We start from the raw sequence: 56,064 nt of genomic DNA on the forward strand, positions 1-56,064 counted from the left end.
CAGCTCGTTCGTGCGCGAGATGCCGTAGGGCGTACCGAAAGCGGGCTCGTAGTCCTCGTAGGTGATGTTGAGACCTTCGAGCTGCTCCGGATAGGTGTCCTGGCCCATCCCGTCGTGATAGAAGCGCATGTCCATCGGCCCGGCGTCCGGAGACCACAGCCACACCGTGACCTCGGCCTCCGCGGTGTGCGCCCGGCGGATGTCGAGCTGCGTGGGGTGGCGTTGCCAGAAATCCTTGAGGCCGACCGCGAATCCGCCGGTGACCCCGCCGACGTAGGCGAGGCCGGAGGCGCGCTGCCCCTGGTCGACGGAGACCCACCCGTACCCCCTGCTTGGTCCGCTTCTTGATCGTGAAGCCGTTGGCGGTGAGCTGGCTGAGTGAGTAGTCGCCCCACTGGGGGATGTATTGCAGGCGGGTCGTGACCCGTTGGTCCCAGGTCGCCGGGTCGGGCAGAGCGGTGCCGGCGATCTGCGCCTGGCGGACCGCAAGCCCGGGGTCCCGCCGCAGCCCGGTGATGCCCTGCACCGCCTCGCCGAGCGTGCCGTGCCCGTCGCCGACGAAGCGGACGTGCCGGTCGTAGGCGGCGTCCCGCATCGGCACCTGGAACCGGACGCCGAGCCCGGCGATGTAGTCGCGCGAACCGTCCCGGTCGTAGATGAACGTGTGCATCATCCGGATGCTCTCCGCGCCGGCGAAGAAGACGAGCCGGATGGTGAACGGCAGCCAGGTCCCGTGCTTGCCGTCGATCCGGATGACCGCGCGAACCGGCCCGTTCTGCTCGACCACCACCGATTTGATCTCGCTGTCGAGCTGATGTGTCGCCCGCGAAGGGCCTTCGATCTGCTCCTGCCGCAAGCTGATCAAGGTGCCGCGGGAGGCGATCAGGGTGTCGCCGCGCCACAGCTGGCTGATCAGTTCACGGCCGCGCTTGGGGATGCGGACGCGGATGATGCCGGTGTTGACTTCCACGTATTTTTGCTGATTTTTTACCACGACCGGCACCGGCGGACTCTCCGGAACACCGGCTACCAGCGTGTACGAATCGGCGGGCGATGCCGCGGCGATGGCGTGGCCGCTCCACTTGAGAGTGCCGTCCGGCCAGTAGGCGAGCGGCCAGCTCTGCAGCGGCACCGCCGGGTCCGAGAGCTTGAAGGTCTGGTTGCCCGGAACCGCGCCCTGGGGCCACGGCGTGCCCCAGGTGGTGGTGGCCGACGAGCCGGGCCGGCCCTCCAGCCAGGTCAGGTGCACGTCGGCAGGCACAGCGGCTTTCTCCAGACTCGAGATTTTCGTAACAAAAGGCACAGCGGCCATGCCGGCCAGGACGCGGCGACGTTCCACGGTTACTCCTTCACGGATCCGATCAGGACGCCCTTCGCGAAATGCTTCTGCAGGAAGGGGTAGACCAGCAGGATCGGCAGCGTCGCGATCACGATGATCGCGAACTTCAGCCCCTGCTCGGGGAAGAGCGTGGAGTCCAGGGCTTGCAGCGCGTTCGCCGAGTCCGCGTTGGGCGCGGTGAGCTGGCGGACGAGCACCTGGAGCGTCCACTTCTGGTTGTCGTTGATGTAGAGCAGCGGCGACATGTAGTCGTTCCAGATGCCGACCGCGTAGAACAGCGAGAACGTCGCGATGATCGGCTTGGACAGCGGCAGCACGATGCGGCGGAAGACGCCGAGCTCGGTGCACCCGTCGATCCGGGCCGCCTCCTCCAGGGCCTCGGGCAGCTGCTGGAAGAACGTCTTCACGATGATCAGGTAGAACGGATTGATGGCCAGCGGCAAGATCAGCGCCCAATAGCTGTCGAGCAGGCCGAGATTGCGCACCACCAGGTAGGTGGGGATCATGCCGCCGCTGAACACGAGCGTGAAGATCACCAGGTTGAGGACCAGGGCGCGGCCGGGAAGCTGCCGCTTGGCCAGCGGGTACGCCATGGTCAGGGTCAGCCCGACCTGGATGACGGTGCCGACCAGGGTGACGCAGATGGTGGTGATCAGCGCCCGCACGAACACCCCGGTGGAGAAGATGTAGTCGTACGTGTCGGTGACGATCTTGTTCGGCCACAGGAAGAACGGCCGCGCGGCGATCTCACCCTCCGAGGCGAACGACCCGGCGGCGACATACAGCAAGGGCAGGAGCGTGACGGCAGCCAGACCAAAAAGCACGACAGCATTGAGTACGTCGAAAGCCCGCCCCGCCGGAGAATTGTCCTTCACCATCAGAACAACCCCCGCTCGCCGAGCCGCTTCGAGAGCAGGTTCGAGCCGTAGATGAGCAGCACCCCGACCACACCCTTGAACAGCCCGACCGCGGTGGAGTAGCTGTACGAGCCCTGGGTGATGCCGATGTAGTAGACGTAGGTGTCGAAGACGTCGGCCACCGAGCGGTTGAGCGACGAGGTCATCAGCCAGATCTGCTCGAAGCCGGAGTCGAGCAGATGCCCGGTGGTCAGGATCGCCATCACCACGATCGCGGGCCGGATGCCGGGCAGCGTGATGTGCCAGAACTGCCGCCACCGGCCGGCGCCGTCGACCCGGGCCGCCTCGTAGAGCTGGGTGTCCACCCCGGCCAGCGCGGCCAGGTAGATGATCGTGCCCCAGCCGGTCTGCTTCCACAGCAGCTGGAGGATGACGACCGGCCGGAACCACTCCTCCTGGGCCACGTAGTCGGCGCGCGGGCCGCCGACGATGTCGTTGATCCAGCCGGCGATGACCCCGAAGTCGGCCGAGAACAGCAGGTAGGTCACCGACGCCACGATCGTCCAGGACAGGAAGTGCGGAATGTAGATCACCGACTGGATCGACTGCCGCACGACCTTGCGGCGCATCTCGTTGAGCATCAGCGCCACGACGATCGGGGCCGGGAAGACGAACACCACGGTGAGCAGCGCCAGCAGCCCGGTGTTGAACATCAGGCGGCCGAAGTCGGGGCCGGCGAACAGCTCCTCGAAGTGCTTGAGCCCGACCCACGGGCTGTCCTGGTAGCCCAGGAACGGCAGGTAGTCCTGGAACGCGATGCTCAGGCCGTACATCGGCCAGTACCGGAAGATCAGGAAGTACGCGAGGCCGGGGAGCAGCATCACGTACAGCCAGCCGTTCTTGAGAAGGCGGTGGCTTTTCGCCCGCTCGGCCGGCGGCGCGTCGACCGCCGGCCGTTGTTCCAGGTCAGTGGCCACGGTTACTTGCCGAGTTTCGCCACGAGCTCGTTGGTCTCCTCGGCGATCTTGGTGCCGCCCTCGGCGTACCACCGTTTGACCTCGGCCCGGAGCTGCTCCTCGGTGATGTCTCCGGACAGGTACTTGATCCGGGCGTCCGGGATGATCAGGTCAAGGGTCTTGCCCTGCTTGATGTAGTAGTCGGAGACGACGCCGAGCGCCGGGTTGTGCACCGCGGTCTTGAGGTCCTCGGTCGCCAGCTGTTCCCGCTGCACGAGCAGGTTGCGGGAGGGCTCGTCGGCCGGCATCGGCGGATAGGCGCCGAGACCGATGCTGGCCCGGGTGCCGAGCTGGATGAACGCCTTCTCCACGTCATTGTTGATCGTCTTGATCTGCGGGTTGTCCTCGTCCAGCGGCACGGCGTACTTGTCCTGGAGCTTGAAGTTGCGCCCCTCGATCCCGTTGGTGAGCAGGACCGTGCCCTCCTTGGTCTGCATCTTGTCGAGCACCTGGAGGATCTGGTCGAGCTGTTCCTCGCTCTTCACCTTCTGCCGGGGAATCGCGACGATGCCGTTGTAACCGGGGAAGGGGGCGGAGAACTTCTGTCCGTCGGCTCGCGCCAGGTTGCCGGCCAGGGCGACCTTGTCGAAGTTCTTCGGGTCCTGCTCCTTGAACAGCTTGACCAGGTCGGCGGAGCGGACGTTGACGTCGATGATGATGCCGCCACGGCCCTGCACGAACGGCTTGTTCCAGTTGGCGCTGTCGAGAGTGGCGAAGTCGGGGTTGATCCAGCCCTGGTCGACCCAGTTCTTGAGCCACTTGTTGGCGGTGATGAACTCCTCGGTGTCGAAGCCGGGGACGAGTTTGCCGCCCCGCTCGCCCCAGCCGTTGGGCGCTCCGAACCAGGTCTCGATCACGTCGTACGGGCTGGAACTGGCGTAGTTGCCGGGCCACTTCGGAACGATCAGCCCGTACGTGTCCTTCTTGCCGTTGCCGTCCGGGTCGCGCTCGGTGAACGCCTTGGCGATGGCCTGCAGGTCGTCGACCGTCTTCGGCATCTGCAGACCGAGCTTGTCCAGCCAGTCCTTGCGGATCGTGATGGCCGAGCGCAGCAACGGGCGAATCCGGTACATGCCGTAGGTCTTGCCGTTGACCGTGGCGTTCTTCCCGGTCGTCGGGTCGGCCGGCTTGAGGTTCGGATACTTGTCGAGCTTGCCGGTCAGGTCCCAGAACGCGCCGGCCTGCGCGGCCTGGACGAACGCGGCCTGCTTGTCGCCCTGGATGACCATGACCTGCGGCATATTGTTGGAGGCGAGCGTGACGTTGGTCTTCTCGTTGTAGTCGGCGTTCGGCACCCAGGTGATCTGGAGCTTCTTGCCGATCAGCTTCTGCACGGCCTGCTGCAGCTCGCCGTCCGGGTTGGGCGCGGTGCCGAACAACGGCGCCATCACCGTGATGGTGTCGCTGCTGGTCTCGCTGCCGCCGTCGCCACAACCCGCCAATATCAGGCTCAGGGCGGCCACGGCCGCCACGCTTGTCTTCATGTGATCCCCCTTGCGTTTCGGAGCGCCTCGTTCTCGGCGAACAGGCGCAGGCAGAGCCAGGTGTTCAGCTGGATCCACCCGCCTACGGCGACCACCAGCAGGACGGGGTACGCGATGACCGCGTAACCGATCGCGACGGCGGTGAACAGCAGCAGGACGGATGCGGGCAGACGGAGCAGAGCGAACAGCGAGGCCTTGGGGAGAAGGGCAGGCGTCCGGAGGTCGTAGTGCACGGCCATCGGGAGCAGATGGGCCGCGATTACCGCGAGCAGGGCCAGGGCGGCCAGGGTGGTGTTCTTCGCAGCCCGATCGGTGAGCCAGTGATAGTTGATGACCAGCAGCGTCATCGCCGCGGCGATCGGAAGGACGACGGCGGAACCCCGCCGAAATTCCACCCGGTAGGCACGGACGAAGGACGATCCGGTCTCGCCGGCGGCATGGCGACGAGCAATGGTGTACGCCGCGAGCGTGGCCGGGCCGACCCCGAGAACCACGCCACCGGCCAGAGTGCCTATCGTCCACAGCAGACTGAGCTTCACCGCCCAATAGACCTCGTCAGCGGCCGCGTATAGCCGCAGTGCCATCGCGCCCCCTGCCGTTGTGTCGGGCGGGTTAACAGGTATCGAGGAACGTAACTTTGAATCGTCTCAAAGTCAACGCTCCGGAAAACCCTTTCCAGCAGGTAGATCAGGGGCTTCGATGGCCAGGTTGGCGTACTCGCCGATCATCGGCGCCATCTGCCGGAAGCCGATCCGGCCGCCGGGCAGCGGCTCCGGATCCGTCCAGCTGAAGGTCAACAGGCCTGCGACCTCGAAGGATATGACTCCACCGTGGACGGTCAGCCGCATCCGGTACGGGCCCTGCGCGTCCAGCGCCGCCGGCAACGGATCGGGGCCCTGAGCCACCAGATGGAAGCCGTAGCTCTTGCGCAGGTTGCACGTGTGCAATCGGCGCTCCGACGGCCACATCCGGCGGAAATAGGACACGTGGTAGGCATTCAGGTCGCCGTGGTGATATTGCTCGTAGGGCCCGGTACGCGGCGCGAGCTCGAAGATGTCCTCGCCGTTCCGGCCGCGGGCGTGGAAGAAGAGGATGGCCAGCCCCGGCTCCCGGACGGGCCAGAAATCCCAGGTCGCGGTGAAGTCCGGGCCGAGATCCGGCGGGCACCACAGCACGATGTTGGCGTCCTGGCCGTCCTCGGGCGGGCGCCGGCTCTCCAGTCGCAGCCGGCCCTGCGGGAACGAGACCGCGCCGTCGCCCTCCATCCGGAAGTCCGCGATATCGGCGGCCGTGCTGAGGCTGTTGTGGTAAAGCATTGACGGAACTCTATACGTTTCAACTCGACCCGGGGGACCCATGCCGCTCGACCAGCACCACGCCGAACGCCTCGCCGCGCGCGAACGGTTCCTGACCGGAGCCGGTCCCGAACCCGCCCCGCCGGTCAGCCCGCCCGCGCCCGCCGGAGTCGTCATCGGCGAGATCAGCATCCCCGGCCCGCACGGCCCGATCTCGCTGCGCACCTACCGCCCCGATCGCCGGCCGGCCGCGGCCCTGCTCTGGGCGCACGGCGGCGGCTTCCGGCACGGCACGCTGGACATGCCCGAGGCCGACTGGGTCAGCGCGACGCTGGCCGCTGCCGGCGCCTACGTGGTGTCGGTCGACTATCGGCTGGCGGTCGGGGGAGTGCGTTATCCGGTGCCGCTCGACGACGTACATGCGGCCTGGTTGTGGTTGGTCGCCGCGGTTGATCTGCCGGCGCGGCGGGCGATCGGAGGCGCCAGCGCCGGCGCCGCCCTCGCGCTGGCCGCCGCACTGCGCGCCCGGGACGCCGGACTGCCGGTCCCGGACGCGCTGCTGCTGGCCTATCCGTTCACGCACTTCCCCAACCCGGCCGCGGACGCCGAACTGGCGGCGTCGCTGTCCGCTTCGCTGCCGCCGGGCGCACGTTTCACCGCGGCCGGAGTCGAGGACATGGTCCGCAACTACGTCGGCCGGATCACCGACCTGCCGCCGGACGCGCTGCCCGGCGCCGCCCGGCTGACCGGACTGCCGCCCGTCCACCTGGTGCTCTCCGAGTACGACGACCTGCGCACCTCGGGCGAGCTGCTGGCCCGTCAGCTGGCTTCCTGCGACGTCGCGGTTTCCTGCTATCTGGCGCGCGGAATGCCGCACGGCCATTTGAATCAGCCGGCCGGTGAAACCGGGTCACTCGCCTTCTTCGCGTCAGCCCTTGTAGAGAATCGCGTCGATCTCGATGTCGAAGCCCACTAGCGGCACCGGCAATGTCGTACGCACCGGAAGGTTGTCGCCCTTGATGTACTGCGCGTAGATCTCGTTGAGCTCGGCGAAATCGCCGAAGTCGCGCAGATAGACACCCACCCGCACGGCGTCGTCGAGGCTGGCGCCGGCCGCCTCGGCCACCGCGGCCAGATTGCCGAAAGCGGCGTGCGCCTGCTCGGCGAAACTGCCGGTCACGAAGGATCCGTCGGGCCGCGCCGGCACCGCGCCGGCCAGATAAATGGTGTCGCCGGCCACGACGGCGTGCGAATAGGGCCCACCGGCCGGGGCTGCCTTGTCGGTCACCATCGCGCGCTTGGGCATCTCGTTCACTCCTATTTGGTTTCTCGTGGGAATTGGTCGGCCAGCCCGTCCGGGCCGACCAGCGGTTGGCTGAGCAGAGCGCGAAGGTCACGCTCCCGGCGGCTCAACGCGGCGCGTTGCGCGCCGGTGAGCGGAATCCACGGCGCCGGTGGTTCCGGCAGGCGCGGCGTCAATTTCTGCCCTTTCCGGTACGTCGCCACATTGACCAGACGCAACGGCGCGGTGCGCACCTGCAGATGCGCGTCGGCGACCTCGAACGCGCCGGGCTCCACGGCGAAGACCGCGAGGTCGGCCGGCGCCCCCACGTCGAGGGTGCCGCCGTCGAGCCCGAGCGCCGCCGCGGGCCGCACCGTCACCGCCTCGATCACCTCGGCCAGCGGCAGTCCGGCCGCCAGCACCTTCGCCATCGTGGTGGGCAGGTCGAAGGCCGGCCCGTACACCGAGCGCGCATGCAGGTCGGTGGAGATCGTGTGTGGCCGCAGCCCCAGGTCGAGCTGCCGCTCGAGGACGTCGAACGCGAACCCGCCCGACCCGTGCCCCAGGTCGAACAGCACCCCGCGCGCACCGGCCCGGACCGCCGCCGGCCCGACCGGCGACGCGATGCCGCTGGCGCAGTGCGTGACGATGTCGCCCGGCCGCAGCAGATCGAGCACCTCGTCGACGGCCGGGGGAGCGGACCCGACGTGCGCCATGACCGGCACCCCGCAGGCCTCTCCGACGGCGATGGCCCGCCGCAGCGGCTCCACCCCGTTGTCGCCCACCGTCTCCCGGTCGATCCGCACCTTGATCCCGAAGATCCGGTCCCGGTGCGCCTGCACCGTGTCGATCGCCAGCGCGACATCACAGTTGCCCAGATCGCGGCTCTCCCCGGTGCGCCCGGAGAGCCCCACCGCCGAGATGTTGAGCAGCCCCACGACCCGGACGTCGAAGCTCCTGCGCAGCAGGCCGTCGAGCGTGAACGCCCCCGCCGTCCCGGCATCCACCCAGGTGGTGACCCCGGTGTGCCAGGCGATCGGATCGGGCGCGATGCCCCAGTAACCCGGCCCGACGTGCGTGTGCAGATCAATCAGCCCCGGCGTGACGAGCAGCCCGCCGACGTCCTCGACAACTCGCGCCCCGGTGCGGGGCAGCCCTTTCCCGGTGGCCGCGATCCGTCCACCTTCGACCGCCACGTCGAACGGCTCACCCCCGGCCAGCAACAGATCCCACGTCACTCCGCGGCCTCCAGGGCGCTCGTGATGGCCAGCCGGTAGAGCCGGGCCGGGCGGCCCTTTCGGGTCACCTGGGTGCTGCCGCCCTCGATCACCAGGTCGGCGTCGGTCAGCTTGCGGATCAGCCGGCGGCCGCTCGGGTCGGTTATCCCGAGGGCCTTGGCCAGCTCGCCCGGGGAGATCAGCCGGCCACCGAGCCCGCGCTCCACCGAGGCGAGCCGGGACAGCGTCGCCGGGCTCAAGCCGGCCTTGGTGGCCAGGATCTCCAGCGCGCCGTGCTCGCGGTGGGTCCAGGTCAGTGGGGGCGCCGCGCCGATCGCGCCCATCGGGCCGATGGTCACCCCGTCGTCGGTGAACAGATAGGCCACCGAGCCCGGCTCCTGCTCGGCGCGGGCCGCCGCCTGCTCGGCGAGATCGACGCTGAGCCGGGCCGACCCGCCGATCCCGAAGCCCGCCACCACCCGCATGCCCAACTGGTCGCGGGCATCGCCGAGCACCGGAAGCCCGACCCACTGCCGGGTCGCCGCCTCGAACAGCGACGCCGGCGCGAACACCAGCAGCGCCCGGTGCCCGCGCTGGTCGATCCACGCGTCCGCGAACTCGGGCGTGTGCAGCAACAGGTGCTGCAGCCCGACCCGGGCGCGGTCGCTGCCCGGCGCGCCGAGCACGAACAACCCGGTGGCGAACCGCTGCCGCTCCCGCGCTCGCAGCACCAGCTCGTGCAGGCCGGCACGAATCGTCTCGGCCGTCGGCGCCGCATGCAGCACGGCCGCCTCCCGGCCGAGAATGGCTGCTACCGCCGTCCGCCCGGTGATGAGGTAGCTCGCCCCGGTCTCCGCGAGCCGCTTCCGGTGAAAGGCGACGATCTCGTCGATCGGCTGGCCCGGATCGAACGGCAGCGTCGCAATCTGCGCCGCATCGAGCTCGAGCGCCCCCGCGACCTCGTCGACGATCTCCCGGTCGAACGTGTCGATCGCGACCGGCGTCGCCGCCCAGCCGTTGCCGCGCGCCCGGGCCCAGGCGAGGGCCAGATCGAGCGCCACCTGTCGGGTGACGGCCACCGGCAGGGAGGGTGGCAGCAGGTCACGACTGTGGGCCCACGGCAGGAGGCCCATCAGCAGCCCGTCGAGCCGCGACTCACGCAGCAGCCCACCGACCAGATCGCGAATCTCGTCGTCCCGCTCATAGACCGCCCAGGCGAGCTCGACCCCGTCAACGATCCGCGCGGCGTCAGCGAAGCGCTGCCGATGCCCGGCCGGCACCACCAACCCGATCCGCATCACACCGCTCGTTCCGTTGACACCAGCTCCCGACCAACGAACTATATGCGAACCTGGTTCGTTTCGGAGGTCCCGTGATTCCGCTGGCGTCGGCGATCCGTCTTGGTGGCGGCGCTTTCTCGCTGGGGCCGGACGCGCTCCTGTCGGCCGGAGAAGGACTCGACGGCGTCGCCGATTGGCTTCGCCATGCTTTGTGCTTCCCCCTTCCCATGGGGGAGCCGGCAGCACTGCGATTGGCGGTTGACCCCGGGCTGTCGACCGAGGGGTATGCCCTTCGCATCGCCGAGGACGGAGTCTCGATCCTTGGCGGATCCGCTGCTGGGGTCTTCTACGGAGCGCAGACGTTGCGGCAGCTTCTTCCGTCCGGCTCGTTGCTGCGGCTGCCTGCCGAGGGCCGGTTGCGGCCGAAGAAGGACGAAGGCTGGGCGGTGCCGTTCGCTGACATCTCGGACTCGCCGCGCTTTGCGTGGCGGGGCGTGATGCTTGACGTTGCGCGGCACTTCATGCCGGTGGCGGACGTGCTGCGGTTTGTTGATCTGGCGGCGTTTCACAAGCTCAACGTGTTGCACCTGCACCTGACCGACGACCAGGGATGGCGGATCGAGGTGCCGGGGTGGCCGCGGCTCACCAGCGTCGGGGCGTGGCGGCGGGAGACGATGCTCGGTGCCCGGATGCACGGGCGGTACGACGGGCGGCCGCACGGCGGGTTCTATACGGCCGATGACCTGCGGGAGATCGTGTCCTATGCGGCGCAGCGCTTCGTGACGGTGGTGCCCGAAGTGGATATGCCGGGGCACATGCAGGCCGCGATCGCCGCGTACCCCTCGCTCGGTAACGGCTATGAGGGGCCGGTGCGCAGCGGGTGGGGGATCTCTCCGCACGTGCTCAACCTGTCGGCGGAGGCGATGGGCTTCTGCCGGGACGTGCTGGCGTACGTGTGCTCGATCTTTCCGTCGCCGTTGATCGGGATCGGTGGCGACGAGTGCCCGGCCGGCGAGTGGGCGGACAACCCGGTGATCGCGCGGGAAGGGCTTGGCGGGCCGTCGGAACTGCAGGGCTGGTTCACCGGGCGGATGGCGGCGTTCCTGGCGGCCCGGGGGCGGCGGGTTTTCGGCTGGGACGAGCTGCTGGCTCACGACGTACCCCCGAAGTCGGTGATTGCCGCCTGGCGTGGGGTTTCGCCGGCCGTGACCGCCGCCAAGGCCGGAATCTCCGTGGTTTCCTGTCCTGATATTTCGTGTTACCTGGACTATCGGCAGTCGGACGACCCGGGCGAGCCGACGCCGGTGGGCACGCTGCTTACGCTTGCCGACGTCTACGACTTCGACCCGATCCCGGCGGGGCTGTCCGGGGCGGAGGCGGCCAACGTGCTCGGTGGACAGGTCAACGTGTGGACCGAGCACATGGAGTCGGCCCGCCGCGTCGACTACATGACCTACCCGCGGCTGTGCGCGTTCGCGGAGACGGTCTGGTCTACCACCGTTCGCGATTACGGTGGTTTCCGCCGTCGGCTGGACGCACACTTGCCGCGCCTCGACGCCCTGGGCGTGAACTACCGGCCGATGTCCGGCCCGCGATCCGGGGATGATCGCCCGGATGCCCCCGGCAACCCGCGCAGCCTCCCGGACCGGCTGGCCGAACTCCACGAGATGACCGCCGACCTCCGCTGAGTACCCTCGGTCGTCGTGACTCCCCTGCATCCGGTCGACCTGCACCTGCTGCTGACCCGGGGCGACCAGGTCCTGATGGCGCTGCGTGCGAACACCGGCTACGCCGACGGCCAGTGGAACCTGCCCTCCGGCAAGCTGGAACCCGGCGAGGACGCCTTGACCGGCATGATCCGCGAGGCCCGCGAGGAGATCGGGCTGCGCCTGCACCCGTCCGAGTTGCGCCTGGCCAGCACGGTCCACCAGCGGAACCCGAGCGGCTCGACCCGGATCGGCCTGGTCTTCGCTGCCCCGCACGACCCGGCCGGCCACGGCACCCCGGCAAACGCCGAGCCGCACAAGTGCGCGGCCATCAACTGGTTCCCGCTGACCGGCCTGCCACCGGACACGGTCCCCTACACCGCAGCCTGCATCGAAGCGTTCCGGGCCGGCGTCCCGTTCGCCCTCAACGGCTTCCCTCGGTGAGAATCTCGCTGGGGGTTGACCCGCTATGACGGCGCGCTGGCCCCGGATCCGGGCCGCCCGGCGCTCCGGAGCGCCCGGCTCGAGATCGTCGACTCGATGCTTGATCTCAGCGCCGGCCTGGCGAGATACGAGCAAACCAGCTGGCCGGGCCGGTGTGGACCGGCCCGGCGGTTGCTGTGGGTCAGGTGTTGCAGCCGGCCACGCCGGTGGCCCAGACCTGGCTGTCCATCAGGATGCCGCTGATGACCACGTCGTCGCCCGGCAGCTGGATCGACGCGCGGGCGTGGCCCATGAATTCCCAGCAGTCGTTGATGTCGCCGTCGCCCGAGTACGCCGTAACCCGTTCGGCGGCACACGGCCCGTAGTCTGCCGGGTCCATGAGTGAGCCGCACCCGTAGTTTTCGCCGTGCCAGATGAGCTGCCACGCGGAGGCGCCGGGCTTACGCCGGTAGAGGTCGGCGCCGGTGACGACTCCCCGGCAATTCTTGATGGTGTAAGGGGAGAGGTTCGACTGGCAGAACGCCTCCGTCTCCGCGTCGATGTACCAACGTCCGGAGGAGCCGTTGCTCAGTTTGATGAGGTCGGCGCAGATCGCGGCTCGCACGGTCTTGTAAACGCGCGACGGGTTGCCGCACTTGTGTGCCACCGTGACGCCGTCGGCCATTGCTGGTGACGCCGCCACCAGCGAGGACACCGCTCCGGCCAGAAGCACGGCCGCCACCGCCAGAGCCCGCTTGACGTTATTTCGCACGTTTCCTCCGGTATCGCTGGGTATCGATGATTCGACGCTAGCGACGGCGGCGGATTTTCGGTCCTATGAGCTCTTAGGGTCCTTCGACGATCAGAGTGGCGCACTCGCGGAACAGGTCGTCGGGGGTGCGGCCGGGCTGGAAGTACTCCGTGATGCCCGCGATCACCGTCGGATGGTCCTGGGCGAAGGCCGCCATGTCGAAACCCTTCAGCGTCTCCTCGTCCGGCCGGGGGGCCTGCTCCTCCAGCACGTGACCGATCGTGAAGCCCTCGACCGTCAGCACCGTCAACCGCGCCCGGTGCAGCGGCACACCCTGCTCGACCAGGGTCCTCATGCCGAGCTCGGAGAGGGCGGACATGTTGCGCGACAGGTGGGCCATCGAGACGACCCGCGCGCCGTCGGGGTGCGCCAGCATCGCCGCCCGCAGCCGCACGGCGAGGCCGATCAGCCAGTCCTGCCAGCGCTCTCCCGGGAGGAGGGGGACGGCCGGCAGCGGCGTCAGAATCGCCTCGGCGATCGCGGTGATCAGGGCCGCCTTGTTCGGCAGATGCCAGTACAGCGTCGGGGCCTGCACGCCCAGCCGCGCGGCGAGTTTGCGCAGCGTGACGTTTTCCAGGCCGTCGGCATCGAGCAGCGCCACTGCCTCGTCGACGATGCGCTTCCGGTCCAGGGCCATGACCGGTCACTCTATCAGTGTTAGAGTCCCCTAACACTGTTAGAGAGAGGGCGACCACGATGAAGGCTGCGGTACTGCACGAGCGTGACGGCATCCCCCGCTACCAGGAGTTTCCCGACCCGGTGCCGGGCGCGGGCGAGGTGCTGATCGAGGTGCTCGCGGTCGCGGTGGAGACCGTCGACCGCGTCGTCGCGAGAGGCGAGCACTACGCCAGCCAGGCGATGATGCCGATGCTGCCGGCCATCCCCTGCTTCGACGGCATCGGGCGGCTGCCCGACGGCCAGGTCGTCGGCTTCGGCAATCCCCGCCCGCCGTTCGGTGCGCTCGCCGAGCGCACCGTCGTCCCGGCCGGCAACTACGGCCCGATCCCGGAGGGCATCGACCCGGCCGTCGGCACCGTCCTGGCCAGCGCGATCAGCGCCATGTCGATGAGGGCCGCGGCCGGCCTGCAGCCCGGCGAGACCGTTCTCATCCAGGGCGCAACGGGCGTCGCCGGCGGGCTGGCGATCCAGGTCGCGCGTCTGCTCGGCGCCGGGCGCGTCATCGCGACCGGCCGCGACGACGAACGCCTGCGCGAGCTCGGCGCCGACGCGGTCATCAACACCAAGATCAAGGACGAGGAGCTGATTGAGGCGTACGCCGCGGAGAAGTACGACGTGGTCGTCGACTACCTCTGGGGCCGCCCCACCGAGCTCCTGCTCCGCAGCCTGATCCCGGCCGGGTTCGCCTTTCCGCGGCCGACCCGGCTCGTGCAGATCGGCGAGTCGGCCGGCGCCGAGCTCAGCCTGCCCGCGTCGGCGCTGCGCACGTCGGGCGTGGAGATCTACGGCGCGGCGCGGGGCCTGGACGGCGGGGGCATGGCGCAGGCGTACGGGCAGGTCGTGCAGTGGACGCTGAGCGGCGAGCTGACCTTCGATCTGGAGCGGGTGCCGCTGCGCGACATCGAGACGGCCTGGACCCGGACGGATCTCCACGGCCGCCGCCTCGTCGTTACGATGCGGGGACAGTGAATGACGAATATGAGCGCCTCACGGCGTACGGAACCCAGCTGATTTTGACCCATGCTCGTCTGCGCGACCTGCTCGAAGATCTCCGCGACGGCATCTACCCGGGCGACGAGCTCGCCACGCACTGCATCGCCTTCTGCGACGCGCTGACCGAGCACCACACCGACGAGGACGCCAACGTCTTCCCGCTGCTCGCCGCGCGGCACCCGGAACTTCGCGGTTTCCTTGCTCAGCTGCGTCAGGACCACGCGATCATCAGCGGTCTTGTCAGGGGGGTGCGGCAGGATGACCCCGAGGCGTTGAGCGCCCTCGCCGCGGTGATGGAGACACATTTCCGCGGCGAGGAGAAACGCCTGGTCACGGTGCTGAACGAGATCGGGGGATGACGGCGATGGAGGTCCCGGAACCGCGGGTCGACTGGCGTAGCAAGGGGTTCTTCCTGCCGGCGGGGGAGCGGTCGGCGAGCGATTACGCCCGCGAGAAACCGAGCCTGTTCGGCGGCGGCTTCACCTGGCCGGTGCTGACGCTGCGCCAGTCGGCGGCCGAGGCCAACATCGCCACGATGGCGGCCTATTGTGCCCGCCACGACCTCGATTTCGCCCCGCACGCCAAGACCACGATGGCGCCCGGCCTGCTCGCCGCCCAGTTCGCGGCGGGCGCGTGGGGCATGACGGTGGCGACCCCGAGTCAGGCCCTGGTGCTGCGCCGGCTGGGCGTGCAGCGGATCCAGATCGCCAACGAGGTCCTCGACGCCACGGCGCTGCGCTGGCTCGCCGAGGAGAGCGCGGAGATCTACATCCAGGCCGACTCACTCGCGGGCGTGGAAGCCGCTGCACGCGCCGGCCGCATCCGGGTCTTCGCCGAGCTGGGCCATCCCGGCGGCCGCACCGGGGTGCGCACCCTCGACGAGCTCGAGGAGGTCGCGCGCGCGATCACCGAAGCCGAGAGCCTGGAGTTCGCCGGCGTCACGGCGTACGAGGGTCAATTGCCCACCGAGCCCGAGGTGGACGCCTTCCTGGACCAGCTCGTGGCCGGGGTTTCCCGGCTGCGGGCCGCCGGTCTGATGCCGCCGGGCGCACGGGTGTCGGCGGGCGGGAGCGCCTGGTTCGACCGGGTGGTCGCCCGGCTCGCCGCGCTGCCGCGCGACCTGCGCCTGATCCTGCGAAGCGGCGCGTCGGTCACCCACGACGACGGTTTCTACGCCGAACGTACGCCGTTCCGTCGCGTTCCCGACGAGGGACCACTGACGGCGGCGCTGGAGATCTGGGCGCAGGTGCTGTCAGTCCCGGAGAAGGGCCTGGCGATCGCCGGCATGGGCAAGCGCGACGCCCCGTTCGACGAGGGCCTGCCGGTGGCGTGGGAGGTGCGTCGCGACGGTGCGAAAACCGACACCGGGCCGATCGCGGTGACCAAGTTGAACGATCACCACACCTACCTGGCCGCCGACGGATTGCAGCCCGGCGACCTGATCCGCTTCGGCATCTCGCATCCATGCACGGCGTTCGACAAGTGGCGGCACATCCCGGTGGTCGACGATGACCATCGGGTGGTGGACGTGCTCCAGACGTACCTCTGAGAATGTCGCACCCGCGCGAGAGCATGGACCCATGTCGAACTTCTGGCTGGAGCCGTGGGACGAGCGCGGGCCGGCCCTGGAGCGCCGGGCCAACACCCCCGAGATGCATGCCTACCTGGGCGGGGTCGAGTCCGAAGAGTCGATCATGGCGCGTCATAAGCGCATCCTCGACCACCTCCGGGCCGGCACGGGCGGCATGTTCCTCATCATGATCGACGACGAGCCCGACCCGGTCGGCTCGGTCGGCTACTGGGAGACCGAGTGGTCCGGCCGGATGGTCTATGAGCTGGGCTGGAAGGTGTTGTCCGGCTTCCAGGGCCGGGGCCTCGCGGTGAGCTCGACGATCGCCGCGATCGGGCTGGCCGCCGCCGACGGCCGGCACCGCTGGGCGCACGCGTTTCCCCGCACCGACAACGCGGCCTCCAACGGGGTGTGCCGCAAGGCGGGGTTCGAGCTCCTCGGCGAGGTGGCTCACGAATATCCGAAGGGGAATCCGATTCGCTGCCACGACTGGCGTTTCGACCTCAAGGCGGTGGGTGGTCCGGGCTGACGGAGAGTGAGCTGGCAAACTGCATCCGTGACGATCGATCCCTTGAGTGGCGTTCGGTGAGCCTCGCGGAGGGCCAGGGCGGTTACCGCGTCCGCTTCGACTGGGGCCCGGTCGGCGCCGATGTGGTGGCGCCCGGCGCCGCGTTCGTGGCGGTGGTCGACGTGCTGTCCTTCACCACGACCCTGACCGTCGCGGTCGAGCAGGGGCTGAGCGTCCTGCCCTACCGCTGGCGCGACGACTCGGCCGTCGACGTGGCCCGCCGGCACGGCGCGATGCTGGCGGTGCTGCGCAATCAGGCCGGCCCCGGCCAGATCACCCTGTCGCCGGAAAGCATCCTCAACGCCGACCTGCGCGCCGACGGGATCGACCGGCTGGTGCTGCCGTCGCCGAACGGCTCGGCCATCTCGGTCCGGCTCGCCGACACCGGTGCGACCGTGATCGGGGTGTCGCTGCGTAACGCCGCCGCGGCCGCCAAGTGGGTGCGCGAACGCGCCGGCGACCGCCCGATCGGGGTGGTGGCGTCGGGGGAGCGCTGGCCGGACGGTTCGCTGCGGCCGGCGGTGGAGGATCTGTGGGGCGCCGGCGCTTTTCTCGACGGGCTGGCCGAGGGCGACCTGCTGGCCGATTTCTCGCCCGAGGCGGGGACGGCTTTGTGGGCGTACCGCGGCGTCTCGGAAAGCCTGAGCGACGCCCTGCGTGAGTCGGTCAGTGGCCGTGAGCTGCGCGCTTATGGTTTTGCCGGTGATGTCGCGGTGGCGTCGGCGGTGGGTGTGAGCAGCGTGGTGCCGGTGCTGACCGACGGCTGGTTCGTCAATGGCGGTTCTTGATGCGGCTTGCGGCTCGGGCAGCGGATCTTGCCGTTGAAAACGAGCCTCTGGAGGAATTTGTGCAATCAAGGCCGCTGGCTGGGTGATTCGGGCGGTCCGAGACGATCGTTTGGGGGCGACCTAGAAAGGACAACCCCCATGCGTAAATGGTGGCCACTGGTGACCGTGTGCCTCGGCACCTTCATGCTGCTCGTCGACGTGACCATCGTGAACGTGGCCCTGCCCCCGATGGCGACCGACCTGAGCACGTCGTTCAGCACCCTCCAATGGGTGATCGACGGTTACGCCCTCTCGCTCGGCGTGCTGCTGCTCGGCGCGGGCGCGCTCAGCGACATGTACGGACATCGCCGCTTCTACGTCGGCGGCCTGATCCTGTTCGCCGCCGCGTCCCTGGCCTGCGGCCTCGCCGCCGACTCGACCCTGCTGGTGACCGCCCGGGTCATTCAGGGCATCGGCGCGGCCGCCATGTTCACCACCACGTTCGCCCTGCTCAACAGCTCCTACCAGGGCCGCGACCGCGGTGTCGCGTACGGCGTCTGGGGTGGCGTCTCGGGCGCCGCCTCCGCCATCGGCCCGATCCTGGGCGGCCTGCTCACCGAAGGGTTCAGCTGGCGCTGGATCTTCCTGGTGAACCTGCCGATCTGCGTGGCCGCGGTGGTCATGTGCTTCACCGCGCTGCGCCCCGACGGCGAACGCCGCCCCGGCGGCTTCGACCTGTGGGGCACGGTCACATTCACCATCGCCGCCGGCACACTGACGTACGCCGTGATCCGCGCCAATGACGAGGGCTGGTCGTCGCCGAAGACCTGGGGTCTGCTGATCGTCTCCGCGGTGGCGCTGGCCGGGTTCGCCCTGATCGAGCACTACGGCGACAACCCGATGTTCGACCTGGCCCTGCTGCGCAACCGTTCGTTCAGCGGCATCCTCACCGCCGGCCTGCTGGTCAACTTCGCCGCGTTCGCCGCCTTCACCTACACGTCGATCTGGCTGCAGTCGGTGATCGGCCTGTCCCCGCTGCAGGCCGGCCTCACCGGCCTGCCGGTCTCGATCGGCTCGGTGCTGGCCTCCGGTTTCGCCGGCGCCCGCCTGCACGGCCGCTCCCCGCGCCTGATCATCGGCGGCGGCATGCTGCTGATCGGCCTGGGCAGCCTGCTCAGCGGCTTCCTCCTCGACGCCGACTCGAGCTGGCCGGCGCTGATGGCCGGTTACGCGGTCGTCGGCCTCGGCGTCGGCCTGGTGATGCCGGCCCTCGCGTCGTCGGCGATGGGCGCGGTCCCGCACCGCCGCGGCGGCATGGCGGCCGGCTCCCTGACGACGGCCCGGCAGCTCGGTTACGCGATCGGCATCGCCATCCTGGGCACGGTGTTCGCCGCCCGCGCCGCCGACGAGCTGGGCAGCACCGACGCCGCCCACGCGGTGGCCGCGGGCCAGGCCGCCCGGCTGGCCGGCTCCTTCGGAGAGCACGTCATCCGCGCCGCCGCGGCCGCCGGCCTCGACGCCGGCTTCTACATCGGGGGAGCGGCGGGCCTGCTGGGCGCGCTCGCGGTCTTCCTTCTGGTACGGCCGGCCGCCGTCCCGGATGAGCCGAAAGAGCCGGCTCTGGCCGCCAACTGAAACGACAGCCCGGGTCCATTGCGGACCCGGGCTGTTGCCACGTCCGGTTCACGTGCCGTGCCTACTCTCAGCCGCCATGCCGACTTCCTGCTGCGCATCCAGCGGCTGGCGCCGGCGTTCGCCACCAGCGCGGTCGACGTGGTCGGCCGCATCACGCTGAGCGACCCGTCCGGTCTCGTCAGCTGGCCCCTGACCCGCGCCGACCGGGTGCTGACCGGCGCCGACGTCGAGTCCATCGTGCGCGCCGCCGCGAGCACCTACTGGATCGGTGACGAGTTCGGGCCGTACCTGCTGCACTTCGACCGCGCCGGCCAGCTCCTGGCCGCGCCGATCCCGCTGGCCGGGGTGGTCGCTCCGGAGACGGCGGCCCGCACCGGCGTGCCCGCCACCACGAACAGCAGCAAGGGCTTCGAGGGCCTGGCCGCGTCACCGGACGGCCGGCATCTTTACGGCCTGCTCGAGGGCACGGTCAACGGCGACGTGGCCGGTCAGCTGCGACTCAACGAGTTCGATCCGCGCACCCAGAAGTACACCGGCAAGCGGTTCATCTATCAGCTGGAGAGCCCCGCCAACGCGATCGGCGACGCCGTCGCGGTCGACGACAACGAGTGGATCACCATCGAGCTGCCCCACTCATTGACCTGAGCCCCCGCTCAGAGCCTCCGCCCGGTCGCCGATCAGAAAGATGTGAAGATCGGCGACCGGACGCGGCGGCCGGGTCGGCGCTGGAGCGGACTGGCCCTGGTCATCGGGGTGGTGTTCGCCGGATCGCTGGTCTCGGCGATCGTCTACGACGCGGAGCGCCGCAACGAGAGCCGTAACGCCTCCGAGCTGATGGACCGCTACGCCGACGAGGTGACGGCGGCGATCAGCGACCGGGTCACCCGTTACGGCGAGGCGCTCACCGACCTGTCCGCGGCCCTCGGCGCCCAGAGCGACCTGCGCAGCGAGGACTTCACCCGGGCCGGCATGGGGCTGGGGCCGGCCCGGCTGCCCGGCGCCAGCGGCGTCACCTTCGTGGTTCCCGCCACCAGCACCCAGACCGCCGAGTTGCAAGGGCACTGGCGCGCCCACGGCTCCACGGCCCTGTCGCTGGTCGCGTCACCCCAGTTCGGCAATCACTTCTACGTGGTGCTCGACCGGGTCTTCGACGGCGGCAGCACCGTGCTCGGCATCGATCTCGCGCCGAGCGAGCCGGTCATGACGGCCATGAACCTGGCCCGGCAGAGCGAGCAGCTCGCGATCGGTCCGACCTATCAACTGATCCGGGACCGGAACATCGCCCCACGCCTGCGGCAGAACTCGGTCGCCATGGCCGTGCCGGTGCGCGCCGCGCATGACAAGTTCATCGGCTGGCTCGTGATGGGCGTACGCGGTCAGGATTTCCTCTCGCAGACCCTGCTCGACCGCGGCCAGGGCGCCGTGCAGGTCAGCCTGGCCGACCCGTCCGGGGGCGGCAAGGTGATCGCCGCGGCGACCCCCGGCCAGCGGGTCACCGACGCCGACCTGACCCGCGAGCGCGGCGTCATCGTCGGGCAGCGCCGCTGGGACGTCACCATGTGGCCGACCAAGGGCCTGCTCAGCACCACCGACCGGGGGCTGAGCGAGCTCACCGGCGTCGCCGGGCTGGCGCTGACCGCCATGCTCGCGATCGTCACCGGCGTGCTGGCCGGCAGCCGCAACCGCGCGTTCCAGCGGGTCGAGCAGGCCACCGCCGCGCTGCGCCGGGACATCCAGCGGCGCGAGGAGGTCGAGGCGCAGCTGCACCACCTCGCTTTTCACGACCCGCTCACCGGCCTCGCGAACCGCAAGCTGTTCTACGAGCGGCTGGCCCACGCCATCGACACCCACACCCGCGGCGAGGCCACCGTCGCCGTGCTCTTCATCGACCTGGACGGCTTCAAACAGGTCAACGACGACCGCGGCCACCAGGCCGGCGACCTCGTGCTGACCGCCGTCGCCGAACGCCTGGTCGCCGGCCTGCGGCTCGGCGACACGGTCGCCCGCTTCGGCGGCGACGAGTTCGCCGCCGTCCTGGAATCCCTGACCGGCATCGACGACGCCCAGATCGCCGCCGAACGCGTCATAGCCGACATCCGCCAGCCGATCGACATAACCGGCGTCCCCGCCGTGGTCTCCGCCAGCGTCGGCATTGCCGTGCACCACCCCGGCGCCACCGCCGACGACTTGATCCGCGACGCGGACGCCGCCATGTACGCCGCCAAGGCCGCGGGAAAGAACCGCTACCTGATGGCCGGTGCCGATCCGAGCTGACGGCTGTGTCGCTAACTGCTACGTGTCAGGTTGCCGTATAGCAGTCTTTACCCAACTGCGCCGTGAATACCGGTGAATATGCAGCTCGCACCTTGATCGGAAAGATTTTGACTCCGGCCGACGAGTTGTTAGAGCGGTCGGCCGCCATCGAATCTTGAGTGTTCGCCGAGCGAATTCGCCCGTTCTTCGGAATTGTGCGACATCTGCTACGTGCTACATAGCAGATAGACCCTACCGATCAAGGTTGGACTGCCCACATACTCCGGAGAAGGGGATGGGGGCAACCATGCTGGTGTTCTATCGGGGCCGACGGGCATTGATCACACAGCAGGTCTTCGAGACGATCTACATCGGGCGGATGCGGTACGCGATCGAAGATCTGACAGACGTGCACATCGTGAGATTCGGACCCGGCTTCGACCTGGGTAATCGGCTCTTCGGGTTCACCGCCCTGGTGGCAGCGTTTCTTGTCGTGCCGATCGTCGGCCCGGTGTCGGAGATCCTGACCGGCCTGGTGGCCGGGGTGCTGCTGGTGGGGTCCGTGCTGAGCGCGGGCCGGCGATTATCGGTGCGCTGGGAGCTGGTTGCCATCTATCGCGGGCAGCCGGTCACGTTGTTCGAGTCGGCGGATCAGACCGAGTTCGATCAAGTCCGTCGGGGTCTGCAACGTGCTCTCGAGCGGAACGGCGGCGATCGGTGAAGCCGGCGTGGGAATTATTATTGTTCGATAAGTCCCACGCCTGCCGTCATGCGTCGGAACCCACGTTTCAAGAATTCTCGAAACGTCCGTTCCGGACTTCGCTGACGAACCGCATCCAGTCGGCCTGATCGAAGCTGAGGATCGGAAGGCCGACATCTTTCGAGTCGCGCACGTGAATGCGGGCGTCGTCGGCGGCGATCTCGAGGCAGGTTCCATCGGCACAGAATGAACTGCGGCGCCACGTCATTGTGTCGTCATTATTTTCCGGCAACGTTCTGCGAGCCCTTCTTCAATGATGCGGTAGGTGGAGTTACTCGCCAGTCGCCGGTAGGCGATCCAGTTCTACCCGGAGCGCTGCCGCTCGTAAGCGAATGAGCCGCAGCGTGGCATCCTCTGGGAGCGATAGCTTCCAAAGATCTTCAAACCCGTCCCGGTAAGGGCGAATCAGTTCCGGATCGTGCTCGATGCCGTCCGTGATGAAGCGCTCTCTGTAGAGCACGGTGTCTTCGGCGTCGTCGTCGCTGAGAATCATCAGCACGAAGCTTCCCAACGATCCGATGATGGCACCCTTGCCCTCGTCGAGAGGAACAACCCGAACAAATATGTTCGGCCGGGTGGCAACGTCGGCGAGGTCTTCGAGTTGCTCGGCGGTGATGCGTGGGCCGCCGACATTCCGGAGAATGACGCTCTCGTCAAGTACGGCATAGTACTTCGGGCCGTCCGGACGGTCGAGGACGTCTTTCCGTCGGCGCATGCGGACGTCGAGGTGGACTTTGCGCTCGTCGTCGGTCAAATGGCCGAGGAACTCGTTGATGATGTATTCCGCGGTCGCCGGGCTCTGGAGAATGCCCGGCAGGAGAAGTGGCTGATAGACGCGGATCTCCGACGCCGCGACCTCGAACTGGAGAAGTCGCCGGAGCCCGGCGGAAAGAAGCTTCCGGTGCTCCGGATTGGTGGTCCAGCGTTCGCGGCGGGCCAGCCGGGCGTCCTTCACCATGGCGGTCACCACGTCGTCGCCGGTCACCCCGTACAGTTCCAGGACGGCCCGGAGGTCGGTCTCGGAGATCGCCACCTCGCCGATCTCGATGCGCTGGACTTTCGACAGTGACCAGCCGAGGCGCTTGGCGACGTCGGTCTGCGTCAGCGTCGTGGTGTCCCGGCGCGCACGCCGTAGCCAGAGCCGGACTCGCTGCCTCGCAACGGCGGGCGTATCGCCGCCGAGCGAACCTGTCATGTCCTCACGTCCGTCGAGGGATCGCGGATAAGCTGATCTAGAGCAGCGCGCTGCAACAGCTACGTTGCTGACTGCAACGTAGCAGTCAGCCATTGGTCTGTCATGGCCGACCTGCCCTCCTTGCGCCTTCTGAGTTCGGCCCGGCTAACGGTTGGATTCCACGGTGGTTACGTCCCTTACCGCACGATTCGCTGTTCAATGACACGAAGTTGCGCTCTGGGTACCGTGAGTTATCTATCGGCATGGAGGCGAAGATGAGCGAAGTTTCCCGTTCGGGGCCTGCCTGGCGACGCAGTGCGCGATGCGCGTCCGAGACTTGTGTAGAGGTCATGTTCGATGCCGAAGGTGACGTTCTGCTTCGCAGCAGTCGGCGGCCCGAGGCGGTGCTGCGTATGACGACCGGTCAATGGGCCGGATTCCTGAGCAATGTGGCTCGCGGCGATCTCGCCTGACCGATGAACTAGCGTCAGCGCTCATGGCGGAGCGGCGCGTGATCTTCAGTGGGTCGGCCTTCGAGGAGCAGATCGGGTATGCGCGGGCCGTCGTTGACGGGGATGACGTGCATGTCTCCGGGACCACCGGGTTCGACTACCGGAGCATGACCATCTCCGATGATGTGGTGGAGCAGGTCGAGCAGTGTGTCCGCAACATCGAGGCGGCTCTGGGGGAGGCCGGCTGCACCCTCGCCGATGTTCTGCGCGTGCGCTATCTGCTTCCCGAGCGGGACGACTTCGAGCCCTGCTGGCCCACCCTGCGCCGGGCCTTCGGCGCCAGCCGGCCGGCGGCCACGATGATGGTGTGCGGGCTGGCGGATCCGCGGATGAAGATCGAGATCGAGGTGTACGCGCGGCGTCACTGAGCCGGTGGCTCGCGGATCAGGCCGTTCTCCACCAGCGAGTGCGAGTGCTTCAGGCGGACCATCTGCGGGACGATCTCGACCCGCTGGATGCTGTCGATCTCGGCGACCTTCGTGGTGATGTATTGGTAGAGCGCCTCGGCGTCCGTGGCCAGCGCGGATGCCATCAGGTTGGCGCTGCCGGTGACGGCGCCGACGAAGGCCAGCTGCGGGTGGTCGGCGAGGCGGGCGCCGGTGGAGGCCAGGTGCGCCGGCGCCACGGTGAACCACAGGTTGGCGACCGCGTGCATCCCGACCGGCATGGTGGCCACGTCGACGTGGAAGTAGATCGCGCCCGCCGCGGCCAGCTCGTTCACCCGGTGCGCCGCCTGCCGCTGGCTCCAGCCGGTGGCGGCCGCGACGGCGGCCCAGCTTGCCCGGCCGTCGCGGCTCAGCGCGTCGAGCAGCGGGCGGTCGGTGGCCTCGAACCGCCCCACCCCGGTGGGGTTCGGCGCCGGTGCGGGCGTGCCCTCCAGCAGGAACTCGCGCTGCTCGGCGGACAGGTCGTGGTCGGGGGCCACCCAGTCGGCCTCGCCGCGACCGGCGAAGCGGTGCAGCATCTGGTGGGCGCTGAAGGCCAGCACGCTGGACGCCCGCGGCAGGTGATGCAGGAGGCCGGACTGCGGGTCGTCGACCTCGGCCTGGCAGGTGACCTCGGCGCCACCGCCGCCGATGCTGACCCACGACGTGTCTCCACGCTGGGCGAGGGCGGTGGCCAGGGTCATGGCGGTCCCGGGGCGGCAGCCGATGCGCAGCGTCCAGTAGCTGGCGCCGGTGCGGTAGATGGCCTCCGGGCGGGCGGCGATGCGGACGAACCGGGCGGCGCGCATCCGCTGAAATCGGCGGGCGACCGTCTGCTCGGACACGTCGAGCACGGCGGCGATCCGGGCGAACGGCGCGCGCGGGGAGATCTCCAGGGTGTGGAGGATCCGTCGGTCGAGAGCGTCAAGGGTGCTGGATCCGGTCGCCACGGAGGAATTCTACGGCGGCATCCCCCGGGGCGGTGAGTCCCCGTGGCGGGGGATGGGATCGAACGATCTACACCTCTAGTGTCCCTGGAACCGGACTAAAAGCACCAAAAAACCGGGAGCCGCCGCATGTCCCTGTTCCGCGCCGCGAACAACGTCAACAAGCCCGCCGGCACGAATGCGGGGCCCTACCCGATCAACCGGCAGCGTGAGCCGGAGCGGGACGAGCCGGCAGTTTTGGACGGCCCGACCGAGCGGATCCGCGACCGCGCCCAGCAGCGCGGCAACCGGCTCGCCTGGCTCGGCATGCTGATCGCGGTGTTCGCGCTGATCACCTCGTCGATCGCCGCGCTCGCGGCGTGGCAGGCGATGAAGGTGGCCCGGATGGTCGCGCTGGCGAAGGCGCCGGTGAGCGAGGCGCACCACGAGGCGGGCACCGGCTTCGCGGTCACCTACGCCCAGGAGCCGTTGCGGGTGCAGGTCGGCTGCTCGGCGGTCCTCTTCCTCGACCTCGACGAGCCCCGGGCCAACGCCGACGAACGGGTCAGCGACCTGCGCTACGACAGCCGGTGCGGCACCGAGACGCCCCGCCTGACGCTCGGGCCGGGCGCGGCCGCCGGGGCCGAGGTCAAGGATCTCGACCTGGACGCGGCCGGCTGCCAGCGGGTCATCCGCAACAGCCCGATCGGGCCGGGTGGCAGCGTCGAGGTGCGCAAGGGCGCCGTGCTGTGTGTGCTGACCGCCGCCGAACCACCCGCGATGGCCCTGGTGGAGGTGACCGACGTGGGGCGGACCGGCACCGCCGGCATGCGGGCCACCTCATGGAAAGTCGCGGGCTGACGACGGTCGCGCGGGGCGCTCCTGACAGAATGTCGGGGGCGCCCCGTGTATAGCTTTGAGGAGACGAGTTCCCGTGATCCGTACCCATAACGCCGGCAGCCTGCGCGCGAGCGACGCCGGCACGACGGTGACGCTCGCCGGGTGGGTGGCCCGCCGGCGCGACCATGGCGGGGTCATCTTCGTCGATCTTCGTGACGCGTCCGGCGTCGTGCAGGTGGTCTTCCGCGAGGAGGACGCGCACGCCCTCCGCAACGAGTACTGCGTGAAGGTCGTGGGCGAGGTCAGCGCCCGGCCCGGCGGCAACGAGAACCCCGACCTGGCCACCGGCGCCGTCGAGGTGGTCGCCAGCGAGCTGACCGTGCTGTCCGAGGCCGCGCCGCTGCCGCTGCCGGTCGACGACGCGACCACCGCCGCCGACGACCTGCGCCTGAAATACCGGTACCTCGACCTGCGCCGCTCCGGCCCGGCCGCGGCGCTGCGCCTGCGCAGCCGCGCCAACCAGATCGCCCGCGAGGTGCTGCACGCCCGCGACTTCAACGAGATCGAGACCCCGACGCTGACCCGGTCGACCCCGGAGGGCGCCCGCGACTTCCTGGTCCCGGTCCGCCTGCAGCCCGGCACGTGGTACGCCCTGCCCCAGTCGCCGCAGCTGTTCAAGCAGCTGCTGATGGTGGCCGGCATGGAGCGGTACTACCAGATCGCCCGCTGCTACCGCGACGAGGACTTCCGCGCCGACCGGCAGCCCGAGTTCACCCAGCTCGACATCGAGATGTCGTTCGTGACGCAGGACGACATCATCGAGCTCGGCGAGGAGATCGTCAGCAAGCTGTGGAGCGAGCTGGCCGACTACCAGGTGCAGCTCCCGATCCCGCGGATCACCTGGACCGACGCGATGAACCGCTACGGTTCCGACAAACCCGATCTGCGGTACGGCGTGGAGCTGGTCGAGCTGACCGACTACCTGCGCGGCACCGAGTTCCGGGTCTTCGCGGGCGCGATCGACAACGGCGGCTACGTCGGCGCGGTGGTCATGCCGGGCGGTGCCGCGCAGACCCGTAAGGAGCTGGACGGCTGGCAGGACTGGGCGAAGGCCCGGGGCGCGCGTGGCCTGGCCTACGTGGTGCTGGACGCCGAGACCGGCGAGCCGAAGGGCCCGGTCGCCAAGAACCTGTCCGCCGAGCACCTGAGCGGCCTGGCCGACCAGGTCGGGGCCAAGCCCGGTGACGCGGTCTTCTTCGCCGCGGCCAATGAGCGACGCGAAGCACAGGAGTTGCTCGGCGCGGCCCGCATCGAGATCGCCAAGCGCTCGAAGCTCATCGACGAAAGTGCCTGGGCGTTCTGCTGGGTCGTCGACGCCCCCATGTTCGAGAAGACGGATGACGGCGGCTGGACCGCGGTCCACCACCCCTTCACCTCGCCCAACGACGAGTGGCTCGACCGCTTCGAGGAGGCGCCCGACCAGGCCCTCGCCTACGCGTACGACATCGTCGTGAACGGCAACGAGATCGGCGGCGGCAGCGTCCGTATCCACCGGGCCGACGTGCAGAGCCGGGTCTTCGACCTGCTCGGCATCACCCCGGAGGAAGCGCAGGACAAGTTCGGCTTCCTGCTCGAGGCGTTCAAGTACGGCCCGCCGCCGCACGCCGGCATCGCCCTCGGCTGGGACCGCACCTGCATGCTGCTCTCCGGCAACGAGTCGATCCGCGAGGTCATCGCGTTCCCGAAGACCCGCGGCGGCTTCGACCCGCTGACCACCGCGCCGACCCCGATCACCGCGCAGCAGCGGCTCGAGGCCGGCATCGACGCCAAGCCGAAGCCGGCGGCGGGCGCGGCCGGCACGGTCGGTCAGGCGGCTCCGGTGGAGCACTCGAACTGAGAATTCTCGTCGTCGGCGCCGGCGGCTACCTGGGAAGCCGGGTGGCCCGCCGGGCCACGGCCGCCGGCCACGAGGTGGTGGGCACGGCCACGACGGCGGCCGCCGGCCACCGGGTTCTTGACGTCCGGTCCCGCGAGGCGGTGCTTGCGCTGCTTGCTGACGTACGGGCGGAAGCCGTGCTCAACCTCGCGGCGCGGATGGACGACTGGGCCGTGACCGCGGACGGCGCGGCCCACGTGGCCGTCGGGGCGGGCGGCGCCCGGCTCGTGCACGTCTCGTCCGACGTCGTGCACGGGGGCCGGCCCACGCCGTACACGGAAAATGATCTTCCTGATCCGAAGAGTCGTTACGGCGCGGCGAAAGCGGCGGCGGAGACGGCCGTCGCGGCGATTCATCCCGGCGCCGCGATCGTGCGTACCTCGTTGATCATCGGCAGTGACGACAGTCAGCACATCCGGCTCGTGCACGACCTGCTCGCCGGCAAGCGCGGCGGGTTCCTCTTCGAGGACGAGATCCGCTGCCCGGTGCACGTCGACGACCTGGCCGCGGCGCTGGTCGAGCTGGCCGGAAACGATTACGCGGGCGTGCTCAACGTCGCCGGGCCGGAAGCGATCTCCCGCGCCGAGCTCGGCCGGCTCGTGGCCCGGCGCGACGGCCTCGACCCGGCGAGCGTGCCCACCGGGCTCACCGCCGACGCGAACCTGGGACCGCGGGCATCCGACGTCAAGCTCGACAGCTCCACGGCGTACGCGCTGCTCGGGGTCCGGTTTCGATCGGTGTCGGAGAGCGTGCGTGGATGAGGCGAAGCCGGCCTGGCGCCGGCGCACCAAGGCCGAGCACCGCTGGCCCGTCGTTCTGGCGCTGATCGTCCTCGGCACCCTCCAGTGGTACCTGCCGGATCGGCTCACCCCCGGCCCGCGCTGGTTGTTTCCGCTGATCGAGGCGGTGATCGGGGTGGTGCTGATCGCCGCCAACCCGGTGCGGATGCGGCGCGACACCCCGCGACTGCGGATGCTCTCGCTCGGCCTGATCACGGTGGCCAGTCTCGGCACGGTCTGGACCGTCGTGATGCTCATCCGCGACATCGTCAGCGGGCACGACACCGGCTCGGCCGGGCAACTGCTGGCCACCGGCGGCGGCATCTATGTGATGAACGTGCTGACCTTCGCGGTGTGGTTCTGGGAGCTCGACCGGGGCGGCTCGGTGGCCCGGTCGCTCGGCAGCGACCCCTACCCGGACTTCCTGTTCGCGCCGATGACCTCGCCGGACATGGCCCACCAGGACTGGGAGCCGTGGTTCGCCGACTACCTCTATCTCTCGTTCACCAACTCGACCGCGTTCAGCCCCACCGACACGCTGCCGATGACCCGCGGCGCCAAGTTCGGCATGGCGGCCGAGTCGGCCATCGCGCTCGTGACCGCGGCCCTGGTCGTCGCGAAAGCGGTAAACGCGCTCGGATAGATCCAGGATGGAGTTTGACAAGTATCGAGGCGTGGGTATTTGCAGGCCAGAAGGCTCTCACCCCCCGGAGGATTTTGATGCTTGCCATTGCTGCGGCCGTCGTTTTCGGTTTCGCGCTCCTTCTCGACTTCCTGAACACTGATCTGGGCTTCCACGACCTGTTCAACTTCAACACCCTCCTCATGCTCGGCCTCTTCCTGCTGGCCCTCTACTTCGCCGGCGTCGGCAGCGGTCCGCGCTCGGGCACCGGTGGCGGCAGCGGCCGCCGCTTCTACGGCCGCCGTCCGGGCCGGGGCTGATCTCCACATCCGCAGGCCGGTCCGTCCGCAAGGTGCATTTCGGGCATCGCGCGGCGGGCCGGTACTGTCGGTGCCGATGGAGATGGACGGGCTCTTTTCCCTGGGCGCGCCGAGTGGCTTGGTTGCCGCGCCGGCGTTCAACCCGGTGTCCGACGACTCGCCCCTGCCGGTCCGGATGCGTCCGGCCGGCATCGACGAACTGGTCGGTCAGCAGCACCTGCTCGCGCCGGGAAGCCCGTTGCGGCAGCTCGTCATGGGTGTCAGCCCGATGTCGGTAATCCTGTGGGGTCCGCCCGGCACCGGCAAGACCACCATCGCCCACCTCGTCGCCGGCGCCAGCGACCGCAAGTTCGTGGCGCTGTCCGCACTGACCGCCGGGGTTAAAGACGTCCGCGCGGTCATCGAGACCGCTCGCCGCGAGCGCCGGGCCGGCGGCCCGCCGACGGTGCTGTTCATCGACGAGGTGCACCGCTTCTCCAAGACCCAGCAGGATTCGCTGCTCGCCGCGGTCGAGGACCGGACGGTAGCGCTGCTCGCGGCCACGACCGAAAATCCGTACTTCTCGGTCATCTCGCCGTTGTTGTCCCGCTGTGTGCTGCTCACTCTCAAGGCGCTCGGCGACGACGACGTGCGGCACCTGCTGCGCCGCGCGGTCGCCGATCCGCGCGGGCTGGGCGGCAAGGTCACTCTCACTGCCGACGCAGAAGATCATTTGGTACGCCTGGCGACAGGCGACGTGCGTAAGGCCCTGACCGCGCTCGAGGCGGCGGCATCGTCGGCCGAGGCACAGGGCGTGGCGGAGATCGACCTCGCGACCGCGGAGAAGGCGGTCGACGTCGCGGCGGTGCGCTACGACCGCGACGGCGACGCGCACTACGACGTGACCAGCGCTTTCATCAAGAGCATGCGCGGCAGCGACCCCGACGCGGCGCTGCACTGGCTGGCCCGCATGCTGGTCGCCGGCGAGGACCCACGCTTCATCGCCCGCCGCATCGTGATCTTCGCGAGCGAGGACGTCGGCATGGCCGACCCGCAGGCCCTGCTCGTGGCCACCGCCGCCGCCCAGGCCGTGCAGCTCATCGGCCTGCCCGAGTGCCAGCTCAACCTCGCCCAGGCCGTCGTGCACATGGCCACCGCGCCCAAGTCCAACACCGTGACCACCGCCATCGGCGAGGCCATGGCCGACGTCCGGGCCGGCCGCGGCGGCGCCGTTCCGTCCCATCTGCGCGACGCCCACTATCCGGGCGCACGTGGCCTAGGTCACGGTCGCGGTTACAAATACCCGCACGACGACTCCCGCGGCGTGGTCACCCAGCAGTACATACCGGACGATCTCGTCGGCTCCGACTATTACCGCCCGACCGATCATGGCTCCGAACGCGCAGTAAGCGAGCGTGTTCCGCGATTGCGCCGGATCGTGCGCGGGCTTGCGGCGCCACCGCGCCCGGAGACCGCCGCAAGCGCTTCGACAACCACTCCCGACCGCGCGGCGGGTGGTGCTCCGGCCGCGGATGCGTCACGCTCTTCGGCGAACAACGAACCGCCGGCAACGCCACCGGCGGCGGACGAGGTCCAGGCAATCGACAGCGGCGCCGCCGCCGGAGAGGAACAGCCGTGAAATCGCGCGGTGCCGAACGGCCCGACGACGAGGCCGACCTGCGCAACGAGACCGGCGCCCGCAAGGGCCGCGGCCGGTTCGGGCGAGGCCGCCCGGCGGAGCCGACGGAACCCGAGGTGATCCCGCAGGAGGAGACCGGCTGGCTCGACGACCTGCGGTCGGCCAAGCAGGATCGATCGGCGATCGGCCCCGGCACCCTGGCCGGCGAGACCCGTCCCAGCAAGTCCGGCCGGGTGGCTCCCGGCCCCGACGACGCACCCGGGGAAGACGACCTGCCGTTCGGCGGCGGCGCTCCCGGCTGGGCCGGCGCGAGCGGCGCCCACCCGGCCACCTCGTCCGACGCACCCGGCTGGACGGGCGCGAGCGGCGCCCACCCGGCCACCCGGCAGCCCGGCAACGCTTCCGGCGCGCGTCCCGCGTCCGGCCTGCCCGGCAACACCTCCGGCGCACGTCCCGCGCCTGGCACGCCTGCTCCCGGCGCTCCTGGCTTTTCCGTTCCCGGCGCTCCTGGTTTTGGCGCGCCTGGCGCTCCCGGTGTTCCCGGTCGCGGAGCGCAGGCCGCTGGTGAACCTGGCGCTCCCGCGCCCGGATCGCGGCATGGTGCTGCGCCCGGCCGTCCCGTGCCCGGCCAGCAGCCGGGCCGCGGCACGGCGGGGCCACAGCCCGGCTCTCCCGATTTCGACCCCGGCCAGCAGGGCGGTCAGTATCCGGGTGGCGCCTCCGGGCGTGTCGCGCCCGACCGACCGGCGGCCGGGCCTGTCTCCGCGCCGTCGTGGCAGGGCGGCAGCGGCTCTTATCCCGCCACCGGGCCGTCCTGGCAGGCGCCCAGCGGGACGCACCCCACCACCCCTTCCTGGCAGGCCGGCAGCGGTGCGCATCAGGCCGCCGACTGGGACGACGACGGCCGGCCCACGCCCGGCCAGGTCAGTTCGCCCGGCGGCCGAGCGGGCCGGGTTCCGCGGCAGCGGCAGGCGCCCGAGCAGGGCATGGGGCCGACACCGGGATCGCCGGCCGCCGGCGGACCGCGCCGCGGCGCCCCCGACGGGCCGCCGCAGCTGCCTGCGCAGGGCCGTGGACGCCCCGCCGACCTGGCCGCCTTCTCCACACCCGGCCGGCACGGCGCCGCCGAGGACGCACCCGCGGCAGTCGTGCCGATGTCCGGCAACGCCCCCGACGTGCCGATGCCGCGCCCTGTCTCACCGGCCTCGCGGCCGGTGTCGCCAGCTTCCCGGCCGGTCTCGTCGGCCGGCCCGCGCGACCGGTTCCGCACCGACGGGCAGCCCGGCGCACCGACTCCGGCATCACCGGCCGGCCCGCCGCCCGGCGGCCGCTTCGGCGGCCCTCCGGTTTCTACCGGCCGTGACGCCGGCGCGTCGACTCCGGCATCACCGGCGGCTGGCGGCCGTTTCGGCGGCGTTCCAGATGCTGGCGGCCGTGGTGCCGGTGCTCCGACTCCCGCATCGCCGGCGGCCGGTGGCCGCTTCGGCGGAGCTGCGGGCCCTGGCGGTCGCGGCGCGGGCGCATCGACGCCCGGCTCGTCGGCGGCCGGCGGTCGTTTTGCTGGCGGCTCGAACCCGCCCGATGGCGTTCCGGGTCGTGGTGCGGGCGCGTCGACGCCGGGCTCGTCGGCCGCTGGTGGCCGTTTTGCTGGTGGGGCGATCCCGCCTGGTGGTGTTCCGGGTTCTGGCGGTCGTGGGGCGGGCGCGTCGACGCCCGGGTCGTCGGCCGCAGGTGGCCGCTTCGGCGGCGGGGCGAACCCGCCCGGTGGCGCCCCTGGTTACCCGAGCGAGAGCACCGGACGGCACGGCAGCGCGGACGACGACCGTGGCACCGGCCGGCACGGCCAGCAGGAGTTCTCCGCCAACGACCCGGGCGGCCGGGACGGGCCGGAGTTCCCTGGTGGTCCGCGTGGCCGGGACGGGCAGCTGGAGCTTCCCGGCGGTCCGCGCGTCCGAGACGGGCAGCAGGAGTTCCCCGGTGGTCCGCGTGGCCGGGACGGGCAGCTGGAGCTTCCCGGCGGTCCGCGCGTCCGAGACGGGCAGCAGGAGTTCCCCGGCGGTCCGCGTGGCCGGGACGGGCAGCTGGAGCTTTCTGGTGGTCCGCGCGGTCCGGACGGGCAGCAGGAGTTCCCCGGCGGTCCGCGTGGGCGCAATGAGCAGCAGGACTTCTCCGGCCGCCCGCGTGGCCGGGACGAGCAGCAGGATTTCCCGGGTGGCGCCCGGGACCGGGACGGGCAGCAGGATTTTCCTGGAAGCGGCCGGCGTGGCCGCGACGGGCAGCCGGACTTTCCCGGCAGTGGCGGGCCAGGTAACGGCTCGCGCGGCCGTGGTGGCCGAGGTGTGCCCGCACAGGGTGGCGCCGGCGAGCCCGCTCCCGGCTACCGCACCGGCCCGGCCGGCGGTCGGCCCGGCGGTCCCGGCGTAGCCGGTGGTCCCGGCGCCGCAGCCCCGGGCAGCGGACCAGGCGTGGGCGCCGGCGGTCCGGGCGTTCCTGGCGCAGGTCCGGGCGGTCCCGGGGCGCCGGCTCAGACTGCGCGGGCCGCGGCCAAGGTCATGCCGCCGGTAGTGCCCGGGCGACAGGGAGCCCGCGCGCCGGCCGTTCCCGGCCGCGCCGGCGCCATGGCCGGCAACACCGCCGCCCGCCAGCCCGGCGACGCAACCGGCCCGATCAACGGCCGCGGTGGCCCGCGACAGCCCGGTGACGTCACGGGTCCGATGAACCCGCGCGGCGGCGCCCGGCAACGCGGCGACGCCTCGGGTCCGATCCCGCGCGGTGTCACCGGCCCTCCCGGCGGCGCCTCCGGCCCGGTCCCGCGTGGCCTGGCCGGCCCGCCGGGCGAATCCACCGGCCCGGTCCCGCGTGGCCTGGCCGGCCCGCCGGGCGAATCCACCGGTCCGGTCCCGCGTGGCCTGGCCGGCCCGCCGGGGGAGTCCACCGGTCCGGTCCCGCGTGGCCTGGCCGGCCCGCCGGGCGAATCCACCGGTCCGATGCCGCGCGGCCTGCCCGGCGCGCCGGGCGACGGGTCCGGCCCGATGCCGCGTGGTCTTGCCGGCTCGCCCGGCGACGCCTCCGGTCCGCTATCACGTGGTCTTGCCGGGCCGCCCAGCGATGCTTCCGGTCCGATCCCGCGTGGTGTCGCCGGCCAGCCCGGCGATGGGCCTGGTTCGATGCCGCGTGGTCTTGCCGGGTCGCCTGGCGACGCTTCCGGTCCGGTCAACCCGCGTGGTGTCGCTGGTCCGCCCGGTGACGGCGCCGGTCCGATGCCGCGTGGGGCGGCCGGTCCGTCCGGCGATGTTTCCGGTCCGCGCGGCGGCGCTCGCGCTTCCGGCGATCTTTCCGGCCCCGTGAACCCGCGCGGCGGTCGAGGGCCCCGGCCCGGCCCGCGTCCGGGCACCGCCGCCGGAGCGATGGCGGCGGCCGCCGCCATGACGCCCGCCGGACCGGTGTCGCCCGGCCGGCCGCCCGTGCCGGGTGGCCCGGGTCAGGGTTTCCCGCCTTCGGGCGAGCGCGGCCCGGCCGGGCCGCCGGAGCACAGCCAGGGCTTCGCGCCCCAGCACGGCCGGCCGGACGACGACGAGCGTTATGCCGGTCGTCCGGTGTCGCCCACCTCCGGGACGGGTCAGCACAGCCGCACGGACGCGATCGACCGCTTCGGCAGCCAGCCGATCTCCCCGGCGCGCGGCCAGGGCCAGCACAGCCGCACGGATCTGGGCGGGGCTCTGCCGAGCCGGCCGGTTTCACCCGCGCACGGGCGACCGGAGCCCGGCGATCGCAGCGCGCGCTTCGCTGCCCAGTCCGGCGCGGCGGAGCCGAACGAGCCAGGCTCTGGCTTCGGCACGCAGAGCGGGCGGCTGGAGGCAGGTGAGTCGGGCCCCGGTTTTGGCACGCAGAGCGGGCGGCCGGAAGCAGACGCACCGACTGGGCGGGCGGATACGGGGGAGCGGAGTCAGCGCTTCGCCGGGCAGGCCGGCGCCGGTAAGCGGGCGCGGCCGGACTCGGGGCCGGCTCAGGGCGGTCCGGGCGGTCAGACCGGGCGGGCTCAGCGTGGCGCCGGCGGTGCCGGCGGGCGGGGCACCGGCGATCGCGGACCGGGTGGTGGCCGCAAGAGCGGGCCGGCCGCTCTGGGCTCCGCGGCGATGGGTGCGGGCGCGATGGGCGCGGGAGCGATGGGCGCGGGAGCGATGGGCGCCGCCGCGGCGAAGGGCGCGGCCTCGGCCGGCGCCGCGCCGATCGGCGCCGCCTCGGTGGGGTCGGCTTCGGCCTCAGCCTCGGTCGGCGCTGCCTCGGTCGGTGCGGCCCCGGTGGGCAGCGCGTCGGTGGGCAGCGCGTCAGTGGGCAGCGCGTCAGTGGGTTCCGCGTCAGTGGGTTCCGCGGCCGTCGGTGCGGCGTCGGTCGGTGCGGCGCCGGTGGGCACTGCTTCGGTAGGCGCGGCCCCGGTTGGCACTGCTTCGGTGGGTGCGGCGCCGGTTGGCACTGCGTCGGTGGGCGCGGCCTCGGTTGGCACTGCGTCGGTGGGTGCGGCTTCGGTTGGGGCTGCCTCGGCCGGTGCGGCGTCGGCTGCCGTCAAGGTGGGTGCGCCGTCGGCCGCCAACCCACGTGCGGGTGCTCAAGGCGTACCCCCAAGGGGTGAAGCAGGCGCCGACGCGCCCAGCGTGGCCACTCGGCCGGCCCTGCCGGCGGGCAGCTCCGAGACCCTCGGTGGCCTGCGTGGGGTGAGTGATGAGCTTCGTAACCGGATGCGCACGCAGCGACGGTTGCGGGTAGTGACGTTGTTGTCGCTTGCTGTTGTGGTGCTGGTCGTGCTGCCGGCGATCTTCGGGCTGCGGTCGGCGAGCAAGGATCCGGTGTTCAGTTCGCTCGACTCGCTCAGCGTGCCCTCGTGGGCGGCGACGAAGGTCGACGATCAGGGCAGCGGGAGCCGGTGGTGTTTCCTGGACTGCCGTTTCCGGGAGCGCGAAGCCGACTCCGACAAGTCGTTCAAGGAGACCACCGCGGCGTACACCTCGGCGCTGCAGGCGGCCGGCTGGCAGAAGTGGAACGTCGGCGGGTGCCCGGAGGAAGCGATCGCGGCTGACCAGGGCACCTACAGCTGCTGGCGGCGGGACGAGTTCACTCTCGACCTGTGGGTGCGGCTGCCGGACTGCATCATCGACCAGGTGGCCGCGGAGGATCCGAACACGATTCAGTCGGCGCCGGCGACCACCGCGCCGACGAAGAAGTGTGTGGGTTCCACGGTCAGCATCAAGGTGAAGAACGCGATCACCGACACCCGTGGCAAGACCGAGCCCAAGGAGAATCCGGGCCTGGTCGGGGAGACGCCGGACCCGGGGCTGACCAACGACCCGCTCTTGGAGCCGACACCCGCGGCGTCGTGAAGCGGGCGAAGGTCACGGACGGTAGGGTCTGCACGTTGACTCGCCACCCGTAGAGGAGAAGCGCCACATGGACGCCGGAGAAATCGCAGGTCTGATCGCGGCGGGCGCCTTCCTGATGCTCGTCATCGTTCTGGCCGTGCCGATTCTGAAGCTGGGCCGCACCGTCGACGCGGCCACCCGGGCAATCAACGAGGTCACCGACCGCACCGGCCCGCTGCTCGGCAACGTCAACGAGACGGTGGAGAACGTGAACACCGCGCTCGGCCAGGTGCAGGTCTCTTTGGACGGTGTCAACCTCCAGCTCGCCAAGGTCGACACGATCACCGAGCACGCGGCGCACGTCAGCTCGAACGTGGCCAACCTGTCCACCGTGGTGGCCGCCGCGGCGGCGAACCCGCTGGTCAAGGTGGCGTCGTTCGGCTATGGGCTGCGTAAGGCCGTGAACAACCGGCGGCGCAGCGACGAGGACCGCGAGGTTCGCTCCACCATCAAGCAGCGCCGCAAGGCCGGTCGCTGAGCTTTCCTGACGACGAAAGGCACGTAATGAAGCGCCTGCTGTGGCTGGGCGTCGGCTTGGCCGTCGGCGCCCTTGTCGTTCGCAAACTCACCCGCAAGGCGAACGAATTCACCCCGTCCGGCATAGCCACCTCGCTGTCGCAATCCGCTGGCGGTCTGGTGGAGTCGATGCGTAGCTTCGTGGATGAGGTCCGCGACGGCATGACGGAGCGGGAACAGCAGATCCAGCAGGCGTTCGCCGAGGGCGAGCTGTATTACGACGACGAGCAGGATGATGCTCAGGAGGGCCGGCGATGAAGACGGCAGAGATCAAGCGGCGCTATCTCGCGCATTTCGAGGCCAACGGGCACACGGTCGTGCCTAGTGCCCCGCTGCCGGCTATCGACGACCCCAACCTGCTGTTCATCAACGCCGGCATGGTGCAGTTCGTGCCGTACTTCCTGGGTCAGCAGACGCCGGCGTTCTCGCGTGCGGTGAGCGTGCAGAAGTGCATCCGGACCCCCGACATCGACGAGGTCGGCAAGACGTCCCGGCACGGCACGTTCTTCCAGATGAACGGCAACTTCTCATTCGGCGACTACTTCAAGGAAGGCGCGATCAAGCTCGCCTGGGACCTGTCCACCAACGCGGTGGACGCGGGCGGCTTCGGGCTGGACCCGTCGCGCATCTGGCCGACCGTCTACCTCGACGACGACGAGGCGTTCGAGCTGTGGCGCGCGATCGGCGTGCCGACCGAGCACATCGTGCGCCGTGGCAAGAAGGACAACTACTGGTCGATGGGCATCCCGGGTCCGGCGGGCCCGTGCTCGGAGCTGTTCTACGACCGCGGCCCGGAGTACGGCAAGGACGGCGGCCCCGAGGTCGACGAAGACCGGTTCATGGAATATTGGAACCTCGTCTTCATGACGTACGAGATCACCGACGTGAAGTCGAAGGAAGACTTCCGGATCGTCGGTGACCTGCCCGCCAAGAACATCGACACCGGCATGGGCCTGGAGCGCATCGCGTCGATCCTGCAGGGCGTCGACAACCTCTACGAGATCGACGAGGTCCGCCCGATCCTGGCCCGCGCGGCCGAGATGACCGGCAAGAAGTACGGCGCGCACTCCGGTCACGTCGCGGGTGACTCACACCCCGACGACGTGCGCCTGCGGGTGATCGCCGACCACGTGCGCACCGCGCTGATGCTGATCGGCGACGGGGTCACCCCGTCCAACGAGGGCCGCGGCTATGTGCTGCGCCGCATCATGCGCCGGGCGATCCGGTCGATCCGCCTGCTCGGCTGGCAGGCGCCGGCGCTGCCCGAGCTGCTGCCGGTGGCCCGCGACTGCATGGCCCCTTCTTATCCGGAGCTGGCGGCGGAGTTCCAGCGGATCGCCGATTACGCGTACGCGGAAGAGGATTCCTTCCTGTCCACGCTGCGCGCGGGCACGACGATCCTGGATGTCGCGATCGACGAGTCCAAGAAGTCCGGCAAGTCGGCGCTGTCCGGCGACCAGGCGTTCCAGCTGCACGACACGTACGGCTTCCCGATCGACCTGACCCTGGAGATCGCGGCCGAGCAGGGCCTCGACGTCGACCAGGAGGGTTTCCGGCGGCTGATGGCCGACCAGCGGTCCCGCGCGAAGGCGGACGCGGCGGCACGCAAGACCGGCCACGCCGACCTGAGCGCCTATCGTGGCGCGCTGGACGCCGGCGGCCCGGTGCAGTTCACCGGTTACCAGGAGATCAGCCGGGAGTCGCGGGTCCGGGCGCTGATCGGCGGCGGTGGCCGGCTCGAGGTGGCCGGCGAGGGTGAGTTCGTCGAGCTGGTTCTCGACACCACGCCGTTCTACGCCGAGGGCGGTGGCCAGCAGGCCGACACCGGCATCATCAAGGTCGGCGGCGGCCAGCTCGAGGTCGTCGACGTCCAGCAGCCGCTGCCCGGCCTGATCGTGCACAAGGCGCGGGTGATCCGCGGCGAGGTGCGCGCGGGCGAGTCGGCGGAAGCCGAGATCGACATCACCCGGCGCAAGGCGATCTCCCGCTCGCACACCGCGACCCACCTGATCCACCAGACCATGCGCCACTTCCTCGGCGAGTCGGCGACCCAGGCGGGTTCGCTCAACGCCCCGGGCCGGCTGCGCTTCGACTTCAACACCCCGGGGGCCGTCTCGCCCACGGTGCTGAACGACGTCGAGCAGCAGGTGAACGAGGTGCTGCTGCGTGACCTCGAGGTCCACGCGTTCATCACCTCCCAGGAGGAAGCACGCCGGCTGGGCGCGATGGCTCTCTTCGGGGAGAAGTACGGCGATGAGGTCCGGGTGGTTGAAGTCGGCGACTACGCACGTGAGCTCTGCGGTGGCACGCACGTGGCCCGTTCGGGTCAGCTCGGCCTCGTGAAGATCCTCAACGAGCAGTCGATCGGCTCCGGCGTGCGCCGGGTCGAGGCGCTCGTCGGCATCGACGCGTTCGGCTTCCTGGCCAAGGAGCACCTGATGGTGTCGCGCCTGGCCGACCTGTTCCGGGTGCCCGGCGATCAGGTCGCCGACCGGGTCGAGCAGACCGTCACGGCGCTGCGCGACGCGGAGAAGGAACTCGAGAAGCTGCGCGCCCAGATGGTGCTGGGTGGCGCCGGTGCGCTCGCCGAGCAGGCGCGTGACCTGCGTGGCGTCGCCTACGTCGGCGCCGAGGCACCCGAGGGTGCGGCCGGTAACGACGTGCGTACCCTTGCGCAGGAGATTCGGGGGAAGATCGACGCTGCCCGTCCGGCGGTGGTCGCGGTCGCCTCCCGATCGAACGGTAAGGCGTCGCTGATCGTAGCTATCAATGGCGCGGCGAAGAGTCGCGGGCTGTCCGCGGCGGAACTGGTCAAGGGCGCCCTGTCCGGCCGGGGTGGCGGTAACGCCGACCTCGCGCAGGGTGGTGGCATTCCGGCCGACCAGGTGCCGGTGCTGCTAGCGGCAGTTGAGAAGGCGGTAAGCGAAGCTGCCGGCTGACGAACAACACGGAGGGTGACCGCATGAGCGAGCGGAGCGAGCGAATCGGCAAGCTCAGTGCGGAATTTGCTCTTGGCAGCTCGGAGCGGAGCGAGGAGCTGGCATGAGCGCACTGTCGCGGGGTAGGCGACTGGGCGTCGATGTCGGTAAGGTGCGCGTCGGGGTCGCCGTAAGCGACCCTGACGGGATCCTGGCCACCCCCCTGGTCACGGTGCCCCGTGACATGGGTGCGGCTCCCGATGCCGTGCCCGGCGACATAGCCGAACTCGTTCGTCTCGTGGGGGAACACGAGGCGGCCGGGATCGTGGTAGGGCTCCCGATCCGCCTCAACGGCGCCGAGGGCCCTGCCGCCATCGACATTCGTGCGTACGCTGGGCGACTGGCGGAGGCGGTCGGTCAGGTGCCGGTCGTGCTGGCGGACGAAAGGATGTCGACCGTGGTCGCGACCCGACGACTCGCCGAGCGTGGCGTGCGCGGAAAGCGGCAGCGGGCGGTCGTCGATCAGGCGGCCGCGGTGGAGATCCTGCAGAGCTGGCTGGACGCGCAGCGGAGGCAGAGATGATCGACGAGCTGGACCTGGCGTTCGACGAGCACGCCGAACGTGGACCATCGCGCCATCGGCGGGGCGGCCGCAGCGGCAAGAAGAGCTCGGGTAAGTCCGGCATCGCCTTCTTGATGGCTTTTATCCTGTTGGCCCTTTTGGGCGGCGGTGTCTTCCTCGGCTACAACAAGGTGAAGGGTTTCTTCACCGCGGCCGACTACGACGGACCCGGGACTGATCCGGTTCAGGTGACTGTCGCGAAGGACTCGACTCTCACCGATATCGGCAACACCCTCGTCGAGTCCGACGTGGTGAAGAGCACGAAGGCGTTCGTCAACGCGGCGGGTGAGAACCCGCGCGGCAAGAACATCCAGTCCGGGACGTACAACCTGCGCAAGCAGATGTCCGCGGCCAACGCCGTCACCCTGTTGCTCGACCCCAAGGCGCGGATCACCTCCGGCATCACCATCCCGGAGGGCAAATCCGCCCAGCAGACGTACGAGCTGCTCGCCAAGGCCACGAACATCCCGGTCAAAGACTTCCAGACCGCCGGGAAGGACCCGATCAAGCTCGGCGTGCCGGATTACTGGTTCAACCGGCGTGACGGCAAGACCGCGATCAAGACGATTGAGGGCTTCCTGTTCCCGGACACGTACGAGTTCGACCCCAAGCTGACCGCCGACCAGATCCTCAAGGTGATGGTGCAGCGGTTCCTCACCGTGACCGGTGAGATGGGCTTCGCCGACGCCGTGCAGAACAACCTGTCGATCTCGCCCAACGAAGCCCTCGTCGCGGCGTCCATCGCGCAGGCCGAGGCGCTCAAGGACGAGGACATGGCCAAGGTTGTCAAGGTGCTTTACAACCGGGCCTACTCCAAGAAGTTCGACTGCAGTTGCCTCGGTCTGGACAGCACGGTCAACTACTGGCTGCGGCTGACCGGCAAGGGCGGCAAGGCGTCCGAGCACCTCACCGTGTCCGAGTTGCACGACCCGAAGAACCCGTACAACACGTACGACAAGCCGGGCATGCCGCCGGGCTCGATCGGCAACCCGGGCAAGATCGCGCTCGAGGGCGCCATGAAGCCGACGTCGAACTTCCCGTACTTCTACTTCGTCAGCATCGACACGGCAGGCACGATGGCGTACGGCAAGACGCTCGCCGACCACAACGCCAACATTCAAAAAGCCTGCAAGAACGGGATTCCGCTTTGCTGATGACGGCTGTGCTCGGCAAGCCGATCGCGCACTCGCTCTCCCCGGTGATCCACAACGCCGGCTTCGCGGCCGCCGGGCTCACCGGGTGGAGCTACGTGGCGATCGAGTGCGCCGAGGCCGAGCTGGCGGCGGTGATCGACGGCCTCGGCCCCGAGTGGGCCGGGCTGTCGCTGACCATGCCGCTCAAGGAGGAGGCGCTTCGCCTGGCGGCGAGCGCCACGGCGGTCGCGCGGGCGACGGGTGCGGCCAACACGCTGGTACGCCGCCCGGACGGCACCTGGCACGCCGACAACACCGATGTGTACGGCATGGTCCGGGTGCTCCGGGAAGCGGGCCTGCAGCCGGCGCCGTCGGTGACCGTGCTCGGCGGCGGGGGGACGGCGCGGGCCGTCCTCGGAGCGGCCGCCGAGCTGGGCGCGACGTCGGTGACGGTAGTGACCCGCCGGCCGGAAGTCCGTGACGAGCTGCGCCCGGCCGCCGAGGCGCTCGGCATCGAGCTGGCCGGCGCGGCTTGGGCCGACGCGGCGAAGCTGTTCCACGCCGACGCGGTGATCTCCACGGTCCCGAAGGGCGCCGCCGATCACCTCGCGTCCGAGGTGGCCTGGCAGCCCGGCACGGTCCTGTTCGACGCGATCTACGACCCGTGGCCGACCCCGCTCGCGGCGGCCGCGGAAAAGTCCGGCATTCCGGTGGTTTCGGGCCTGGATCTGCTGCTCGGCCAGGCACTCAGCCAGTTCGAGCAGTTCACCGGCGTGACGCCGGCCCCCGAGGCCGCGATGCACAAGGCTCTGTTCGAGGCCGCCACCCGCCGCTGAATCAGGCGGGCATTTCCGCCGCCGGGCCGGAGCCGCGTGTCAGCGCCGCGACCGTGACCAGCGCGGCCGGCGCCCCGGCGATGCCCCTGCACGGCCAGCGACGCCCTAAGCAGCGGGTGGGTGCCGAACCGGTTAAGCAATCGGGCGTTGAGCTGGCTCGTCGCGGTGAGCCCGATCGCGTTCAGGCCGAACAACAGCCCGAACGTCGTCGGCGACAACCCATAGCCGTCCTGCAGCACGAATGACGAGTTCGACAGGTAGGCGAACAGCGCGCCGAAGGCGAATCTCTGCGCCGGAGGTCGGTTCTTTCATTCCGCTGAGCGGGACGACGGCGGGGCCGCGTCGGAGCGGGTCGGCGGCGTGCCAGACTCTTACCCGTGTTGCGCTGGCTTACCGCAGGTGAATCCCATGGCCCGGCTCTCATCGCACTCCTCGAGGGCGTTCCCGCCGGGGTGGAGGTGACGAGCGCGGAGATCGGCCGCGATCTCGCGCGCCGCCGGCTCGGCTACGGCCGTGGCGCCCGGATGAAGTTCGAGCAGGACGAGCTCGAGCTGATCGGCGGCATCCGGCACGGCGTGACGCAGGGCAGCCCGGTCGCGATCCGGATCGGCAACAGCGAGTGGCCCAAGTGGCAGACCGTGATGGCCGCCGACCCGGTCGACCCGGCGGAGCTGGCCGCGCAGGCCCGCAACGAGCCGCTGACCCGCCCGCGCCCCGGCCACGCCGACCTGGCCGGCATGCAGAAGTACGGCCACACCGACGCCCGCCCGATCCTGGAGCGTGCCAGCGCCCGCGAGACCGCCGCCCGGGTAGCGGTCGGCGTGGTGGCGAAGGCGCTGGTCAAGCAGGCACTCGGCATCGATATCGTCTCGCACGTGATCGAGCTCGGCTCGGTGGTCGCCAAGTCCGGCCTGATCCCGACGCCCGACGACTTCGACCGCATCGACGCCGACCCGCTGCGCTGCCTCGACCCCGAGGCGAGCGCCCGGATGGTCGCCGAGGTCGACGCGGCCAAGAAGGACGCGGACACGCTGGGCGGCATCGTCGAGGTGCTGGCCTACGGCGTACCACCAGGTCTCGGGTCTCATGTGCAGTGGGACCGCAAGTTGGACGCCAAGCTGGCCGCCGCCTTGATGTCCATCCAGTCGGTGAAGGGCGTGGAGATCGGCGACGGCTTCACCCAGGCCCGCTCGCGCGGCTCGGTGGCGCACGACGAGATCATCCCGACCGCCGGCGGCGTCAAGCGGGTCACCGACCGGGCCGGCGGCCTCGAGGGCGGCATCACCAACGGCGAGCCGCTGCGGGTCCGCGCCGCGCTCAAGCCGATCTCGTCGCTCAACCGCGCCCTGCAGACCATCGACATCACCACCGGCGAGGCAGCCACCGCGATCAACCAGCGGTCGGATGTCTGCGCGGTGCCGGCCGGCGCGGTCGTCGCCGAGGCGATGGTGGCGCTGGTGCTGGCCGAGGCCGCGGTGGAGAAATTCGGCGGCGACTCGGTCGCCGAGATCCGCCGAAACCTCGCCACCTACCTGGACAACCTGGTGATCCGCTGATGGCGCCGGTCGCGGTCGTCGTCGGCGCACCCGGCGCCGGTAAGACCACCATCGGCGGCCTGGTGGCCGAGCTGCTCGGCGCCCCGTTCGTCGACATCGACGCGGTCATCGAGGCCGAGGCCGGCAAACCGATCCCGGAGATCTTCTTCGACGACGGCGAGGACGCGTTCCGCCTGCTCGAGCGAACCGCCATCGCCTCCACCCTGTCGGATTTCTCCGGCGTCCTGGCCCTCGGCGGCGGCGCCATTCTGAACGAGGGCACCCGCGACCTACTCAAACAGCACACGGTCGTCTACCTGTCGGTCGAACTGAGCGACGCGGTGAAACGGGTCGGCCTCGGCGCCGGCCGCCCACTGCTCGCGATGAACCCGCGCGCCACCCTGAAATACCTGCTGGACCAGCGCCGCCCGCTCTACGCCTCGGTCGCGACCCACACGGTCGCCACCGACAACCGTGAGCCCGCGGACATCGCCGCCGAAGTCGCCGCCCTGCTCAAGCTGGTGTGACCGACAAGACGCCACGGTCGGAGCGGCGCCGCGATAAGACTGTTCTCATGTCACGAGCGGTTCGTTTCGACCAGTACGGCGACGTGGACGTCCTGCGCATCGAGGACGTCGGACCGCCCCAGCCCGCCGCCGACCAGGTCCTGGTCGAGGTGGTCGCGGCCGGCATCAACCCCGGCGAGATCTCCATCCGGTCCGGCCTCCTGCACGACCGCTGGCCGGCCACGTTCCCGTCCGGCGAGGGCAGCGACTTCGCCGGCCGAGTCGTGTCGGTCGGCAGTTCAGTCACCGATTTCGCGATAGGTGACGAAGTCCTCGGCTGGTCCGACTGGCGGTCCTCACACGCCGACCACGTGGTGGTCCCGGCCGACCACCTGACACCCAAGCCCCTGGCCCTGGACTGGATCCGCGCCGGCGGCCTGTTCGTGGCCGGCGTGACGGCGTACGCGGCGGTCCGCGCCGTGCAGCCCACCGTGGGGGAGACGGTCGTGGTGAGCGGCGCAGCCGGCGGCGTCGGTTCGCTGGCCGCGCAGCTGGCCCGCAACGCCGGCGCGCACGTGATCGGCATCGCCGGCTCGTCCAACGAGGGCTGGTTGCGCTCCATCGGCGTGACCCCGATCGCCTACGGCGACGACCTGGCGGCCCGGTTGCCCTCCGGCGTGGACGCTTTCATCGACACCTACGGCGGCGGGTACGTGGATCTGGCCGTCAAGCTGGGCGTGGACCCGTCCCGCATCAACACGATCATCGACTACGGCGCGGCGGCGAAGGCCGGCGCAAAGACCGAGGGAAGCACCGCAGGAAGCGACCCCGAAATTCTGGCGTTCATGGCAAACGAGATCGCCTGGGGCCGAATCGTCCTGCCGATCGCCGCCGTCTACCCGCTGGAGTCAATCAAGGACGCCTACACGGAACTGGCGGCCCGCCACACCCGAGGCAAGATCGTCCTTTCGCTGGAACTGCCTGCAAGCGCCGGCCGCCAGCCCGCGTCGGCTTGATCAAAAGTCCACTCGCCGGACCCGCACTGTGTCTGGCAACGCCTTCCGTCCGATGGCTCGCTGCGAACCGTAGAGCTGGACTGTCAGCCGTCCTCCGGACCAAGTGGCCAACTGGGACAGATCGACAGGCTCGCGGATCCAGCTGAGCTGGAGTTCCGTCAACCCCTCGAATGCGACGATCGGCGCGAGATCGACGGAGTTGGCGTGACTGAGTCGCATCGTCCGCAGCGCCGGGGACACGATGACCTCGCCGAGCCGCTCGCAGATGTTGTCGAACAGCGAAAGCCTGTGGAGATCCGCCAGGCGCACCAACACCGCCAAGTCGTCGGCTCGGCAGCCGTTTTGAAGGCGGAGAGTCCCGAGTCGAGGAATGTCATCGGCAACCCCGCCAAGCGAAACCTGCATGGCACCCAACCCAAGCAGGTCGAAATGGGGGAGGGCTAATGGCGCGAATGATTCGATTCGTCCGCCGTGGAAAGCGGCTGACGTGAGACTGGACAGCGCCGACAGCGGGGACAGATCGCCGATCTCGCGCGCCACTCGAAGGTAAACGTCGGTGAGATTCGTCAACTGCCCAATTTCGGCAATCTCCTCGGCGTTGAGCCCACGGCTCGGAAACAGGGCGATGCTGACGAGGTGCGGAAGACGGCGTAGGGCACGGATCCCGGCGGCGGTTGTTTCTCGGTTCGGATCCTCAATATGCAGGTACTTGATATTGGGAAAGCGCTGAAGCCCATCTGGCGAGCCTGGAAGCCCGCCCGTGCTGATGATTGAGGTGACCTTCGTGCTGCCCGGCAGGTCGGCGAGTTCCGCCTTAATGCCGAACTCGAGTTCGAGCTCACGCAGATTTCGCAGCAGCTTGGTCGGCGCGAGCAGTCTGGGTTCGCGAAGGCTCACCCGGCCGTCGTCCAGCGGCGCTTCAGCCAGGACAGCCCCGGCGTATTCCTCCGGCGGAAAGTACTCCCATGCGGCGATGAGCTCGCGTTGCACCTTCGGCCGCGCATCCTGAGCGAACCGGGCGAGGAAGCCGACTGCCCCCGCACCGTTTACCAGGGCAGCGGTTCGAATTACGGCGCACGCTTGAGCCTCGGTGAGTGCCGCCGGGTCGACAGGCAGTCGCCGAAGTAGTGGCGCGCCCACGGCACTCAGCGACCGTGATTCACCCCGGCTGCGCGGAGGCAGCAAACCGTCGAGCCGCCGATTGATAGCGGTGAGCAGCTCCGGTGGTTCCAACGACGGCAGCGTTTCCAAGCAGGCCGCGGCCAGCAGGACCAGGGTGCGGCGGTGTGGTGGCTCTCGGTCGGCTCGGTGCAGGATGCGCTCGATCAGCTCGGTGCGCATCGGGCCGTTGCCGTGGCCGGCGGCCATGATGATGATTTCGCGCCAGGTGTCCAGGTGGGCCTGGGTGGCCAGCATGCCGCCCATGTTCTGTTCGGCCGCCTCCCGGGCCGCCAGATACTCCTGGAAGGTTCGGTGCACGAAGTCGATGCGGCCCGCTGCTGGTTCGCGCAGGATGCCGCTTCGTTCGATCAGGTGGGTCAGGACGTCTGCGGCCGGGGCCTCGACCCGGGGCATGCCGGCCAGCCGGCGGGTCAGGAAGTCTTCCGCGTCGGTTCTGGTGAGTTCGGATTTTCCGTTCAGGGACAGCCGCCACGCGAGGTCCTGCAACAGCTGCAAGCGCTCGCGTGCCGTCATCGCGGGCATCGTCGACGGCACGCCGCGTTCGGTGTCGCGGCGTTGCAGCAGCATGTCGACCGCGGCCTGGTAGATGCCCATCCGGTCGGGCGGCAGGTGTGTCTCCCGGTCGAGATTCAACGCGCACAGCATCGCCGCGAGCAACGGATTTCCGGCGAGCCGGTAGAGGTGCCGGTTGGCGGCCAGCTGGGTGAGCAGCGCCTGTTCGTACCGGGCCAGCTCGTGGCTGGGGCACGGCAGGGACGGCGAGGTGCGGGCCGCCCGATGCCACTGGTCGATCAGCGCGCGTACGTCCGCCGAGGACAGTCGCTCCAGGGTCAGGGACTCGAAGCCCTCGGCGTCCAGCCAGCGGACCGGGGCGGCCGGTGGGCGGGAGGTGACCACGACCAGCGACGACGGGTAGGTGTCCAGTAATTCCTTCAGCCAGGCGCGGACCCGGGGGCGGCGTTCGACCGGCAGCTCGTCGACGCCGTCGACCAGGAGCAGGGCGCGGCCCTCGTCGAGCTGGCGGTGCACCCAGCCGGCGGGCATCGTGCCGGTGATCGGGTCGGCGACGCCGGTCAGGAACTGTTCCGGCCGGGGAAGGGCAGCAGACCAGCTGCGGAGCTTGATCAGGAAGGGGACGCGGCCGTTCCACTCGGCCAGGGAGCCGGTGAACGCCTGGCGGGCGGCGGTCACCGCGAGCCAGCGCAGCAGCGTGGACTTGCCGGCGCCGGCGTCGCCGCGGATGAGGGTGCGGGTGCGTTTGGCCAGGGCCTGCTCTACGCGTTCGGCGCCGGCGCCGTCGGGGCGGGCGTGCCGGATCAGGCTGGGATCCCAGATCGGCGACAGCGTGCGGGTGGTGCCCTCGCCGGTGACGCTGAGGCTGATGTAGGCGACGCTCAACTCCGTCCGGGGGCGGAACTGGGTCTCCACGCCGACCAGTTCGAGGACGTTGAGCTTGTTGGTCAGGACCTCGGCGTACCTCGGCAGGAATTCGATTGTCGAAAGGCCGGCGATCGCCAGCTGGTGCAGGACCGTCGACATCATCTCGGTCAGGTCGGTCAGGCGGCTGAGCATCTCGACCGAGGCGCGGTTCGCGAACGGGGCGGCACGCTGCACGAACTGCGTGAAGCAGTGGCTGCAGTCGTCGAGCGCCAGGTCGTACAGCCGCCGGCCCAGATCGGACAGTGCGGCCGGGGGTGCGTTGGTGCGGAGGTGCGCCGCCAGGCGGGCCGGTTCGATGTCGGCCGCGAACAGGGCCTCGTCGGACAGGTCCGCCCGGCGGAACGTGTCGGCGACCGCGTCGAGGGCGGCGATCGCCTCGTTCGGTGGCAGCGCCGCGAAGCGGGTGGTGAGCAGCGGCGCGAGGCGCTCGGCGACCTCGTCCACCACCGACTCGATCTGTCGCTCGCCGCGCCGGCGGCTGAACTCGTCGGCCGCCTTCTGGTGCAGCAGCTCGCTGAGCGGGAGGGTGCGTTCCCGGGTCTGCTTGCGGCCGCTCAGCCATCGAGTGAAGAACGGTGTGACGACTGCGCGGCCGACGTTGAGCAGGGCCGTCTCGATTCCGGTCAGGGTGACCACCCCCGTGCTCACCGTAACTAGTTGGCGCGAGCCTCCAATCGTTCGATGCGCTCGATCAGGGGGGCCAGGACGGTCATCAGCGAGGCCGGGGGCGTGCCCTGAGTGGAGTTGAGGTGGGCGTAACCGGCCAGGGCGGCGGTGACCGTGCGGCGGGTCGAGCGGGCGTCGGCACCGCGGGCACGCAGGAGTTCGCCGGCCGAGCCGTCGGGTTCGCCGGCCAGGGCGACGAGCAGGTGCTCGCAGCCGACGTAGTTGTGGCCGAAGCCGACCGCCTCGCCCACCGCCAGCTCCAGGGCCACCGCGGCCGGCGTGCTGAACCGCAGGCCCTCGGCGGCGGCGCCGGGCTCCGGTGTGGACGGGGCGGTCAGCGAGGCCGGGGCGACGTCCATCGCGGCGAGGATCTGCAGGGCCAGGTTGCCGCCCTCGGTCAGCACGCCGGCGAGCAGGTCGCCGGTGGTCACCACAGTGGCGCCGGCCGACTTGGCCCGCTCGACGGCCAGGCCCAGCGCCATCACTGAGCGGCCGGTGAAGGAGGGCAGCCGGTCCGAGAACGACGCCGGGTCGAGGTCGGTCAGGCTGACCTCGCGGATCGCCTGCACACGGCGGATGGCCTGCTCCAGGGCCCGCTGGCAGATCGCCGAGACCGGGACGCCGGAGTCGCGGACCGCATCGGCGAGGTCGTCGGGCAGGTACACGTTGATTTTCGGCATGACCCAGTTGTAACCCCTCTAGGGGCATAAAGATATAACCCCAATTTGCGGTACGGCGGGTGGCGCGAAAACTGTCGGACGTCCGGACTAGGGTTGCCGCCGTGGTGACGCGCATTCAGGTGGGTGGTGACCGGGCGTACGACGTGCTGGTCGGCAATGATCTCGGCGGCGAGCTGCCGGGGCTGATCGACGGTGCGGCGCGGGTCGCGGTGCTCTATGCGGCGCCGTTGCGGGCGCGCGCTGAGCGGATCGCGACGGCGCTGCCCGGCGTGACCCCGATCGAGGTGCCGGACGCGGAGCGCGGCAAGAGCGTCGCCGTCGCCGCCCGATGCTGGGACGAGCTCGGCAAGGCCGGCTTCACCCGCACCGACGTGGTCGTCGGGGTCGGCGGGGGAGCGGTCACCGACCTGGCCGGGTTCGTGGCCGCGAGTTGGCTGCGCGGGGTGCGCTGGGTGCCGGTCTCCACCTCGCTGCTCGGCATGGTCGACGCGTCCGTCGGCGGCAAGACCGGGGTCAACATCGACGCCGGCAAAAACCTGGTCGGCGCGTTCCATCCGCCCGCCGGGGTGCTCTGCGATCTCGACGCGCTGACGACTCTGCCGGCCGACGATCTGACCGCCGGGCTCGCCGAGGTGATCAAGTGCGGGTTCATCGCCGATCCGCGGATCCTCGAGCTGGTCGAGGCCGATCCGGCGGCGGCGACCGACCCGGCCGGGCCGGTGCTGCGTGAGCTGATCCAGCGGGCGATCCAGGTCAAGGCGGACGTGGTGAGCGTCGACCTCAAGGAGTCGGGGCTGCGCGAGATCCTCAACTACGGACACACCCTCGGGCACGCGATCGAGAAACGCGAGAAATACACCTGGAAGCACGGCCACGCGGTGTCGGTCGGGATGATCTTCGCGGCGGCGCTCGGTGAGCTGTCCGGGCGGCTGGACTCCGCCACCCGAAAACGGCATCGAGTCGCTCTTGAGCTTGTCGGGCTGCCCACGGCGTACGAAAAAAGCGCCTGGAGCGATCTCCTGAGCGCGATGCGCGTCGACAAGAAGACGCGGGCAGCGACCTTGCGGTTCGTGGTTCTGGACGGCCTGGCGAAGCCGGGCATTCTCACCGGTCCGAGCGAAGACACGCTGCGCGAGGCGTACGCGGAGGTGGCGCGATGATTTACGTGCTCAACGGGCCCAACCTGGGGCGGCTCGGCACCCGGGAGCCGGAGATCTACGGGTCGACGAGCTACGCCGACGTGGTGGCGCTGTGCGAGAAGACCGCCGCGAAGCTCGGGGTCGAGGTCGAGGTGAAGCAGACCGACGCCGAGTTCGAGATGATCGGCTGGCTGCATCGCGCCGCCGACGAGGGCGCGCACGTGGCGCTCAACCCGGCCGCCTGGACGCATTACAACATCGCGATCCGGGACGCATGCGCCATGCTTCGCGGAAAGCTCATCGAGGTACACATCTCCAACGTCCACCAGCGCGAGGAATTTCGGCACAAGTCAGTCATCTCGGCCGTTGCCGACGGCGTAATCATGGGTCTGGGCATCGATGGTTACCGGTTGGCGCTGGAGCACCTGGCCCAGGTGGGCGACCGGGCTTAGTCGCCGGTAAACTCGGACGGTCACCGATCGTTTTCCTCAACCAAGGCAGACAGGGTTTTAGAAGAACATGGCTTCCACGAACGACCTTAAGAACGGCCTGGTGCTCAACCTCGACGGCGATCTGTGGTCCGTCGTGGAATTTCAGCACGTCAAGCCGGGTAAGGGTGGAGCGTTCGTGCGCACCACGCTGAAGAACGTGCTTTCCGGGAAGGTCGTCGACAAGACCTTCAACGCCGGCACCAAGGTCGAGACCGCGACGGTCGACAAGCGCACGATGCAGTACCTCTACCTCGACGGCGAAGACTTCGTCTTCATGGATCTGGACACCTTCGACCAGATCACCGTGCCCACCGGCACCGTCGGGGAGAACGCGAACTACCTGCTCCCCGAGGCCGAGGCCACGGTCGCCACGCACGAGGGCGTGCCGCTCTACATCGAGCTGCCGACCAGCGTCTTCCTCGAGGTCACCTACACCGAGCCCGGCCTGCAGGGCGACCGCTCCACCGGCGGCACCAAGCCGGCCACGGTCGAGACCGGCGCGACCGTCAACGTCCCGCTGTTCATCACCACCGGCGAGAAGATCAAGGTCGACACCCGCGACGGCCGTTACCTCGGTCGTTCCTGATATGGCGGAGGCCCCCAAGACCCAGATGCCCGCTCGTCGCAAGGCGCGCAAACGGGCACTGGACGTGCTCTACGAGGCCGACCTGCGGGACCTGCCGCCGAGCGAGGTGCTGCGCACCTACCTCGAGCGGATCGAGAAGCCCCGCCCGGACCACATGGACTACGCGGTCACCCTGGTCGAGGGCGTGGCGAAGAACCTGGACCGTATCGACGAGCTGCTGGCCAGCTACGCCGAGGGCTGGACGCTGGAGCGCATGCCGGTCGTCGACCGCAACCTGGCCCGCATCGCGGTCTTCGAGCTGCTCTACGTCCCGGAGATCGACGACCCGGTCGCGATCACCGAGGCGGTGGAGCTGGCCAAGCAGATGTCGACGGATGACAGCCCGCGGTTCCTCAACGGCATCCTCGGCCGGATCGCCGAGTTCGCCTCCCGCTAGATCCGCGTCTCTCGAAGCCGCCCGGCTGGTTCGGGCGGCTTCTTCGCGTCTCGCCGAGTTCGGTCACAGACGGTCGGCAGTACGCCAAGATCGGGCAGGTTCGGGCGGCGATGGTGTGGCGTCGCGGTCAGTGACCGGACGGTTGTCGACGGGGTGGCGACACGGCGTGAATTGAGTTTTCACGTTCGCTCGATGTGCGAAAACGGGCGTTGCTGTTTGAGGCTCCGGCCCGCCCGGCACGATAAGTGACATCGATGAGACCGCTTTTGAGGCACCTGTGACGGGCTGTGCCGGGCCGGCGGAGTTGATCGTGGGTGATCCGCTCCGTCGTGGGCCGGCCGGCGTCAGGCGAGCCGTTGCGGGCCGCGGTGATCCGGGAACGCGAAAGGCCCGCGAGGGGTCGCGGGCCTTCGGTCGTGCTGGGGGATGAAGTTGTGGTTGGGGGGAATCAGCTGGCGAAGAACGCGCGCGGGTCGGCCACCAGGACACCCTGCTCCGTCAGGCGCTCGATCAAGCCCGAGGGGGAGATGTCGTAAACGATGGCGAGCGCGCGCAGGTCGTCGGCCCGGATGGAGAGGACGCGGCCGTTGTAGTCGCCGCGCTGCTGCTGGATGGCCCGGGCGTAGCGTGCGACGTAGGCGAGGTCTTCGCCGGTGGTGTCGTACAGCTTCTCCAGGTCGAGCACGATCTTGTTGGTGGCCTCGAGACGGACACCGCTGCCGTCGGGCAGCAGTTCCGAGACGGGAACGCGGTAGAAGTCGGCGAGCTCGGCGAGACGCGACACGGTGACCGCGCGGTCTCCCCGCTCGTACGAGCCGACGACGACGGCCTTCCAGCGGCCGTTCGACTTCTCTTCCACACCCTGCAAGGACAGGCCCTGCTGCTGCCGGATGGAGCGCAGGCGGGCGCCCAACGACTTGGCGTACTCAGACGGCATTCGGAACACTCCCAGTACTGTGCTGGCCCGGAGGGTTCTTCCTCCGCGATCGCTACGCAGCGTGACGGTACGCAGTGTGAGACCGCCGGTCAAGTGTTGGTTACCGATGAGTCGCACGGCCCTCGGGAGATCTGCCGGATTCGTCCGACTGGCCCCAGGGGTCGGGCACGTCACCATGGTCAACGCCGCGTCCACTGGTAACGTAGCGTCAGCCATCGGGACATCCCCGTTCGGGGGTTCCGTCGACGTCCTTTAACGACCCGTCCCGTGAGGCGGGGAAGGGGGTCCGCCGTGGCTTCGCCGCGTGCCGACACGACCAGCAAGATCATTTTGGGTGAGTCCGACCTGCATCGGGTCGTCGATCGCATCGCCCACCAGATCCTCGAGAAGACCTCCGGCGCCACCGGCACCGTGCTGCTCGGGATCCCGACCCGCGGAGTGCCGCTCGCCCAGCGCTTGGCGGCCCGCATCCACGCCTTCGAGGACGTCGACGTTCCGGTCGGCTCGCTCGACATCACGCTCTACCGCGACGACCTACGGCTGCACGCGACCCGGGCACTCGGTAAGACCGACCTGCCCGGCGGCGGCATCGACGGGCGGCGGGTCATCCTCGTCGACGACGTGCTCTTCTCCGGCCGTACGGTGCGGGCCGCTCTTGATGCTTTGAATGATGTCGGCCGGCCCTCGTCGGTGCAGCTCGCGGTGCTGGTCGACCGCGGGCACCGGGAGCTGCCGATCCGGGCCGATTACGTCGGCAAGAACATCCCCACCGCGCTCGACGAGAGCGTTCGGGTCTCGCTGACCGAGATCGACGGGCTGGACGAGGTCAAGCTGACCGGGGGCGAGAAATGATCAAGCATCTTCGGTCGGCCGCCGATCTGGACGCGGCCACCGCCACTCTGATCCTGGACACCGCCGGCGAGATGGCCGCGCTGGCCGGCCGGGAGGTCAAGAAGCTGCCCACGCTGCGCGGGCGGACCGTCGTCAACCTCTTCTACGAGGACTCGACGCGGACCCGGATCTCCTTCGAGGCCGCGGCCAAGCGGCTCTCCGCCGACGTGATCAACTTTTCCGCCAAGGGCTCCAGCGTCTCTAAGGGGGAGAGCCTGAAGGACACCGCGCTCACCCTGCAGGCGATGGGCGCGGACGCGGTGGTCATCCGGCACCCCGCCGCGGGCGCGCCGCACCGGCTCGCGTCGTGGGTGGACGGTTCCGTGATCAACGCCGGGGACGGCACTCACGAGCACCCGACTCAGGCTCTTCTCGATGCGTACACCATGCGCTCTCGTCTTGGTGGTTTGTCCGGTTTGCGAGTGGCGATCGTCGGCGATGTCCTGCACAGCCGGGTGGCCCGCTCGAACGTGCTGCTGCTGACCACGCTGGGCGCCTCGATCACCCTGGTCGGGCCGCCGACGCTGATTCCGAACGACGTTGCCGCCGCGCTCTCGCCGGAGACGAAAGTGTCGTACGACCTCGATAGCGTTCTGCCCGACATGGACGTCGTGATGATGCTTCGAGTGCAGACCGAGCGCATGCAGGACTCGTACTTTCCTTCCGCGAGGGAATACAGCCGGCGCTACGGTCTTGACGGCGCGCGCATGCGCAAGCTGCCGGAGCACGCGATCGTCATGCACCCCGGGCCGATGAACCGAGGGATGGAGATCGCGCCCGAGGTGGCCGACTCCTCCCGCTCCACGATCGTCGAACAGGTCGCCAACGGGGTTTCCGCCCGGATGGCGGTTCTCTATCTGCTGCTTGGGGGCAAAGCGTGAGTTCCTGGCTTTTGAGGGGCGTCTCCGTTCTAGGCGCCGCGCCGGCCGATCTGCTGTTGAGCGACGGTGTCGTTTCCGACATTTCCGATAACTCCGCGACGGTGATCGACGCGTCCGGTCTGGTCGCTCTGCCCGGCCTCGTCGATCTGCACACCCATCTGCGTGAGCCGGGCCGGGAAGACGCCGAGACGGTCGAGACCGGCTCCCGGGCCGCCGCGCTCGGTGGTTACACGGCGGTCTGCGCGATGGCCAACACCTCGCCGGTCGCCGACACCGCCGGCGTGGTCGAGCAGGTCTGGCGGCTGGGCCGGGAGGCCGGGCTGGTCGACGTGCAGCCGATCGGCGCCGTCACGGTCGGGCTGGCCGGCAAGCAGCTCGCCGAGCTCGGCGCCATGGCCACCTCGGCCGCCAACGTGCGCATCTTCTCCGACGACGGCTTCTGCGTCGCCGACCCGCGCCTGATGCGCCGCGCCCTGGAATACGTGAAGGCGTTCGACGGCATCATCGCCCAGCACGCCGAGGAGCCACGTCTCACCGAGGGCGCCCAGATGCACGAGGGCGAGGTCAGCACGCGTCTCGGCCTCACCGGCTGGCCCGCGGTCGCCGAGGAGGCGATCATCGCCCGCGACGTGCTGCTCGCCGAGCACGTCGGCAGCCGCCTGCACGTCTGCCACGTCTCCACCGCCGGATCGGTCGAGGTGCTGCGCCAGGCCAAGGCCCGCGGCGTCCGGGTCACCGCCGAGGTCACCCCGCACCACCTGCTGCTCACCGACGAACTGGCGGCTTCGTACGACCCGGTCTACAAGGTCAACCCCCCATTGCGTACGGCGGGGGATGTCGCCGCTCTTCGCGACGCGCTGGTCGAGGGCGTCATCGACGTTGTCGCCACCGACCACGCGCCGCACGCGGTGGAGGACAAGGAGTGCGAGTGGGCGTACGCCCGGCCCGGCATGCTCGGCCTGGAGACCGCCTTCTCGATCGTGCTGAGCGTCCTCGGTGAGCGGTGGGAGCTGATCGCCGACCGGATGTCGCGCACCCCCGCCCGCATCGCGGGCCTCGACGGGCACGGCACCGACCTCGCGGTCGGCTCGCCGGCCAACCTCACGCTGGTGGACCCGTCCGCCCGCCGGGTCATCGACCCGAGCGAGCTGGC

Annotated in this window: 54 protein-coding genes and 1 pseudogene (2 of these 55 cut by a window edge); 37 read left to right on the forward strand and 18 right to left on the reverse strand. The window is 69.9% G+C overall.

Features of this window, described 5'->3' with window-relative positions; all coding sequences use genetic code 11:
• The 7 genes and pseudogenes from AB0E90_RS24070 to AB0E90_RS24100 all read right to left on the reverse strand — a co-directional run.
• A protein-coding gene (locus AB0E90_RS24070; RefSeq protein WP_360409623.1) for a hypothetical protein crosses the window boundary here: on the reverse strand, window positions 1-489 show its 5' end (the start). It extends 1,314 nt beyond the left edge of the window; 489 of the gene's 1,803 nt are visible here — the first part of the coding sequence; its start codon is at window positions 487-489; its stop codon lies beyond the left edge, outside the window.
• Window positions 386-1,312 (reverse strand): annotated as a pseudogene (locus tag AB0E90_RS24075) (hypothetical protein); the annotation flags it as partial. The pseudogene AB0E90_RS24075 and the gene AB0E90_RS24070, both read right to left, overlap by 104 nt.
• A 29-nt stretch (window positions 1,313-1,341) precedes the next feature.
• Window positions 1,342-2,217 (reverse strand): carbohydrate ABC transporter permease, encoded by an 876-nt coding sequence (locus AB0E90_RS24080; RefSeq protein ID WP_360409626.1) that lies wholly within the window; start codon window positions 2,215-2,217, stop codon window positions 1,342-1,344.
• A complete protein-coding gene (locus AB0E90_RS24085) occupies window positions 2,217-3,173 on the reverse strand; it encodes an ABC transporter permease subunit (RefSeq protein ID WP_360409629.1) in 957 nt (318 codons plus the stop codon). The genes AB0E90_RS24080 and AB0E90_RS24085 overlap by 1 nt, the downstream gene beginning before the upstream one ends.
• A gap of 2 nt (window positions 3,174-3,175) precedes the next feature.
• Window positions 3,176-4,696, reverse strand: coding sequence for a hypothetical protein (locus tag AB0E90_RS24090; protein ID WP_360409632.1), 1,521 nt, complete (start codon window positions 4,694-4,696; stop codon window positions 3,176-3,178).
• Complete coding sequence (locus AB0E90_RS24095; RefSeq protein WP_360409635.1) at window positions 4,693-5,280, reverse strand: DUF624 domain-containing protein; 588 nt, start codon at window positions 5,278-5,280, stop codon at window positions 4,693-4,695. Before AB0E90_RS24095 ends, AB0E90_RS24090 begins: the two co-directional genes overlap by 4 nt.
• 69 nt (window positions 5,281-5,349) lie before the next feature.
• Entirely contained in the window at window positions 5,350-6,012 is a 663-nt protein-coding gene (locus tag AB0E90_RS24100) for a DUF1961 family protein (RefSeq protein ID WP_360409638.1), read from the reverse strand.
• A gap of 40 nt (window positions 6,013-6,052) precedes the next feature.
• On the opposite strand from AB0E90_RS24100, the gene AB0E90_RS24105 reads away from it, so the two are divergent.
• Complete coding sequence (locus AB0E90_RS24105) at window positions 6,053-6,967, forward strand: alpha/beta hydrolase fold domain-containing protein (RefSeq protein WP_360409641.1); 915 nt, start codon at window positions 6,053-6,055, stop codon at window positions 6,965-6,967.
• Here AB0E90_RS24105 and AB0E90_RS24110 read toward each other — a convergent pair.
• The 3 genes from AB0E90_RS24110 to AB0E90_RS24120 are packed head-to-tail and all read right to left on the reverse strand — an operon-like array spanning window position 6,920 to window position 9,788.
• A complete protein-coding gene (locus AB0E90_RS24110; RefSeq protein WP_360409644.1) occupies window positions 6,920-7,297 on the reverse strand; it encodes a RidA family protein in 378 nt (125 codons plus the stop codon). The genes AB0E90_RS24105 and AB0E90_RS24110 overlap by 48 nt on opposite strands.
• An 11-nt stretch (window positions 7,298-7,308) precedes the next feature.
• Window positions 7,309-8,511: an amidohydrolase/deacetylase family metallohydrolase gene (locus AB0E90_RS24115; RefSeq protein ID WP_360409647.1), complete on the reverse strand. Its 1,203-nt coding sequence runs from the start codon at window positions 8,509-8,511 to the stop codon at window positions 7,309-7,311.
• Window positions 8,508-9,788, reverse strand: coding sequence for a transcriptional regulator (locus AB0E90_RS24120; protein WP_360409650.1), 1,281 nt, complete (start codon window positions 9,786-9,788; stop codon window positions 8,508-8,510). The genes AB0E90_RS24115 and AB0E90_RS24120 overlap by 4 nt, the downstream gene beginning before the upstream one ends.
• A 74-nt stretch (window positions 9,789-9,862) precedes the next feature.
• Here AB0E90_RS24120 and AB0E90_RS24125 point away from each other — a divergent pair, with 74 nt between their 5' ends.
• Window positions 9,863-11,458 carry a beta-N-acetylhexosaminidase gene (locus tag AB0E90_RS24125; RefSeq protein ID WP_360409653.1) on the forward strand — a complete coding sequence of 532 codons (1,596 nt, stop codon included), beginning with the start codon at window positions 9,863-9,865 and terminating at the stop codon, window positions 11,456-11,458.
• A 15-nt stretch (window positions 11,459-11,473) separates the two neighbouring features.
• On the forward strand, window positions 11,474-11,920 hold the full coding sequence (locus tag AB0E90_RS24130) for an NUDIX domain-containing protein (protein WP_360409656.1): 447 nt from the start codon (window positions 11,474-11,476) through the stop codon (window positions 11,918-11,920).
• 181 nt (window positions 11,921-12,101) lie between these two features.
• Here AB0E90_RS24130 and AB0E90_RS24135 read toward each other — a convergent pair whose 3' ends face one another.
• Both AB0E90_RS24135 and AB0E90_RS24140 read right to left on the reverse strand, forming a co-directional pair.
• Window positions 12,102-12,671, reverse strand: a complete 570-nt coding sequence (locus AB0E90_RS24135; RefSeq protein WP_360409659.1) for a hypothetical protein — start codon at window positions 12,669-12,671, stop codon at window positions 12,102-12,104.
• Window positions 12,672-12,744: 73 nt separating this feature from the next.
• The gene (locus AB0E90_RS24140; protein ID WP_360409662.1) at window positions 12,745-13,347 is read right to left on the reverse strand and encodes a TetR/AcrR family transcriptional regulator C-terminal domain-containing protein; all 603 of its coding nucleotides are present in this window, start codon (window positions 13,345-13,347) and stop codon (window positions 12,745-12,747) included.
• Window positions 13,348-13,406: 59 nt separating this feature from the next.
• Between AB0E90_RS24140 and AB0E90_RS24145 the strand changes: the two genes are divergently transcribed.
• From AB0E90_RS24145 to AB0E90_RS24185, 9 genes are all read left to right on the forward strand, one after another.
• Window positions 13,407-14,357 carry a zinc-binding alcohol dehydrogenase family protein gene (locus AB0E90_RS24145; RefSeq protein ID WP_360409665.1) on the forward strand — a complete coding sequence of 317 codons (951 nt, stop codon included), beginning with the start codon at window positions 13,407-13,409 and terminating at the stop codon, window positions 14,355-14,357.
• A complete protein-coding gene (locus AB0E90_RS24150) occupies window positions 14,354-14,740 on the forward strand; it encodes a hemerythrin domain-containing protein (protein WP_360409668.1) in 387 nt (128 codons plus the stop codon). The genes AB0E90_RS24145 and AB0E90_RS24150 overlap by 4 nt, the downstream gene beginning before the upstream one ends.
• Window positions 14,737-15,930 (forward strand): alanine racemase, encoded by a 1,194-nt coding sequence (locus AB0E90_RS24155; protein ID WP_360409671.1) that lies wholly within the window; start codon window positions 14,737-14,739, stop codon window positions 15,928-15,930. Before AB0E90_RS24150 ends, AB0E90_RS24155 begins: the two co-directional genes overlap by 4 nt.
• 31 nt (window positions 15,931-15,961) lie before the next feature.
• Window positions 15,962-16,480 (forward strand): GNAT family N-acetyltransferase, encoded by a 519-nt coding sequence (locus tag AB0E90_RS24160; protein ID WP_360409674.1) that lies wholly within the window; start codon window positions 15,962-15,964, stop codon window positions 16,478-16,480.
• Between the two features lie 56 nt (window positions 16,481-16,536).
• On the forward strand, window positions 16,537-17,307 hold the full coding sequence (locus AB0E90_RS24165; RefSeq protein WP_360409677.1) for a 2-phosphosulfolactate phosphatase: 771 nt from the start codon (window positions 16,537-16,539) through the stop codon (window positions 17,305-17,307).
• A gap of 138 nt (window positions 17,308-17,445) precedes the next feature.
• The gene (locus AB0E90_RS24170) at window positions 17,446-18,921 is read left to right on the forward strand and encodes an MFS transporter (protein WP_360409680.1); all 1,476 of its coding nucleotides are present in this window, start codon (window positions 17,446-17,448) and stop codon (window positions 18,919-18,921) included.
• Between the two features lie 57 nt (window positions 18,922-18,978).
• Window positions 18,979-19,566 (forward strand): esterase-like activity of phytase family protein, encoded by a 588-nt coding sequence (locus AB0E90_RS24175; protein WP_360409683.1) that lies wholly within the window; start codon window positions 18,979-18,981, stop codon window positions 19,564-19,566.
• Between the two features lie 42 nt (window positions 19,567-19,608).
• Window positions 19,609-21,195 (forward strand): sensor domain-containing diguanylate cyclase, encoded by a 1,587-nt coding sequence (locus AB0E90_RS24180; protein WP_360409686.1) that lies wholly within the window; start codon window positions 19,609-19,611, stop codon window positions 21,193-21,195.
• 274 nt (window positions 21,196-21,469) lie between these two features.
• On the forward strand, window positions 21,470-21,895 hold the full coding sequence (locus AB0E90_RS24185; RefSeq protein ID WP_360409689.1) for a DUF6232 family protein: 426 nt from the start codon (window positions 21,470-21,472) through the stop codon (window positions 21,893-21,895).
• A 67-nt stretch (window positions 21,896-21,962) separates the two neighbouring features.
• On the opposite strand, the gene AB0E90_RS24190 is transcribed toward AB0E90_RS24185, so the two are convergent.
• Both AB0E90_RS24190 and AB0E90_RS24195 read right to left on the reverse strand, forming a co-directional pair.
• Entirely contained in the window at window positions 21,963-22,142 is a 180-nt protein-coding gene (locus tag AB0E90_RS24190; protein ID WP_360409692.1) for a DUF397 domain-containing protein, read from the reverse strand.
• A 63-nt stretch (window positions 22,143-22,205) separates the two neighbouring features.
• A complete protein-coding gene (locus tag AB0E90_RS24195) occupies window positions 22,206-23,129 on the reverse strand; it encodes a helix-turn-helix transcriptional regulator (protein WP_360409695.1) in 924 nt (307 codons plus the stop codon).
• Window positions 23,130-23,383: 254 nt separating this feature from the next.
• Between AB0E90_RS24195 and AB0E90_RS24200 the strand changes: the two genes are divergently transcribed.
• Both AB0E90_RS24200 and AB0E90_RS24205 read left to right on the forward strand, forming a co-directional pair.
• A complete protein-coding gene (locus AB0E90_RS24200; RefSeq protein WP_360409698.1) occupies window positions 23,384-23,581 on the forward strand; it encodes a DUF397 domain-containing protein in 198 nt (65 codons plus the stop codon).
• A gap of 23 nt (window positions 23,582-23,604) precedes the next feature.
• Window positions 23,605-23,988, forward strand: coding sequence for a RidA family protein (locus tag AB0E90_RS24205; RefSeq protein ID WP_360409701.1), 384 nt, complete (start codon window positions 23,605-23,607; stop codon window positions 23,986-23,988).
• On the opposite strand, the gene AB0E90_RS24210 is transcribed toward AB0E90_RS24205, so the two are convergent.
• Window positions 23,982-24,995, reverse strand: a complete 1,014-nt coding sequence (locus AB0E90_RS24210) for an AsnC family transcriptional regulator (protein WP_360409704.1) — start codon at window positions 24,993-24,995, stop codon at window positions 23,982-23,984. The two genes, AB0E90_RS24205 and AB0E90_RS24210, sit on opposite strands and share 7 nt — an antisense overlap.
• A gap of 126 nt (window positions 24,996-25,121) precedes the next feature.
• Between AB0E90_RS24210 and AB0E90_RS24215 the strand changes: the two genes are divergently transcribed.
• The 16 genes from AB0E90_RS24215 (at window position 25,122) to AB0E90_RS24290 (ending at window position 45,582) form a co-directional block, all read left to right on the forward strand.
• Window positions 25,122-25,832, forward strand: coding sequence for a hypothetical protein (locus AB0E90_RS24215; RefSeq protein ID WP_360409707.1), 711 nt, complete (start codon window positions 25,122-25,124; stop codon window positions 25,830-25,832).
• Between the two features lie 73 nt (window positions 25,833-25,905).
• Complete coding sequence (gene aspS, locus AB0E90_RS24220; protein WP_360409710.1) at window positions 25,906-27,708, forward strand: aspartate--tRNA ligase; 1,803 nt, start codon at window positions 25,906-25,908, stop codon at window positions 27,706-27,708.
• A gap of 2 nt (window positions 27,709-27,710) precedes the next feature.
• Window positions 27,711-28,508: a sugar nucleotide-binding protein gene (locus AB0E90_RS24225; RefSeq protein WP_360410156.1), complete on the forward strand. Its 798-nt coding sequence runs from the start codon at window positions 27,711-27,713 to the stop codon at window positions 28,506-28,508.
• Window positions 28,501-29,169 (forward strand): hypothetical protein, encoded by a 669-nt coding sequence (locus AB0E90_RS24230; RefSeq protein WP_360409713.1) that lies wholly within the window; start codon window positions 28,501-28,503, stop codon window positions 29,167-29,169. The genes AB0E90_RS24225 and AB0E90_RS24230 overlap by 8 nt, the downstream gene beginning before the upstream one ends.
• A gap of 77 nt (window positions 29,170-29,246) precedes the next feature.
• A complete protein-coding gene (locus AB0E90_RS24235; RefSeq protein WP_360409716.1) occupies window positions 29,247-29,468 on the forward strand; it encodes a hypothetical protein in 222 nt (73 codons plus the stop codon).
• Between the two features lie 76 nt (window positions 29,469-29,544).
• Entirely contained in the window at window positions 29,545-31,086 is a 1,542-nt protein-coding gene (locus tag AB0E90_RS24240; protein ID WP_360409719.1) for a replication-associated recombination protein A, read from the forward strand.
• Window positions 31,083-36,461 (forward strand): hypothetical protein, encoded by a 5,379-nt coding sequence (locus AB0E90_RS24245; protein ID WP_360409722.1) that lies wholly within the window; start codon window positions 31,083-31,085, stop codon window positions 36,459-36,461. The genes AB0E90_RS24240 and AB0E90_RS24245 overlap by 4 nt, the downstream gene beginning before the upstream one ends.
• 67 nt (window positions 36,462-36,528) lie before the next feature.
• Window positions 36,529-36,978 (forward strand): DUF948 domain-containing protein, encoded by a 450-nt coding sequence (locus tag AB0E90_RS24250; protein WP_360409725.1) that lies wholly within the window; start codon window positions 36,529-36,531, stop codon window positions 36,976-36,978.
• Window positions 36,979-37,004: 26 nt separating this feature from the next.
• Window positions 37,005-37,274, forward strand: coding sequence for a hypothetical protein (locus AB0E90_RS24255; RefSeq protein WP_360409728.1), 270 nt, complete (start codon window positions 37,005-37,007; stop codon window positions 37,272-37,274).
• Window positions 37,271-39,955 (forward strand): alanine--tRNA ligase, encoded by a 2,685-nt coding sequence (gene alaS / locus AB0E90_RS24260; RefSeq protein WP_360409731.1) that lies wholly within the window; start codon window positions 37,271-37,273, stop codon window positions 39,953-39,955. The genes AB0E90_RS24255 and alaS overlap by 4 nt, the downstream gene beginning before the upstream one ends.
• 103 nt (window positions 39,956-40,058) lie before the next feature.
• Window positions 40,059-40,517 (forward strand): Holliday junction resolvase RuvX, encoded by a 459-nt coding sequence (gene ruvX / locus AB0E90_RS24265; protein ID WP_360409734.1) that lies wholly within the window; start codon window positions 40,059-40,061, stop codon window positions 40,515-40,517.
• Window positions 40,514-41,710 carry an endolytic transglycosylase MltG gene (gene mltG, locus AB0E90_RS24270; RefSeq protein ID WP_360409737.1) on the forward strand — a complete coding sequence of 399 codons (1,197 nt, stop codon included), beginning with the start codon at window positions 40,514-40,516 and terminating at the stop codon, window positions 41,708-41,710. The genes ruvX and mltG overlap by 4 nt, the downstream gene beginning before the upstream one ends.
• Window positions 41,710-42,525 (forward strand): shikimate dehydrogenase, encoded by an 816-nt coding sequence (locus AB0E90_RS24275; protein WP_360409740.1) that lies wholly within the window; start codon window positions 41,710-41,712, stop codon window positions 42,523-42,525. Before mltG ends, AB0E90_RS24275 begins: the two co-directional genes overlap by 1 nt.
• Window positions 42,526-42,902: 377 nt before the next feature.
• Entirely contained in the window at window positions 42,903-44,081 is a 1,179-nt protein-coding gene (aroC, locus tag AB0E90_RS24280; RefSeq protein WP_360409743.1) for a chorismate synthase, read from the forward strand.
• A complete protein-coding gene (locus tag AB0E90_RS24285; RefSeq protein WP_360409746.1) occupies window positions 44,081-44,587 on the forward strand; it encodes a shikimate kinase in 507 nt (168 codons plus the stop codon). Before aroC ends, AB0E90_RS24285 begins: the two co-directional genes overlap by 1 nt.
• Window positions 44,588-44,634: 47 nt before the next feature.
• The gene (locus AB0E90_RS24290; protein WP_360409749.1) at window positions 44,635-45,582 is read left to right on the forward strand and encodes an NADP-dependent oxidoreductase; all 948 of its coding nucleotides are present in this window, start codon (window positions 44,635-44,637) and stop codon (window positions 45,580-45,582) included.
• Here AB0E90_RS24290 and AB0E90_RS24295 read toward each other — a convergent pair whose 3' ends face one another.
• Both AB0E90_RS24295 and AB0E90_RS24300 read right to left on the reverse strand, forming a co-directional pair.
• Entirely contained in the window at window positions 45,583-48,852 is a 3,270-nt protein-coding gene (locus AB0E90_RS24295; protein ID WP_360409752.1) for an NACHT domain-containing protein, read from the reverse strand. It lies immediately after the preceding gene.
• A 5-nt stretch (window positions 48,853-48,857) separates the two neighbouring features.
• Complete coding sequence (locus tag AB0E90_RS24300; protein WP_360409755.1) at window positions 48,858-49,550, reverse strand: Clp protease N-terminal domain-containing protein; 693 nt, start codon at window positions 49,548-49,550, stop codon at window positions 48,858-48,860.
• Window positions 49,551-49,651: 101 nt separating this feature from the next.
• Between AB0E90_RS24300 and aroB the strand changes: the two genes are divergently transcribed.
• The 4 genes from aroB (at window position 49,652) to nusB (ending at window position 52,202) form a co-directional block, all read left to right on the forward strand.
• Window positions 49,652-50,710 (forward strand): 3-dehydroquinate synthase, encoded by a 1,059-nt coding sequence (aroB, locus tag AB0E90_RS24305; RefSeq protein ID WP_360409758.1) that lies wholly within the window; start codon window positions 49,652-49,654, stop codon window positions 50,708-50,710.
• Window positions 50,707-51,141: a type II 3-dehydroquinate dehydratase gene (gene aroQ / locus AB0E90_RS24310; RefSeq protein WP_360409761.1), complete on the forward strand. Its 435-nt coding sequence runs from the start codon at window positions 50,707-50,709 to the stop codon at window positions 51,139-51,141. The genes aroB and aroQ overlap by 4 nt, the downstream gene beginning before the upstream one ends.
• A gap of 67 nt (window positions 51,142-51,208) precedes the next feature.
• Window positions 51,209-51,766, forward strand: a complete 558-nt coding sequence (gene efp / locus AB0E90_RS24315; protein ID WP_360409764.1) for an elongation factor P — start codon at window positions 51,209-51,211, stop codon at window positions 51,764-51,766.
• Window positions 51,767-51,791: 25 nt separating this feature from the next.
• Complete coding sequence (gene nusB, locus AB0E90_RS24320; protein WP_360410163.1) at window positions 51,792-52,202, forward strand: transcription antitermination factor NusB; 411 nt, start codon at window positions 51,792-51,794, stop codon at window positions 52,200-52,202.
• Window positions 52,203-52,650: 448 nt separating this feature from the next.
• On the opposite strand, the gene AB0E90_RS24325 is transcribed toward nusB, so the two are convergent.
• Window positions 52,651-53,139, reverse strand: a complete 489-nt coding sequence (locus AB0E90_RS24325; protein WP_020517563.1) for a transcriptional regulator — start codon at window positions 53,137-53,139, stop codon at window positions 52,651-52,653.
• 291 nt (window positions 53,140-53,430) lie between these two features.
• Between AB0E90_RS24325 and pyrR the strand changes: the two genes are divergently transcribed.
• The 3 genes in view from pyrR to AB0E90_RS24340 are tightly spaced (each overlapping or abutting the next) and all read left to right on the forward strand, a layout consistent with a single transcriptional unit that may run on beyond the window.
• Window positions 53,431-53,991, forward strand: coding sequence for a bifunctional pyr operon transcriptional regulator/uracil phosphoribosyltransferase PyrR (gene pyrR, locus AB0E90_RS24330; protein WP_360409766.1), 561 nt, complete (start codon window positions 53,431-53,433; stop codon window positions 53,989-53,991).
• A complete protein-coding gene (locus tag AB0E90_RS24335) occupies window positions 53,988-54,911 on the forward strand; it encodes an aspartate carbamoyltransferase catalytic subunit (protein ID WP_360409769.1) in 924 nt (307 codons plus the stop codon). The genes pyrR and AB0E90_RS24335 overlap by 4 nt, the downstream gene beginning before the upstream one ends.
• Window positions 54,908-56,064: the 5' portion of a dihydroorotase gene (locus AB0E90_RS24340; protein ID WP_360409772.1), read on the forward strand. 109 nt of this gene lie beyond the right edge of the window; the window shows 1,157 of its 1,266 coding nt (coding positions 1-1,157); the start codon lies at window positions 54,908-54,910; the stop codon falls past the right edge of the window. The genes AB0E90_RS24335 and AB0E90_RS24340 overlap by 4 nt, the downstream gene beginning before the upstream one ends.

The sequence above is a fragment of the Actinoplanes sp. NPDC026619 genome (assembly GCF_040638295.1).
Classification (GTDB): domain Bacteria; phylum Actinomycetota; class Actinomycetes; order Mycobacteriales; family Micromonosporaceae; genus Actinoplanes.

Bases quoted from the DNA above. Each gene is read 5' to 3' on its own strand.
- AB0E90_RS24080 (WP_360409626.1), bottom strand. From the start codon at position 2,217: ATGGTGAAGGACAATTCTCCGGCGGGGCGGGCTTTCGACGTACTCAAT.
- AB0E90_RS24090 (WP_360409632.1), bottom strand. From the start codon at position 4,696: ATGAAGACAAGCGTGGCGGCCGTGGCCGCCCTGAGCCTGATATTGGCG.
- AB0E90_RS24095 (WP_360409635.1), bottom strand. From the start codon at position 5,280: ATGGCACTGCGGCTATACGCGGCCGCTGACGAGGTCTATTGGGCGGTG.
- AB0E90_RS24100 (WP_360409638.1), bottom strand. From the start codon at position 6,012: ATGCTTTACCACAACAGCCTCAGCACGGCCGCCGATATCGCGGACTTC.
- AB0E90_RS24105 (WP_360409641.1), top strand. From the start codon at position 6,053: ATGCCGCTCGACCAGCACCACGCCGAACGCCTCGCCGCGCGCGAACGG.
- AB0E90_RS24110 (WP_360409644.1), bottom strand. From the start codon at position 7,297: ATGCCCAAGCGCGCGATGGTGACCGACAAGGCAGCCCCGGCCGGTGGG.
- AB0E90_RS24120 (WP_360409650.1), bottom strand. From the start codon at position 9,788: ATGCGGATCGGGTTGGTGGTGCCGGCCGGGCATCGGCAGCGCTTCGCT.
- AB0E90_RS24140 (WP_360409662.1), bottom strand. From the start codon at position 13,347: ATGGCCCTGGACCGGAAGCGCATCGTCGACGAGGCAGTGGCGCTGCTC.
- AB0E90_RS24145 (WP_360409665.1), top strand. From the start codon at position 13,407: ATGAAGGCTGCGGTACTGCACGAGCGTGACGGCATCCCCCGCTACCAG.
- AB0E90_RS24155 (WP_360409671.1), top strand. From the start codon at position 14,737: ATGACGGCGATGGAGGTCCCGGAACCGCGGGTCGACTGGCGTAGCAAG.
- AB0E90_RS24160 (WP_360409674.1), top strand. From the start codon at position 15,962: ATGTCGAACTTCTGGCTGGAGCCGTGGGACGAGCGCGGGCCGGCCCTG.
- AB0E90_RS24170 (WP_360409680.1), top strand. From the start codon at position 17,446: ATGCGTAAATGGTGGCCACTGGTGACCGTGTGCCTCGGCACCTTCATG.
- AB0E90_RS24185 (WP_360409689.1), top strand. From the start codon at position 21,470: ATGGGGGCAACCATGCTGGTGTTCTATCGGGGCCGACGGGCATTGATC.
- AB0E90_RS24190 (WP_360409692.1), bottom strand. From the start codon at position 22,142: ATGACGTGGCGCCGCAGTTCATTCTGTGCCGATGGAACCTGCCTCGAG.
- AB0E90_RS24195 (WP_360409695.1), bottom strand. From the start codon at position 23,129: ATGACAGGTTCGCTCGGCGGCGATACGCCCGCCGTTGCGAGGCAGCGA.
- AB0E90_RS24200 (WP_360409698.1), top strand. From the start codon at position 23,384: ATGAGCGAAGTTTCCCGTTCGGGGCCTGCCTGGCGACGCAGTGCGCGA.
- AB0E90_RS24205 (WP_360409701.1), top strand. From the start codon at position 23,605: ATGGCGGAGCGGCGCGTGATCTTCAGTGGGTCGGCCTTCGAGGAGCAG.
- AB0E90_RS24215 (WP_360409707.1), top strand. From the start codon at position 25,122: ATGTCCCTGTTCCGCGCCGCGAACAACGTCAACAAGCCCGCCGGCACG.
- AB0E90_RS24235 (WP_360409716.1), top strand. From the start codon at position 29,247: ATGCTTGCCATTGCTGCGGCCGTCGTTTTCGGTTTCGCGCTCCTTCTC.
- AB0E90_RS24240 (WP_360409719.1), top strand. From the start codon at position 29,545: ATGGAGATGGACGGGCTCTTTTCCCTGGGCGCGCCGAGTGGCTTGGTT.
- AB0E90_RS24250 (WP_360409725.1), top strand. From the start codon at position 36,529: ATGGACGCCGGAGAAATCGCAGGTCTGATCGCGGCGGGCGCCTTCCTG.
- AB0E90_RS24255 (WP_360409728.1), top strand. From the start codon at position 37,005: ATGAAGCGCCTGCTGTGGCTGGGCGTCGGCTTGGCCGTCGGCGCCCTT.
- alaS (WP_360409731.1), top strand. From the start codon at position 37,271: ATGAAGACGGCAGAGATCAAGCGGCGCTATCTCGCGCATTTCGAGGCC.
- ruvX (WP_360409734.1), top strand. From the start codon at position 40,059: ATGAGCGCACTGTCGCGGGGTAGGCGACTGGGCGTCGATGTCGGTAAG.
- mltG (WP_360409737.1), top strand. From the start codon at position 40,514: ATGATCGACGAGCTGGACCTGGCGTTCGACGAGCACGCCGAACGTGGA.
- AB0E90_RS24275 (WP_360409740.1), top strand. From the start codon at position 41,710: ATGACGGCTGTGCTCGGCAAGCCGATCGCGCACTCGCTCTCCCCGGTG.
- AB0E90_RS24285 (WP_360409746.1), top strand. From the start codon at position 44,081: ATGGCGCCGGTCGCGGTCGTCGTCGGCGCACCCGGCGCCGGTAAGACC.
- AB0E90_RS24290 (WP_360409749.1), top strand. From the start codon at position 44,635: ATGTCACGAGCGGTTCGTTTCGACCAGTACGGCGACGTGGACGTCCTG.
- AB0E90_RS24300 (WP_360409755.1), bottom strand. From the start codon at position 49,550: ATGCCGAAAATCAACGTGTACCTGCCCGACGACCTCGCCGATGCGGTC.
- aroQ (WP_360409761.1), top strand. From the start codon at position 50,707: ATGATTTACGTGCTCAACGGGCCCAACCTGGGGCGGCTCGGCACCCGG.
- efp (WP_360409764.1), top strand. From the start codon at position 51,209: ATGGCTTCCACGAACGACCTTAAGAACGGCCTGGTGCTCAACCTCGAC.
- nusB (WP_360410163.1), top strand. From the start codon at position 51,792: ATGCCCGCTCGTCGCAAGGCGCGCAAACGGGCACTGGACGTGCTCTAC.
- AB0E90_RS24325 (WP_020517563.1), bottom strand. From the start codon at position 53,139: ATGCCGTCTGAGTACGCCAAGTCGTTGGGCGCCCGCCTGCGCTCCATC.
- AB0E90_RS24335 (WP_360409769.1), top strand. From the start codon at position 53,988: ATGATCAAGCATCTTCGGTCGGCCGCCGATCTGGACGCGGCCACCGCC.